Origin of the sequence: Alteraurantiacibacter lauratis, assembly GCF_037154155.1 — a bacterium.
Lineage (GTDB): Bacteria > Pseudomonadota > Alphaproteobacteria > Sphingomonadales > Sphingomonadaceae > Alteraurantiacibacter > Alteraurantiacibacter lauratis.
Genome location: NZ_JBANRN010000015.1, coordinates 22,501 through 78,362 on the forward strand (window position 1 = coordinate 22,501; position 55,862 = coordinate 78,362).

General features: G+C 65.1%; 54 protein-coding genes and 1 tRNA gene (1 of these 55 running past the window's edge). 35 read left to right on the forward strand and 20 right to left on the reverse strand.

The annotated features are described in order from the left end of the window. Positions 1–450: 450 nt before the first annotated feature. The 8 genes from WFP39_RS13110 (at position 451) to WFP39_RS13145 (ending at position 8,805) form a co-directional block, all read left to right on the forward strand. Positions 451–1,467 (forward strand): glycosyltransferase, encoded by a 1,017-nt coding sequence (locus tag WFP39_RS13110; RefSeq protein WP_336920204.1) that lies wholly within the window; start codon positions 451–453, stop codon positions 1,465–1,467. A gap of 13 nt (positions 1,468–1,480) precedes the next feature. Then, positions 1,481–3,022, forward strand: coding sequence for an oligosaccharide flippase family protein (locus WFP39_RS13115; protein WP_336920205.1), 1,542 nt, complete (start codon positions 1,481–1,483; stop codon positions 3,020–3,022). Next, complete coding sequence (locus tag WFP39_RS13120; RefSeq protein ID WP_336920206.1) at positions 3,019–4,176, forward strand: hypothetical protein; 1,158 nt, start codon at positions 3,019–3,021, stop codon at positions 4,174–4,176. The genes WFP39_RS13115 and WFP39_RS13120 overlap by 4 nt, the downstream gene beginning before the upstream one ends. Positions 4,177–4,287: 111 nt before the next feature. Then, a complete protein-coding gene (locus WFP39_RS13125; protein ID WP_336920207.1) occupies positions 4,288–5,238 on the forward strand; it encodes a retroviral-like aspartic protease family protein in 951 nt (316 codons plus the stop codon). Between the two features lie 46 nt (positions 5,239–5,284). Then, positions 5,285–7,129 (forward strand): ABCB family ABC transporter ATP-binding protein/permease, encoded by a 1,845-nt coding sequence (locus tag WFP39_RS13130; RefSeq protein ID WP_336920208.1) that lies wholly within the window; start codon positions 5,285–5,287, stop codon positions 7,127–7,129. Positions 7,130–7,145: 16 nt separating this feature from the next. Then, entirely contained in the window at positions 7,146–7,679 is a 534-nt protein-coding gene (locus WFP39_RS13135; protein WP_336920209.1) for a hypothetical protein, read from the forward strand. An 86-nt stretch (positions 7,680–7,765) separates the two neighbouring features. Further along, positions 7,766–8,269, forward strand: coding sequence for a hypothetical protein (locus WFP39_RS13140; protein WP_336920211.1), 504 nt, complete (start codon positions 7,766–7,768; stop codon positions 8,267–8,269). After that, the gene (locus tag WFP39_RS13145; RefSeq protein ID WP_336920213.1) at positions 8,266–8,805 is read left to right on the forward strand and encodes a hypothetical protein; all 540 of its coding nucleotides are present in this window, start codon (positions 8,266–8,268) and stop codon (positions 8,803–8,805) included. The genes WFP39_RS13140 and WFP39_RS13145 overlap by 4 nt, the downstream gene beginning before the upstream one ends. On the opposite strand, the gene WFP39_RS13150 is transcribed toward WFP39_RS13145, so the two are convergent. From WFP39_RS13150 to WFP39_RS13160, 3 genes are all read right to left on the reverse strand, one after another. After that, entirely contained in the window at positions 8,802–9,191 is a 390-nt protein-coding gene (locus WFP39_RS13150; protein WP_336920214.1) for a MerC domain-containing protein, read from the reverse strand. The two genes, WFP39_RS13145 and WFP39_RS13150, sit on opposite strands and share 4 nt — an antisense overlap. A 78-nt stretch (positions 9,192–9,269) precedes the next feature. After that, positions 9,270–10,568 carry an ATP-dependent protease ATPase subunit HslU gene (gene hslU, locus WFP39_RS13155; RefSeq protein ID WP_336920216.1) on the reverse strand — a complete coding sequence of 433 codons (1,299 nt, stop codon included), beginning with the start codon at positions 10,566–10,568 and terminating at the stop codon, positions 9,270–9,272. A 35-nt stretch (positions 10,569–10,603) separates the two neighbouring features. Beyond that, the gene (locus tag WFP39_RS13160; protein ID WP_336920218.1) at positions 10,604–11,668 is read right to left on the reverse strand and encodes an acyltransferase family protein; all 1,065 of its coding nucleotides are present in this window, start codon (positions 11,666–11,668) and stop codon (positions 10,604–10,606) included. A 155-nt stretch (positions 11,669–11,823) separates the two neighbouring features. Here WFP39_RS13160 and WFP39_RS13165 point away from each other — a divergent pair, with 155 nt between their 5' ends. Then, entirely contained in the window at positions 11,824–12,093 is a 270-nt protein-coding gene (locus tag WFP39_RS13165; protein WP_336920220.1) for a PepSY domain-containing protein, read from the forward strand. Between the two features lie 24 nt (positions 12,094–12,117). Here WFP39_RS13165 and hslV read toward each other — a convergent pair whose 3' ends face one another. Beyond that, positions 12,118–12,696: an ATP-dependent protease subunit HslV gene (gene hslV / locus WFP39_RS13170; protein ID WP_336920221.1), complete on the reverse strand. Its 579-nt coding sequence runs from the start codon at positions 12,694–12,696 to the stop codon at positions 12,118–12,120. Between the two features lie 83 nt (positions 12,697–12,779). After that, on the reverse strand, positions 12,780–13,259 hold the full coding sequence (locus tag WFP39_RS13175) for an outer membrane protein assembly factor BamE (protein ID WP_336920222.1): 480 nt from the start codon (positions 13,257–13,259) through the stop codon (positions 12,780–12,782). Between the two features lie 197 nt (positions 13,260–13,456). Here WFP39_RS13175 and WFP39_RS13180 point away from each other — a divergent pair, with 197 nt between their 5' ends. Further along, the gene (locus tag WFP39_RS13180; RefSeq protein ID WP_336920223.1) at positions 13,457–13,993 is read left to right on the forward strand and encodes a ubiquinol-cytochrome C chaperone family protein; all 537 of its coding nucleotides are present in this window, start codon (positions 13,457–13,459) and stop codon (positions 13,991–13,993) included. Next, positions 13,990–14,523: a YceD family protein gene (locus tag WFP39_RS13185; RefSeq protein ID WP_336920224.1), complete on the forward strand. Its 534-nt coding sequence runs from the start codon at positions 13,990–13,992 to the stop codon at positions 14,521–14,523. Before WFP39_RS13180 ends, WFP39_RS13185 begins: the two co-directional genes overlap by 4 nt. 204 nt (positions 14,524–14,727) lie before the next feature. Here the strand turns inward: WFP39_RS13185 and ssb are convergent, their stop codons facing one another. From ssb to WFP39_RS13200, 3 genes are all read right to left on the reverse strand, one after another. Then, complete coding sequence (ssb, locus tag WFP39_RS13190; protein ID WP_336920301.1) at positions 14,728–15,249, reverse strand: single-stranded DNA-binding protein; 522 nt, start codon at positions 15,247–15,249, stop codon at positions 14,728–14,730. 97 nt (positions 15,250–15,346) lie between these two features. Next, positions 15,347–16,054, reverse strand: a complete 708-nt coding sequence (locus WFP39_RS13195; RefSeq protein ID WP_336920226.1) for a COQ9 family protein — start codon at positions 16,052–16,054, stop codon at positions 15,347–15,349. After that, complete coding sequence (locus tag WFP39_RS13200) at positions 16,038–16,676, reverse strand: ankyrin repeat domain-containing protein (RefSeq protein ID WP_336920228.1); 639 nt, start codon at positions 16,674–16,676, stop codon at positions 16,038–16,040. Before WFP39_RS13200 ends, WFP39_RS13195 begins: the two co-directional genes overlap by 17 nt. Before the next feature lie 92 nt (positions 16,677–16,768). Here WFP39_RS13200 and WFP39_RS13205 point away from each other — a divergent pair, with 92 nt between their 5' ends. The 6 genes from WFP39_RS13205 (at position 16,769) to WFP39_RS13230 (ending at position 20,731) form a co-directional block, all read left to right on the forward strand. Next, the gene (locus tag WFP39_RS13205) at positions 16,769–17,392 is read left to right on the forward strand and encodes an SCO family protein (RefSeq protein WP_336920229.1); all 624 of its coding nucleotides are present in this window, start codon (positions 16,769–16,771) and stop codon (positions 17,390–17,392) included. A 7-nt stretch (positions 17,393–17,399) separates the two neighbouring features. After that, positions 17,400–17,831, forward strand: coding sequence for a YcgN family cysteine cluster protein (locus WFP39_RS13210; protein ID WP_336920230.1), 432 nt, complete (start codon positions 17,400–17,402; stop codon positions 17,829–17,831). Then, a complete protein-coding gene (locus tag WFP39_RS13215) occupies positions 17,828–18,580 on the forward strand; it encodes a M48 family metallopeptidase (protein WP_336920231.1) in 753 nt (250 codons plus the stop codon). Before WFP39_RS13210 ends, WFP39_RS13215 begins: the two co-directional genes overlap by 4 nt. A gap of 69 nt (positions 18,581–18,649) precedes the next feature. Further along, the gene (locus tag WFP39_RS13220; RefSeq protein ID WP_336920233.1) at positions 18,650–19,126 is read left to right on the forward strand and encodes a hypothetical protein; all 477 of its coding nucleotides are present in this window, start codon (positions 18,650–18,652) and stop codon (positions 19,124–19,126) included. Then, positions 19,113–20,108: a bifunctional diaminohydroxyphosphoribosylaminopyrimidine deaminase/5-amino-6-(5-phosphoribosylamino)uracil reductase RibD gene (ribD, locus tag WFP39_RS13225; protein WP_336920235.1), complete on the forward strand. Its 996-nt coding sequence runs from the start codon at positions 19,113–19,115 to the stop codon at positions 20,106–20,108. The genes WFP39_RS13220 and ribD overlap by 14 nt, the downstream gene beginning before the upstream one ends. A gap of 5 nt (positions 20,109–20,113) precedes the next feature. Further along, positions 20,114–20,731: a riboflavin synthase gene (locus WFP39_RS13230; protein WP_336920236.1), complete on the forward strand. Its 618-nt coding sequence runs from the start codon at positions 20,114–20,116 to the stop codon at positions 20,729–20,731. Between the two features lie 192 nt (positions 20,732–20,923). Here the strand turns inward: WFP39_RS13230 and WFP39_RS13235 are convergent, their stop codons facing one another. Further along, positions 20,924–22,102 (reverse strand): amino acid aminotransferase, encoded by a 1,179-nt coding sequence (locus WFP39_RS13235; RefSeq protein WP_336920238.1) that lies wholly within the window; start codon positions 22,100–22,102, stop codon positions 20,924–20,926. A 70-nt stretch (positions 22,103–22,172) separates the two neighbouring features. After that, the gene (locus WFP39_RS13240) at positions 22,173–22,979 is read right to left on the reverse strand and encodes a DUF1134 domain-containing protein (protein WP_377923456.1); all 807 of its coding nucleotides are present in this window, start codon (positions 22,977–22,979) and stop codon (positions 22,173–22,175) included. A gap of 253 nt (positions 22,980–23,232) precedes the next feature. Between WFP39_RS13240 and WFP39_RS13245 the strand changes: the two genes are divergently transcribed. Then, positions 23,233–23,324, forward strand: a tRNA-Ser gene (locus WFP39_RS13245). A gap of 157 nt (positions 23,325–23,481) precedes the next feature. Then, positions 23,482–24,153 (forward strand): response regulator transcription factor, encoded by a 672-nt coding sequence (locus WFP39_RS13250; RefSeq protein ID WP_336920239.1) that lies wholly within the window; start codon positions 23,482–23,484, stop codon positions 24,151–24,153. Positions 24,154–24,335: 182 nt separating this feature from the next. Here WFP39_RS13250 and WFP39_RS13255 read toward each other — a convergent pair whose 3' ends face one another. Further along, positions 24,336–26,990: a TonB-dependent receptor domain-containing protein gene (locus WFP39_RS13255; RefSeq protein WP_336920240.1), complete on the reverse strand. Its 2,655-nt coding sequence runs from the start codon at positions 26,988–26,990 to the stop codon at positions 24,336–24,338. A gap of 117 nt (positions 26,991–27,107) precedes the next feature. Further along, complete coding sequence (locus WFP39_RS13260; protein WP_336920241.1) at positions 27,108–28,679, reverse strand: hypothetical protein; 1,572 nt, start codon at positions 28,677–28,679, stop codon at positions 27,108–27,110. A 369-nt stretch (positions 28,680–29,048) separates the two neighbouring features. Here WFP39_RS13260 and WFP39_RS13265 point away from each other — a divergent pair, with 369 nt between their 5' ends. The 12 genes from WFP39_RS13265 to WFP39_RS13320 all read left to right on the forward strand — a co-directional run bounded on the left by WFP39_RS13265 (position 29,049) and on the right by WFP39_RS13320 (position 41,713). Next, complete coding sequence (locus WFP39_RS13265) at positions 29,049–29,423, forward strand: tetratricopeptide repeat protein (RefSeq protein WP_336920242.1); 375 nt, start codon at positions 29,049–29,051, stop codon at positions 29,421–29,423. Positions 29,424–29,590: 167 nt separating this feature from the next. Next, a complete protein-coding gene (locus tag WFP39_RS13270) occupies positions 29,591–30,241 on the forward strand; it encodes a lytic transglycosylase domain-containing protein (RefSeq protein ID WP_377923454.1) in 651 nt (216 codons plus the stop codon). After that, positions 30,241–30,537: a TrbC/VirB2 family type IV secretion system protein gene (locus WFP39_RS13275; RefSeq protein WP_336920243.1), complete on the forward strand. Its 297-nt coding sequence runs from the start codon at positions 30,241–30,243 to the stop codon at positions 30,535–30,537. The genes WFP39_RS13270 and WFP39_RS13275 overlap by 1 nt, the downstream gene beginning before the upstream one ends. Before the next feature lie 4 nt (positions 30,538–30,541). Continuing rightward, positions 30,542–30,826 carry a VirB3 family type IV secretion system protein gene (locus WFP39_RS13280; protein WP_336920244.1) on the forward strand — a complete coding sequence of 95 codons (285 nt, stop codon included), beginning with the start codon at positions 30,542–30,544 and terminating at the stop codon, positions 30,824–30,826. Between the two features lie 24 nt (positions 30,827–30,850). Next, positions 30,851–33,280 carry a VirB4 family type IV secretion/conjugal transfer ATPase gene (locus WFP39_RS13285; protein ID WP_336920246.1) on the forward strand — a complete coding sequence of 810 codons (2,430 nt, stop codon included), beginning with the start codon at positions 30,851–30,853 and terminating at the stop codon, positions 33,278–33,280. Beyond that, positions 33,277–34,527, forward strand: a complete 1,251-nt coding sequence (locus WFP39_RS13290) for a TrbL/VirB6 family protein (protein ID WP_336920247.1) — start codon at positions 33,277–33,279, stop codon at positions 34,525–34,527. The genes WFP39_RS13285 and WFP39_RS13290 overlap by 4 nt, the downstream gene beginning before the upstream one ends. A gap of 2 nt (positions 34,528–34,529) precedes the next feature. Further along, positions 34,530–35,309 (forward strand): TrbG/VirB9 family P-type conjugative transfer protein, encoded by a 780-nt coding sequence (locus tag WFP39_RS13295; RefSeq protein ID WP_336920305.1) that lies wholly within the window; start codon positions 34,530–34,532, stop codon positions 35,307–35,309. Positions 35,310–35,332: 23 nt separating this feature from the next. Continuing rightward, positions 35,333–36,490: a TrbI/VirB10 family protein gene (locus tag WFP39_RS13300; protein ID WP_336920249.1), complete on the forward strand. Its 1,158-nt coding sequence runs from the start codon at positions 35,333–35,335 to the stop codon at positions 36,488–36,490. Between the two features lie 11 nt (positions 36,491–36,501). Then, on the forward strand, positions 36,502–37,527 hold the full coding sequence (gene virB11, locus WFP39_RS13305) for a P-type DNA transfer ATPase VirB11 (protein ID WP_336920251.1): 1,026 nt from the start codon (positions 36,502–36,504) through the stop codon (positions 37,525–37,527). Positions 37,528–37,650: 123 nt separating this feature from the next. Continuing rightward, positions 37,651–39,840 carry an RNA degradosome polyphosphate kinase gene (locus WFP39_RS13310; RefSeq protein WP_336920253.1) on the forward strand — a complete coding sequence of 730 codons (2,190 nt, stop codon included), beginning with the start codon at positions 37,651–37,653 and terminating at the stop codon, positions 39,838–39,840. A gap of 2 nt (positions 39,841–39,842) precedes the next feature. After that, positions 39,843–41,330, forward strand: a complete 1,488-nt coding sequence (locus WFP39_RS13315; RefSeq protein ID WP_336920255.1) for a Ppx/GppA family phosphatase — start codon at positions 39,843–39,845, stop codon at positions 41,328–41,330. 116 nt (positions 41,331–41,446) lie between these two features. Then, a complete protein-coding gene (locus WFP39_RS13320) occupies positions 41,447–41,713 on the forward strand; it encodes a hypothetical protein (RefSeq protein WP_336920257.1) in 267 nt (88 codons plus the stop codon). Between the two features lie 240 nt (positions 41,714–41,953). Here the strand turns inward: WFP39_RS13320 and WFP39_RS13325 are convergent, their stop codons facing one another. Further along, positions 41,954–42,508 carry a nuclear transport factor 2 family protein gene (locus tag WFP39_RS13325; RefSeq protein WP_336920258.1) on the reverse strand — a complete coding sequence of 185 codons (555 nt, stop codon included), beginning with the start codon at positions 42,506–42,508 and terminating at the stop codon, positions 41,954–41,956. Between the two features lie 81 nt (positions 42,509–42,589). Here WFP39_RS13325 and WFP39_RS13330 point away from each other — a divergent pair, with 81 nt between their 5' ends. Both WFP39_RS13330 and WFP39_RS13335 read left to right on the forward strand, forming a co-directional pair. Beyond that, positions 42,590–43,999 carry a carotenoid oxygenase family protein gene (locus WFP39_RS13330; RefSeq protein WP_336920259.1) on the forward strand — a complete coding sequence of 470 codons (1,410 nt, stop codon included), beginning with the start codon at positions 42,590–42,592 and terminating at the stop codon, positions 43,997–43,999. A 14-nt stretch (positions 44,000–44,013) separates the two neighbouring features. Beyond that, positions 44,014–44,337 (forward strand): TraR/DksA family transcriptional regulator, encoded by a 324-nt coding sequence (locus WFP39_RS13335; RefSeq protein WP_336920260.1) that lies wholly within the window; start codon positions 44,014–44,016, stop codon positions 44,335–44,337. A gap of 61 nt (positions 44,338–44,398) precedes the next feature. Here WFP39_RS13335 and WFP39_RS13340 read toward each other — a convergent pair whose 3' ends face one another. The 5 genes from WFP39_RS13340 to WFP39_RS13360 all read right to left on the reverse strand — a co-directional run bounded on the left by WFP39_RS13340 (position 44,399) and on the right by WFP39_RS13360 (position 50,291). Further along, the gene (locus WFP39_RS13340) at positions 44,399–44,626 is read right to left on the reverse strand and encodes a hypothetical protein (RefSeq protein ID WP_336920262.1); all 228 of its coding nucleotides are present in this window, start codon (positions 44,624–44,626) and stop codon (positions 44,399–44,401) included. 93 nt (positions 44,627–44,719) lie between these two features. Beyond that, a complete protein-coding gene (locus WFP39_RS13345) occupies positions 44,720–45,583 on the reverse strand; it encodes an alpha/beta hydrolase (RefSeq protein ID WP_336920263.1) in 864 nt (287 codons plus the stop codon). Next, positions 45,580–46,680 (reverse strand): NAD(P)-dependent alcohol dehydrogenase, encoded by a 1,101-nt coding sequence (locus tag WFP39_RS13350; RefSeq protein ID WP_336920264.1) that lies wholly within the window; start codon positions 46,678–46,680, stop codon positions 45,580–45,582. The genes WFP39_RS13345 and WFP39_RS13350 overlap by 4 nt, the downstream gene beginning before the upstream one ends. After that, positions 46,677–48,140, reverse strand: coding sequence for an aldehyde dehydrogenase family protein (locus WFP39_RS13355; protein ID WP_336920265.1), 1,464 nt, complete (start codon positions 48,138–48,140; stop codon positions 46,677–46,679). Before WFP39_RS13355 ends, WFP39_RS13350 begins: the two co-directional genes overlap by 4 nt. A gap of 54 nt (positions 48,141–48,194) precedes the next feature. Next, entirely contained in the window at positions 48,195–50,291 is a 2,097-nt protein-coding gene (locus tag WFP39_RS13360; protein WP_336920267.1) for a TonB-dependent receptor, read from the reverse strand. 113 nt (positions 50,292–50,404) lie between these two features. Here WFP39_RS13360 and WFP39_RS13365 point away from each other — a divergent pair, with 113 nt between their 5' ends. Continuing rightward, entirely contained in the window at positions 50,405–50,977 is a 573-nt protein-coding gene (locus tag WFP39_RS13365) for a nuclear transport factor 2 family protein (RefSeq protein WP_336920269.1), read from the forward strand. 1 nt (position 50,978) lies between these two features. Continuing rightward, the gene (locus tag WFP39_RS13370; RefSeq protein WP_336920271.1) at positions 50,979–53,168 is read left to right on the forward strand and encodes an outer membrane protein assembly factor BamB family protein; all 2,190 of its coding nucleotides are present in this window, start codon (positions 50,979–50,981) and stop codon (positions 53,166–53,168) included. A gap of 55 nt (positions 53,169–53,223) precedes the next feature. Here WFP39_RS13370 and WFP39_RS13375 read toward each other — a convergent pair whose 3' ends face one another. After that, positions 53,224–54,699 (reverse strand): aldehyde dehydrogenase, encoded by a 1,476-nt coding sequence (locus tag WFP39_RS13375; RefSeq protein WP_336920272.1) that lies wholly within the window; start codon positions 54,697–54,699, stop codon positions 53,224–53,226. A gap of 11 nt (positions 54,700–54,710) precedes the next feature. Continuing rightward, on the reverse strand, positions 54,711–55,862 hold the 3' portion of the coding sequence (locus WFP39_RS13380; protein WP_336920274.1) for a PQQ-dependent dehydrogenase, methanol/ethanol family. The gene runs 1,050 nt beyond the window's last position; the window shows 1,152 of its 2,202 coding nt (coding positions 1,051–2,202); its start codon lies off the right edge, out of view — the gene reads right to left on this strand; the stop codon is at positions 54,711–54,713.

Consider the following 55,862-nt stretch of genomic DNA (forward strand, 5'->3'; position numbering starts at 1 on the left):
TATGTTGGCGACCGGGCGGTGGGAGGCGGTGAAGCCGTCGTCCCGTCCGGTGAGAGGCCATATATGGATGGGGTTGAGTCGGGTCAACGCCTTTTTGCAATTTTCTTACATTCTCTCGAAAAATGACCTGAAAACAATGCTTTATTGGCCTACTTTTCAGATCATCCCGGCAAGCAACCTATATGGCAAGGGTTGCCTGAACCACGGCTTTACCCCTTCGTCCACCCCCTTCCGGACACCTGATTTACGCCTTGGCCAAGGCGAAAATGCGGCGCAATTTTCGAAGCGTCGGACAGTGCGAATCTGATTCGTGGGAATCGGCGAACCTGATTCTCGGATCGCTGCGATTCCCGTTTTTCGAGCGATTCAGGTTCACTGCCCCTGCCATTGACCCGATCTTTACGGCCCTGCGGTATCGCGCTCCCTTTAGAAGGAGCAGTCTGGCAGATCATGGTGGCCCAAACCCCGAACCGCGAATCTCTCCCCGCGCTGAGCGTGGCGATGAGCGTCTATAATGGCGAGCGCTTCCTGGCCGAGGCGGTCGACAGCATCCTTGCGCAGAGCTTTGCCGATTTCGAATTCCTCATTCTGGATGACGGCTCCACCGACGCCACGCCGCAGATCATTGCCGATTATGCCAAACGCGATTCGCGCATCCGCCCGATCATCCGGGAGAATCGCGGACTGGTCGCCAGCCTCAACCAGCTGCTGGACCAAGCCCGCGCGCCAATCATCGCCCGCATGGATGCCGATGACATCGCCATGCCCGAACGCTTTGCCAAGCAGATGGCCTTTCTTGCCGCGCATCCCGATCACGGCGTGGTAGGCAGTTGGAGCCGCGACATGGCCGAGGATGGCGGCCCCTATGTCACCATGGGCCACGATCATCCGGTGACACATGCCGAGTTCCTGCACAATATCCGCCACGGCGGCCCGCTGCTCTGCCATCCGGCGGTGATGTACCGGCGCGACATTGTGCGGGCGCAGGGCGGATACCATGCCGCCTTTCGCCATTGCGAGGATCTCGACCTGTGGCTGCGGCTCGCCTCGGTCACCAGGATGGCAAACCTGCCCGAACGGCTGATCCGCTATCGCCATTATGCGGGGCAGGTGTCCAAGCGCCACGCGACCGAACAGCAGGTGGGCGCGGCGATCGCCTATGAAGCCTGGCGCGTGCGCGACGCGGGCAAGCCCGATCCCACCGCCGATCTGGATGTGCTGCCCCCGATTGAAGAGCTCGACGCCTTCTTTGGAGAGCCCGGCGTTGCCGCCCGCGTGCGTGCCGCCGTGGCGCATGGCATAATGCATTCCCCTGTGGCCCTTCGCGATAACGGGTTCGAGATCATGCTCGACCATGTGCGCGGGGGCGGAAATCAGGCGGGGCTGTGGCGCACCGTGGCGCGCCTTGCCAAGCTGGGCGAGCCGGGGCGCGCGCTGCGCTTGGCTGCCGCTCTGGCGACAAGCTGACCGCGCAAGAGCCATGACCAATCCCGCCCCTCCCCTTCCTGCGGCGAACCCCGCCGCACGCGAACCCGCCGCGATGAGCGTGCGGGCGGCCGCGGTGTGGGCGATGGCGGGGCAATACGGTTCCTTTGCAATCCAGTTCGTCACCTCGGTCATCATCAGCCGCTATTTCCTCGCGCCGGCTGAGGTGGGGCTGTTCTCGATCGCGCTGGCCGCGGCAATGCTGGTCGCGGTGCTGCAGGACTTTGGCCTCTCGCGCTATATCTCCGGCCTGCCCGACCTGACGCCGGAGGAAGTGAACCGCTGTTCGAGCGTCGCCTTCATTTTCTCTCTGCTCGTCACCGCGATCATCGCCGCGCTGGCATATCCGTTGGCGGCGTTTTACCGGATGGAAGCGCTGGCCCCGCTGCTGCTGATCATTGCCGGCTCCTATCTGTTCCTGCCTTTATCGGTGGTGCCGCTGGCGCTGATGGCGCGGCGGATGCGGTTTGGCGGGCACTTCGCAGTGACGGTGGGCGGGGCGAGCGTGCATGCCGCCGTGGCGCTTACCCTTGCATGGATGGGCTTTTCCTCCTTCGCGCTCGCCTGGGCGGTGCTGGCCACGGGCTTTGCGCGCGGGGTGATCGCGCAGGTGCTGCAACCGGCCAAGACCTTTCCGCTGCGGCTCGATGGCCTCCGCCCCGTGCTGTCCTTCGGCGGCAAGGCATCCGCGCTTTACCTGACAGGCGCGCTGGGTTCGCGTTCGCCCGATCTGATCGTGGGGCGGCTGGTCGATCTGTTTGCGGTTGGCCTGTTCAGCCGCGCCACCAGCCTTGCGGAGCAATTCCGCGTGCTGATCGCGGGCGCGATTGGCGGCGTGTTCTACCCCGCCTTTGCGCGCATACGCGATTCCGGCGGGCCACTGGCACCGGCCTATCTGCGCGTGGTCGCGGGCTATACCGCAATTGTCTGGCCGGGCATGGCGGGCCTCGCGCTGGCAGCATGGCCGCTGGTGATGATGCTGTATGGCCCTGTGTGGATCGACACCGCGCCTCTCTTGACGCTGATTGCATTGCAGGCCGCGCTGCTGATGGCGCTGCCTTTGGTGAGCGAGCTGCCGATCCTGCTGGGGCGGATGAACCGGCTGCTGGTGCTCAACATGGTCGAGACTGCGCTTTCCATCGCGCTGCTGGTGGCGGGATCGCTGTGGGCGGGCGCATGGGGGGCGGCGGCGTCGCGGCTGGTCTATGCGGTGTGCTTCATGGCCATCTATCTCGCTTTCATGCGCGCCCTGGTCGGCTTTTCCTATGCCCAGTGGCTGGCGATTCTGGGCAAGAGCCTTATCGCCACCCTCGCCGCGCTCGCCCCGCTGGGCGCGACCTATCTGTTCTGGCTAGGGCCGGAGGCGATCACCTTACCCGTGCTGCTGCTGGCAAGCTGCGCGGGTGGGCTGTGCTGGCTGGCCGCGCTCGTGGCCACGCGGCACCCGGCATTGGATGATATGCGGCGCATGGCCGCGCCATTGGTGCGCCCGGTTCTGCCGCAACTGGGCAACTGGCTGGCGATGGAGCGGGCATGAGGGAAATCGCGCTCTCCTCGGTCACGCTGGACCCTGCTTCTGGCCTGCTGCGCGAAGCTGCACGCGCAGCGCATATGCAATTGCCCGATTACGCGGACAAGTATGACTGGGACACGCTGTTCTACGATGTCTACCGCGCAGGGCCGCACATCGTGTTTCAAGGGCCGCCCTTCCTCAACCTGCTCGAACCGCTGAAGGCGAGCGCGCCGTTCACGGGCGCTTTCGGCTTCCCCCGCTTTGCCGCCCGTCATTTCGGGCAGAAGAAGCGCGGCGAGATCTGGCTGCGATCTGATGCGCAAACGGTAGAGATCGACGGGCCGCTGGGCCGCTATGCCATCGCCGTTCAGCCCGACTTGGCGCATCTGTTTGCCGGGCGGCGCGTCATCACCACGCTGTCAAAGGACAACGACTTGCGCTGGATTGCCGATTGGGTGCGATTCTATGCCCGCATCCACGGGGCGGACGGCGTCCTGTTCTACGATAACGGCTCCTCCGCCTATGGCATGGCCGACTTGCAGGCCACTTTGGACGAGGCGGCGGGCGGCGCCTTCCCCGCCGTGGCGGTGAGCTGGCCATTTCGTTACGGCCCGCAAGGCGGGATGGCGGGCGCGGTGAACGGGGTGGAGGCCGATTGGGACAGCGATTTTTGCCAGACCGGATCGCTCCAGCACGCGCGCCACCGCTTCCTGCGCCGCGCCTTGAGCGTGCTCAATGTCGATGTGGACGAGCTTGTGCTCGATGATGAGGGCTGCACCTCCATCTTCGCCGCAACCGAGGCGTCGCACCGCGGCTTCATCAAGTTTCCCGGCCGCTGGATCAACACCCATGCCGCCCCGCCCGCGCAGCGCGCCACCTGCCGCCACGCCGATTTTGTGTTCCGCGACCTGCCCGACGAGGCCGTTTGCCCGCCCAAATACTGCCTTGTGCCGGGCCGGGCCGACCGCCTTGCCTACAGCTGGAGCGTGCACAACCTGTTCGGCGCTGCCGCCAACCGGCATATCTCCACCCGCTTCAGCTACCGCCATATGCGCGGCATTACCAACAGCTGGAAGGAAGACCGTTGGGCTGCCACCGGCGCAGACCCGGCAACTTTGCCCCGCGATGCCGCGCTGGAAGCGGCCTTTGCCGTAGCGGGGTTGCCACGCTCGCATTGAGCGGAATACCGCTCCGATACCGCCCAAGGCCGGGTTTGGCCGCGGCCTTCACTGTGATATCCTATGCCACAGATGACCGGGCCTTGATTACCCCGGCACAACGAGGACACCATGCACTGGCTTTCCCTTATCGCATCAACCGCGCTGGCTACGGCTTCGGCGGCGGACGCGCAGGTGGCCGCCCCCATCGCCGCTGCCGCGCTGGCCGATGAAACGGTCGAAGTGCTGCAATTGCAGGACGAACTCTATTCCCGGATGACGGTGCCGGTGATGATCAACGGGCAGGGGCCGTTCAATTTCATGATCGACACCGGTGCGCAGGCCAGCGTGCTGAGCCATGCGCTGGCCGACCGGCTGCAATTGACCGAGCGCGAAAGCGCCACGCTGGTGGGCATGGCGAGCGAGCGGCGGGTCGAGACCGCACTGATCGACGAGATCAGCTTTGGCAGCGGCATTTACCGCGATGGGGTGGCCGCGCTGGTGGAAGGCGACAATATCGGCGGGGCCGACGGTATCCTGGGGCTTGATTCGCTGCAGGATCGGCGCGTCCTGATCGATTTCGAGAACCGGCAAATGGAAGTGGCGCATCCCGGCGAGCGGCAGAGCAATCGCGGGTTTGACATCGTGGTGCGCGCGCAGCGGGTGGCGGGGCAGCTCATCATCGCGCGCGCGGTGATCGACGGGGTGCGCACTGCGGTGATCGTCGATACCGGCGCGCAAGGCTCGATCGGCAATGCGGCACTCGAACGCCGCCTGCGCAGCCGGCGCGACAACGCCGCGATCCGCATGACCGATATCAACGGCGTCGAGGCGCTGGGCGCGATCCGCTATGCCCGCTCGCTGGTAATGGACGAGGCGAGCATCAACAATTTCCCGGTCACCTTTGCCGAGTCGCCCACTTTTGCCGCGATGGGTCTGGAAGATGAGCCAGCGATGATCCTGGGGATGAGCGAACTGCGCCTGTTCCGCCGGGTGGCAATTGATTTTGCCAGCCGCCGGGTGCTGTTCGATCTTCCCGCCAATACGCGCCTGCAGGAAACGCGCGGTTGGGGGCAGCTGTAATCATTCGTCCTTGCCGCAGGCGGGGTGAAGGCCCACTTGGCGAGGCATGATACGCACCAGCAGTTCCGGCGAAAGCCACGATCCCGCTCTGATCGAACAGGCAGGCTGGGGCACGGTGCGCCGGTTCCTGCCCTATCTCTGGCCGAAAGACCGGCCCGATCTGCGCTGGCGCATCGCGGTGGCGGCACTCTTCGTGCTGATCGCCAAGGTCATCGTGCTGTCCGTCCCCTTCGCCTATGCCTGCGCGGTGGACGCGATGTCCGCCGGGGCGACGACCGCGCGCGAAGAGGCGATGTGGGTCGCGCTGGCGCTGGTGCTCGCCTATTCCGCGGGCCGCTTTGCCACCACCTTCTTCGACCAGACGCGCAATATGGTGTTCAACCGCGTGGGACAGGACGCGGTGCGCGACCTGTCCGAAGACGTGTTCGAGCGCCTCCACCGCCTGTCGCTGCGCTTTCACCTGTCGCGCCGCACGGGCGAACTGACCCGCGTGATCGAACGCGGCACGAAATCGATCAGCAACATGATCTATTTCCTGCTGTTCAACATTGCCCCCACGCTGATCGAGATGATCGTGGTCGCGGTGATCTTCTACACGCTGTTCGGCTGGGAAATCGTGGCGGCAACGGGCGTCACCATCATCGCCTTTGTCTGGATCACGCAGGCGATCACCGAATGGCGCACCAAATTGCGCGCCAGGATGAACCGGCTCGACGGGCAGGCGATGGCGCGCGCGGTCGATTCGCTGCTGAATTACGAGACGGTGAAATATTTCGGCGCGGAAGGGCGCGAAAAGCGGCGCTTTTCATCCGCCACCAGCGCCTATGCCGAAGCCGCGATCAAGACCGACAACAGCCTGGCCGTGCTCAACATCGTGCAGGCGCTGATCCTGCAACTGATGATGGCGGGCGCGATGGCGTGGACGGTGTGGGGGTGGAGCCAGGGGCGGCTGTCGGTGGGGGACCTCGTGCTGGTGAACACCTATTTGCAGCAGCTGTTCCGCCCGCTCGACATGCTGGGTTGGGTCTATCGCACGATCCGGCAGGGGCTGGTCGACATGGCGGAAATGTTCAAGCTGATCGACACGCCGGTTGAAGTGACCGATGCGCCCGGCGCGCCCGCGCTGGTGGTGCGCCGCCCCTCCCTCGTCTTCGACAATGTGCATTTCGGCTATGACCCCGACCGCAAGATCCTGCACGGCCTGTCGTTTGAAGTGCCTGCGGGCGCGCATGTGGCGCTGGTGGGGCCATCGGGCGCGGGGAAAAGCACGATTGGCCGCTTGCTGTTCCGCTTCTACGATCCGTGGTCGGGGCGCATCCTGATCGACGGGCAGGATATTGCCGGGGTGACGCAGGCGTCGTTGCGCGCCGCGATCGGTATCGTCCCGCAGGACAGCGTGCTGTTCAACGACACGCTCGCCTATAACATCGCCTATGGCCGCGAGCATGCGGATGAGGCCGCGATAGAGCAGGCGGCGCGCGATGCGGCGATCTGGCCCTTTATCGAAAAGCTCCCCAAAGGGCTGGAAACCGAAGTGGGCGAACGCGGGCTCAAACTGTCGGGCGGGGAGAAACAACGCGTGGCAATTGCGCGCACGCTGCTTAAGAACCCGCCGATCCTGCTGCTCGACGAGGCGACCAGCGCGCTCGATTCGCAGACCGAGGAGGAAATCCTCGCCACCTTGCGCCGCGTTTCCGAAGGCCGCACCACGGTGGCGATCGCGCACCGGCTTTCGACGATTGCCGATGCCGATTTGATCCATGTCATTCAGGATGGCATGGTGGTGGAACATGGCAATCATGCGCAATTGCTGCGCCACGATGGCCTGTATGCCGATATGTGGAACCGGCAATTGCGCGAGGATGCGGACCTTTCCGAAGCCGCACAATAGAAAGAGGATCACGACGATGCGTCCCGCCAAAGCAATTCTCACCCTGGCGCTTTGCAGCGTGGGCCTTGCCGCGCTTGCCGCCCCGGCTGCCACGCAAGGAACCGAACCGCTTTATGTCCGTCACGAAATGCAGGCCGAAATCAATCCGGCGGTGGTGGCGATCTGGGACGTGGGCAACACCGCCACGGACGATTACGGAATGCTCGATGCCAGCAAGATGACGCAGGCGCAGTGGAACACGCTGGCCGATGCCGCCGCCGCGCTGGTCGCCTCCAGCGAACGCATGGCCCGCGCAGGCGATATCCGCGCCGCCGCACCCGGCAATATGGCGACCGAGGAATACGAGGTCACGATGGCACAGGTGCAGGACTATATCGATGCCGATCCGGCGACCTTCCGGGTAAGGGCGGCCGAATTTGCGCTGGTGGCGCGCAATCTCGAAACCGCCGCCCGCGCGCGCGACGCCGCCGTGGCGGGCGAGATTGTCGCCAATCTGGATGCCGAATGCGCGGTGTGCCACGCGCAGTTCTGGTATCCCGAAGCGCCTTGATCTGCTGCCCGGAAGGGCTGGCCCCCATTCCCTGATGACCCAAAATCCCTGATGACTTGGGGCCCCATCAGGCGCAGAAGCGCGCCATGATGTCCACACTCGCCTGGCTGGAACAGACCGCGCCAAGCATTTTCATGCGCGCAGATTTCTACGCCTATTTCGTGGCGCTGATTGTCCATGCCTGGGGCATGGCGCTGCTGGTGGGCGGCGGGATTGCGGTCTGCCTGCGCGTTCTGGGCGTGGCACGCGGAACGCAGCTGGTCAAATGGCGCAGCCTGTTTCCGGTCATGAAGATGGGCGCCGTTCTGGCCGCCGTATCAGGCCTGGCGCTGCTGGCGGGATACCCGGCGAAAGCGCTGACCAATTGGGTCTTTGCGCTCAAATTCGTGTGTCTGATCGGCGGGCTTTGGCTGGTGGCGCATATGGCGCGGGTCAGCTTTTCCAAGGGTGTCGAGCCGGTGGGGCTGGTGAAATTGCAGGCAGTTCTGGCGCTGGCGCTGCTGCTGGGCGGCGTGGCGGCGGGCAAGCTGCTGCTCTATACCAACCAGATGCTGCTGACATCGGATGTGCAGTTCGAGGTGGCGGAATGACCTATCCGACCGATCCGCTGCTCGATCCCGTCGCCATCGTGAATTGGGCGATCGATACCGGCATTTTCGATGTGGCCTATTCCAGCTGGGGCTGGCCGCTGGCCGAGGTGGTGCACTTTACCGGGCTGTGCCTGCTGATCGGCACGGTGGGCGTGGTCGATTTGCGGATGCTGGGGGCCTTTCGCGGGCTGTCCGTCGGCGCGCTGCACCGGCTGGTGCCGTTTGGCGTTGCAGGTTTTGCGTTGTGCCTTGCCAGCGGCGTGGTCTTTGTCGCCTCCAGCCCCGATCAGTATCTCTACAACCCGGCCTTTCAGCTCAAGATGGCGGTGATGGCGTTGGCGGGGGTCAATATGGCGCTGTTCTATGCCACCACCGCGCGGCGGCTGGCGCGGCTTGGCCCGCATGATCCCATTCCGCGTGGCGCACGCTGGTTTGCCGGAGTAAGCCTTGCCAGCTGGCTGTTCGTGATTGCCGCCGGGCGCGTCATCACCGCCTTCCGCCCGCCCGCGTGGTTCTGGTGCGGGTGGTGCGGTTAGAGCGGACACCGCCGCAGCCGCCAGTTGCGGACATGCGCCGCAATCAGCAGCGCGCTGCCGACAATGCTCAGCGCATGTTCAAGCACCGGTGACCAGCCGTTCCACAGGCTGATGGCGAGCAAGGCAATTGCGCCGAGCCCTGCCAGCCCCGGCCCCGCCTGCCTGTGCTGGCGAAAGCCAAGCCAGAACGCGCCGAGCGCAAAGGGCAGTACAAAGGCGAGCGCCAGCAGATGCAGCAGCGGCGAATCCGGGATAAACCGGATCAGGCCGGGCGATGCCAGGAACAGAACCGGCAGCGCCAGACAATGCAGAAGGCACAGCAGGGAAGCGGATGCCGCTGCGCCTTCGATCAGATTGGCGCGGCGCGTGTGACTATCGCCTGACAAGTAAGCCCCCTGCAATTAAGATATGTTATAACATATCTAGAAGCCCACGCGTGCGAAGGTCAACCCTTCGCACGCAGACTACAGGATATATTTCGACAGGTCCGCATTGCCCGCAAGACCCGCCAGCTTTTCGCGCACATAGGCCGCGTCAATCGTCACGCTCTCGCCCACGCGGTCTTCGGCGGTGAAGGACAGTTCCTCGAACAGGCGTTCCATCACCGTCTGCAACCGGCGCGCGCCGATATTCTCGACGCTCTGGTTCACCTGCGCGGCAATCCGGGCGACTTCGCGCACGGCTTCATCGTCCATTGTCACCGTCACGCCTTCGGTGGCGAGCAGCGCCTGGTACTGGCTGACCAGATTGGCGCGCGTCTGCGAGAGGATGGCGACAAAATCCTCCTCGGTCAGGCTGGCGAGTTCGACGCGGATCGGCAGGCGGCCCTGCAATTCGGGCAGCATGTCGGATGGCTTGGCGACGTGGAACGCGCCGCTGGCAATGAACAGCACATGGTCGGTCTTCATCGGGCCGTATTTGGTGGCCACCGTGGTGCCTTCGATCAGGGGGAGCAGGTCGCGCTGCACCCCTTCGCGGGAAACCGAACCGCCGCGCACATCGGACACGGCAATCTTGTCCACCTCGTCCAGAAACACGATGCCGTTGGTTTCCGCATTGGCCAGCGCGACGCGGGCGACATCGTCCTGATCCATGCGCTTTTCGGCTTCTTCATCGACCAGCCGGTCCCACGCTTCGGGCACTTTCAGCTTGCGGCGCTTCTTCGGCGGGCCGCCAAAGGCCTTGCCCATCATTTCGGTGATGTTGATCATCGTTGCGCCGCCGGGCATTCCGGGAATGTCCATCTGCATCCCGCCCGTCTCGGCGACTTCGATTTCCACCTCGGTCTCGTTCATCGCGTTCTCGACGATGCGCTGGCGGAAGCTTTCGCGCGTGGCCGCACTGGCGCTTTCGCCCACCAGCGCGTTGAGCAGGCGTTCCATCGCGGCCTTGCTCGCCGCTTCGCGCACGGCTTCGCGGCGGCGGTCCTTTTCCAGCCTTATCGCTTCTTCCACCAGGTCGCGGGCAATCTGTTCGACATCGCGCCCGACATAGCCGACCTCGGTGAACTTGGTCGCCTCCACCTTAACAAAGGGCGCATCGGCCAGCTTGGCCAGACGGCGGCTGATCTCGGTCTTGCCGCAGCCGGTGGGGCCGATCATCAGGATGTTCTTGGGCGTCACCTCGTCGCGCAATTCAGGGGCGAGGCGCTGGCGCCGCCAGCGGTTGCGCAGCGCGACGGCCACCGCGCGCTTGGCATCGGCCTGGCCAATGATGTGTTCGTCGAGGGCGGCCACAATGGCCTTGGGGGTAAGATTGTCCATATGCCGCCCCCAGATGGCCCCGGTTCGGCCGCGGTTCAAGTCCGGCGACTGGCCACCGCCAATCGCCGGTTGAGCGCGGCGGTCAGCGGGCGTTCCACCCACAGGTAAAAGCCAAGGCTGAGCGCGAAAGCGCCGCCCATCAGGCTGGCGAAATGGAACCACGGCCCCAGCGCGAACAGAAAGCCGGGATAGAACGCCGCCCAGATCCACGCGACCGGCAGATGCAGCAGATAGAGCGCATAGCTCATGCCCCCCAGCATATCGGCAAGGCGGGGTTGCGGCACGCGCAGCGGCCCGCCCACCACAGCGGCAAACAGCAGCAGCGCAGGGATTCCCGCCCACAGCAGATAGGCAAAATCCAGCGCATCGCCGCTTGATCGCGGCAGCAGCGCCATTGCCGGGATCACCGCCAACGCCAGCGCCACGCGCAGGGCTGCGGGCAGCTGTCCTCCCCCCTCGCGCCACAAGGCCAGCGCCATGCCGATGGGGAACAGCAGGCTGACCGGGCGCGTGGCGGCAAACAGCACTGCGCCGGGAGATTCAATCAACAGGCCCAGCAGCACCAGCGCCGCGATCCCGCCCGCCGCTGTTCCCACCGCAGGCCAGCGCCCCGCCGAAATGCCCAGCCCGAAGAGCAGATAGAAAAGCATCTCATAAAACAGCGTCCATCCCGGCCACAGTATCGGCAGCGGCCTTGCCCCGTCCGCCCCGTAATCGGGCACCAGCGCCAGCGAACGCAGCAGGTGCACGCCATCGACCTCGCGCCCCAGCCACGCGAATACCGCGACCAGCAGGCCCGTGGCGATCCAGTAAGGCGGCAGGATGCGCACCGCGCGGCGCAGCCAGAAGGCGCGCATTCCACCTTTCACCCCGAACAGCGGGCGCGAGGCAACGACCATGATGTAGCCCGAAACGAGAAAGAACAGCGGCACCGCGCTTTGCGAGGCGTGGTTGCTGGCGCGCGCCACGCCGCGATCCAGCCCCAGCCCGCCGCCGACATGGTCGGAAAAGGCGAAGGCCAGGTGCCCCGCCGCCACGATGGCCGCCGCCAGAAAGCGCAGCAATTGCACCGAAAGGACACGGCCCTGATGCTGATCCATGCCCCCCTTTTGCCCCCGCTTTGCCGTGCGATCTGTCGCCCTGGCTGCACATTCTGGCCTTAACAGTGTCAGCGAGGCGGCAGAATGACAAGGCCGCCCGGAACGCCCCGTCCCGCAGCGCGTAGATGGTGCAAAGCATTCAGGAGATAACTGTCATGCGTATACTCACAATTGCCGCCGCCATTGCCCTGCCCGCCGCCGCGATCACCCCGGCGCTGGCCAATGACTGGGACGACCAGCCGATCACCGCTGAGGAACGCGCGCGCGTTATGGCTGCCATCGCGGCTGCGGGATGCACCAACCCCGACAGCATCGAGCGCGATGATAACGGTTATGATGTCGACAACGCTAAGTGCGAAGGCGGCGTATATGACATCGATCTCGACAAGGCGTTCAACATCACTGAACGCGACCGGGAAGATTAAGCCGCATCGGCTGGCGGTGGAGAGCTAGACCCGCTCCACCGTCAGCCGGTCATTGGTATAGATGCACAGATCGCTCGCCACGGCCATGGCGCGGCGGGCGATTTTTTCGGGATCGTCCTCGTAATCGACCAGAGCGCGTGCCGCGGCCAGCGCGTAATTCCCGCCCGAACCGATCGCGGCAATCACGGCATCCCCTTGCGCTTCGGGTTCGAGCACATCGCCATTGCCCGTCAGCACCAGCATGGCATCGGCATCGGCCACGATCATCAGCGCTTCCAGATTGCGCAGATATTTGTCGGTCCGCCAGTCCTTCGCCAGTTCCACCGCGGCGCGCAGCAATTGGCCGCCATGCGCCTCCAGCTTTTTCTCCAGCCGTTCGAACAGGGTGAAGGCGTCCGCCGTGGCCCCGGCAAAGCCTGCCACCACGCGGCCATCGGCGCCCAGACGGCGCACCTTGCGGGCATTGGGCTTCATCACGGTGTTGCCCATCGACACCTGCCCATCGCCCGCGATCACGGTCTGCCCGCCGCGGCGCACGCCGATGATGGTGGTGGAATGCCACTGCACGAGGCCGTGGGCGGAAGCGCTGCCTGGTTCTGTCATGCGCGACGATATGGGCAGGCTGCCCGCTGACAGCAAGATGCGATCAGCGCCAGGGATCAAGAGTGCCGCCTGGCAGGGGTCACTTAACGCGGCGGCGCGCCACTGCCACCCATGCCTGCCGCGCCGACCTGCCCGATATTGCCGAACAGATCCTGCAGGAAGGTGCGGTTGCGGCCCAAAGTGGGCGTCTCGCGGCCATCCGGGTCGAGGCGCACCACGCGCTCCATCCCGCTGCGTTCGACCGACAGGACATTGCCCCGCTCGTCATAGCGGATGGCAAGCACCGTGTGCCCCGCAATTCGGGGCCGGGTAAAGGGCGCCTGTTCGGTGCGGCTGGAGATGTAATACCACACCGGATCGCCAAACTGGCTCTGCATCGTGGGGCGGCCCAGCGTGCCTTGCACCGATTCGCGGTTGTCGAGGCCCGGCTGCACCGATGCCACCAGCACTTCATCGACAAGATAGCCGCGCTGATTCTGGATCGAGGCGCAGCCCGCCAGCGTCAGCGCCGCGACCCCGGCCACCGCAGTCCGCACGATCAATTGCCTGCTGGGCAGATGCATAAAGAAGCCTTCGTCCTTCGCTGGGCCATGTCGCCAACCCGCCGCGCCCAAGGGCCGCATTGCGGGAAAGGCGGCATGCCCTATATGTTCGCCGATATGTTCGGAAGCCAGCCTTACGGGCTGGCGCCAAATCGTGCAATGCGCTTGCCCACAGGGCTTTGAACGCCTGCTTAACACCCGCGAAAGGCCAAACGCCGATGTCCTTCTTTGCTCGCCTGCTGGGAACCGCGCCCGATCCGGTCGAGGCGGTGCGACCGCTGTGGCACCGCGTGGTGGCGATCAGCCGCCAGCCTGATCATTACGCGCGCTGCGGCGTGGCCGATACGATCGACGGGCGGTTCGACATGATCGTGCATATCCTCTCGCTCACGATGCTGCGAATGGAGGCCAGCTCCGATCCCGGCTCCGATCTGGGCCTGCAAACCGCGCGGCTGACCGAATTGTTCGTGGAGGACATGGACGGCCAATTGCGCGAAAACGGCATTGGCGATGTGGTGGTGGGCAAGCATATCGGCCGCTTGATGGGCGCGCTGGGCGGGCGCATGGCGGCGCTGCGCAAGGTGATGGCGCGGCGCGATGCCGCCGCCTTGGCCGAAGTGCTTGAACGCAATATCCACTGGAACGACAGCCCCGATCCGCCGGCGCTGGCGGTGCGGCTGCTGGACCTGTCTGCCGAGCTTGCCGCGCGCAGCGATGCCGAGGTGCTGGCTGGTAATTTCGGAGAACCGCAGTGACCGCAGCCCCCATCCCCGCACCCGAATTCCCGCATATGGTGGACCGGCGGCACCTCACCGCCGCACCGCTGGTGCTGCGCGCCGACGCAGCGCAGCGCGCTGCGCTGGCCGCGCGGTTCGGCATCGTGGCGGTCAACCGGCTGGAAGCCACCGTGCGCCTGATTGCCGAGGGCGAGGCGGTAAACGCCGCGGGCACGCTGGAAGCCGACATCGTGCAGGCTTGCGCGGTTTCGGGCGAGGACCTGCCGGTGCGCATCCGCGAAAATATCGCCTTCCGCTTCGTGCCCGATCACGGCCCCGGCAATCCGGACGAGGAGATCGAGCTGGAAAGCGAGGAGCTGGACGAAATCCCCTATACTGGCACCGCCTTCGATCTGGGCGAAGCGATTGCCGAAAGTCTGGCGCTGGCAATCGATCCCTATGCCACCGGGCCAGAAGCCGATGCGGTCCGCGAGAAATTCGGCCTCAATGACGAAGGGCCAAAGGGGCCGCTCGCCGCCGCATTGGCAGCGCTGGTAAAGAAGGACTAGGGCGCTTTCCTACACTGCCGAAAAGAGCCGAGGTTCCCCCCGGCTCTTTCGCATCTGTTCATCCGCCCATGGCGCAAATCGTTCTGCGAAGTGTCAACTTCGCAAGCACAAGCCCATGTCCTTGATAGAAATGGATGAATTGCCGACTCAAGGCATCGTCACGATGTCAGTTTCGTCAACTTTGCCAGCGCGACTGGCGCCAGATCAGAAGGGGATATCGTCGTCCAGATCGTCGGCAAAGCTCGATCCGCCGCCAACCGGACCGCCGGCAGAGCCGCCACCCTGGTTCCATCCGCCCGACGATCCGCCGCGCTCATTCCCGCCCGATCCGTAATCCGATTCCCCACCCATTCCGCCGCCGCGCTGGCCGCCGCCGGGCGCACCGTCGAGCATGGTGAGATTGCCGTTCATGCCCACCGACACTTCGGTGGTGTAGCGGTCATTGCCGTTTTGATCCTGCCATTTGCGGGTGCGCAGCTGCCCTTCGATATAGACCTTGGAACCCTTGCGCAGATAGCGTTCAGCCACGCCCACCAGACCATCGGACTGGAGCACGACAGTATGCCATTCGGTGCGCTCCTTGCGCTCTCCGGTGGCGCGGTCTTTCCATGTTTCGGAGGTGGCGATGCGCAGATTGGCGATGCGTCCGCCGTTCTGGAAACTCTTGATTTCCGGGTCCTGACCCAGATTCCCGATCAGGATTACCTTGTTGACGCTGCCCGCCATCGAATCGTGTCCTCTCAAATTGCCGGCCCATGGCCTAGCCAATCGCAAGGGGCAGCGCCAAGGGCTGCGGGGCAATTATGCCCGACCTACCTGCCCTTTACGCTTGCGGGTACCGCAGCCGCCCAAAAAAACGCGCCAGATCGAAATGTTCGCGCGTTGGCGTGCCTGCGCCGCCCAGCAGCCGCGCCTTGGCTTTTTCAAAGCGCATCACCCCGTCGATCCGCCGATCGAGAAAGGCGGCGCTGTCAGCCTTGGCCATGCTGTCGTCCTGCACATAGACCGCCAGGCAGGCGGCATAGATGCCCGCCAGGATCGCGCGCTTCGTATAGTGATTGTAATCGGTGGCGGTATCGCCCGCCAGCCGCCACATCTTGTCCGCGCTGGCCCAGCCCAGCGCCATGCTACGCGCCAGATTCTGCGGCATCGCCTGAATCGCCAGCGCGCGCGCCGCAGCCTCTTCCACCCCGCGCAGCGCGTCCAGCCGGAACCAGACGAGCGCGCGGATGCGTTCGCGGATTTTCATATTGTCCAGCGATCCGTCGGCAAAGCGGGCCTCCATGTCGGCATCCACCCGCTCGACCAGCGCGGCAATCATGTCCATTGCCCCACCGGGAAAGGCAAGCCGGGCGAGCGCAGGATCGACGCCTTCGTCGGCCGCTGCTGCCGCCACTGCCGCATCGCTCCAGCCGTCGAACACCGCCGCGCGGGCCAGCGCCGGGGCGAGCCGGATACGCAGCGCGTCGAGCGAGTCGTCCTGCTGTTCGTCGTGCCGTGCCATGGCCACCGCCTCAGAAACTCGGCCCATAGCTGCCGCCCTCGGTGGCGGAGCGTTCGTAGCGGGCGATCACCTCGTTGGTTATGTCGCGTTCGCCGCGCAGCCGCGCATAATCGCGCGCCGACCGGCCCGAATGGTCGGTGCGGTCGGGGCTGGCGCCGGCTTGCAGCAACACGCGCATCAGTTCGGTGTTGCGCGCATGCACGGCAAACATCAGCGGGGTTTCGCCGGTATTGTTCGCCACTTCCACCCGTGCGCCGTGGGCAATCAGCTTCTGCACGCCTTCGACCCAGCCGGCCTGCACCGCCTGGATCAGCGGAGTGACGCCAGCATTGTCGGCCAGATTCACATTCGCGCCCTGCTGGTAGAGGTAATCCACCCACACGCCGTTGCGCCGCCCCACGGCCAGATGCATCGCAGTGCGGCCATTGGATATGTCGCGGGCATTGACCACGGTGGAGCCGGGCACGCTGAGCAATTCGGTGACCTTGGACGCGTCGCCGCCGTTCAGCGCCTCTTCCACCGCCTGCAGGAACTGATACCCCTCGGAACGCAGTTGCGCCGATGCGGGTGCGGCGCCAGCCATGCCCAGCGCGAAGCCGGCGGCCGCGATCAATCCCACCAGTTTTCCCGAAACACGAAGACTGCCCATGGCCTGTCCCCAACTCCCTGCAATGCAAAAACGGCAAAAGACGGATTACCGCCATCGCGGATTCTCCCTTGCCGCCGCAGCGTTAGCAGAGCATGAACCGCCCTGTCATGCCAAAGCTCGCTTTTGTCCGTATCCCGGCGCTTCTTGCTGTCCTGCCCGCCCTTGCCCTGCTGTCCGCCTGCGGCCCATCCGCCCCGGCAGAGCCGCCGCCGCTGGAGGGCGCGGCAATCGGCGGGCCGTTCACGCTGGTCAATGGCGCGGGCGAAACCGTGCGGTGGAGCGATTTCGACGGAAAGTGGCGCATGGTCTATTTCGGCTACACCTGGTGCCCCGATGTCTGCCCGTTCGACCTTACCCGCATGATGCAGGGCTATAACCGCTGGGCCGAGGCCAATCCCGAACTGGCAGAGGAAGTGCAGCCGATCTTCATCACCATCGATCCCGAACGTGACACGCCCGAAAAGATCGCCGAATACACCGCCAATTTCGGCACGAAGCTGATCGGACTGACCGGCACGCCCGAAGCCATTGACGAGGCGGCGAAGAACTTTTCGGTCTTCTATTCGCGCGGGCCGGATGATGCCAATGTCGGCTATCTGATGCAGCATTCCAACGCCGCCTATCTGATGGACCGGCAAGGCAATCCCATCGCTCTGCTGCCGGTCGACGAAAGCGCCGAAGGCGTGGCCGCCGAGTTGGAAAAATGGGTGCGGTAGCAAGAGCATGAGGGAGCGTTTCTGGGAACTCCCGCTCGACACGCTTGCCCGCGAGGAATGGGAAGCGCTGTGCGATGGCTGCGGGCGCTGCTGCCTGCACAAGCTGGAGGACGAGGACACCGGCGAAGTGGCCGAAACCAATGTCGCCTGCCGCCTGCTCGACACCCAAACCGCGCGCTGTTCCAATTACCGCCATCGCCGCGCTTTCGTGCCCGATTGCCTGCGCCTGACTTTGCAGCTGGTGAAAAAGGTGCCGTGGCTGCCTTCGACCTGCGCCTATCGCCGCCGCGCCGATGGCGATCCGCTGCCCGGCTGGCACCCGCTGCTGACCGGGGGGCCTGACGCGATGATCGCCGCCGGGGTGAGCGTGGCAGGCCGCGTGATCAGCGAGGACCGGGCCGGACCGATCGAGCATCACCTGACCGAGTGGCCCCAATGATCGGCTGGCTGCGCGGCGAGCGCGGGCAAGCGGCTGGCGATCCCGTGCTGGATCTGGCGCGCGGCCCCTTGCCTATCACGATCCGCCGGCATCCGCGCGCCACGCGGTTGACGATGCGGCTTGCTCCCGATGGCAGCGAATTGCGGATGACCATGCCGCGCTGGGGCCGCACCGCCGATGCGCTGGCTTTTGCCCGATCCCGTGCGGAGTGGGTGGAGGCACAACTTGCCCGCGTTCCGCCTGCGCTGGACATCGCGCCCGGCGCGCGCTTGCCCTTTCGCGGGCGATGCGTGGAGATCGCCTGGCAGAAATCCGCGCCGCGCCGCCCGGTCGTGGACGGGGGCACGCTGCTTGTTGGCGGACCACCCGACAATCTGGCGCAGCGCATCCGCCGCTGGATGGAAGGTGAGGCGCTGGCGCATCTGGCAACCGATCTGGCACATTACTGCATGCGAGCGGGTCAGCCCCTGCCCGAACTGCGCCTCAGCCGCGCGCAAAGGCGCTGGGGATCGTGCAGCAGCGGACGAGGGCGAGTTGGCAAGCGCTGTATCCGCATCAACTGGCGGCTGATCATGGCGCCCGATAGCGTGCGCCGTTCGGTGGTCGCGCATGAAGTGGCGCATCTGGCGCATTTCGACCATTCCCCGGCCTTCTACGCCATGCTCGACAGCCTGTTCGACGGCGATCTGGAGGAGGCTGACAGGTGGCTCAAGCGCGAGGGGCGCGGGCTCTACGCCCCCTTCGGCTGAACGCAAAAGCTGACCGCGCGCACGAAAGCCCTACTGGCGCAAAGGCCCGCAAGCGCCTATCTGCCACCCATGAAGCAATTCCTGCGCCGCATTTCCCCGCGCCGGGCGGTGGCCGATCTTGTCACCGTGTGGCGGCAACCGACCGAGCACCGCTGGGGCCTTTTGGGCGTGGCAATCGCGATGACCTTCGCGCTGTTCATGCTGTTCATTCCCAAAAGCCAGATGGTCGAACCGGAGATGCCCGAAGTCATCTATATCTCCACCTGGGCAGAGGGCCGTACCGAGGCGGAGATCATCGCCTCCAATTGCCGCAACCAGCAATTGCGTGACGAGTTGGAAAGCTTGCTGGCGCAGCGCGCCGAAATCCGCCGCGACATCTACAAGGCGCTAGGCCGCGCCACATTTATCGACGTGGACGCGATCGAGGCCGAGGCGGAAGCCGCGCGCGCCGCCGAACAGGCAGCCAATTCCGTGCCGCTGCCCGAAAATGTCGATCCGCTGGCGCGCCTGTCGGTCGAGGAATATTGCGCCCGTGCGGCGGGTTGAACAGCCTGTTGATGCAGGGGATTCGCGCTGGCTGGATGCCGCCGCCAGCCTTGCCACCCGCGCCCGCCCGATCAGCGCACCCAACCCCGCGGTCGCCGCGCTGGCGGTGAAGGATGGCGTGGTGCTGGGCCGTGGCTGGACCGCGCCGGGCGGACGGCCCCATGCCGAAGCGATGGCCCTGCAACAGGCGGGGGATGCGGCGCGCGGCGCGACACTCTATGTCACGCTGGAGCCCTGCGCCCACGCATCGCCGCGCGGCCCGGCTTGCGCCGATCTAGTGGCCGAGGCGGGCCTTGCGCGGGTGGTCATCGGCTGCACCGATCCCGATCCGCGCACCAATGGCAAGGGAGCCGAACGCCTGCGCAGTGCAGGCATAGCCGTGACGCTGGCCGATCATGCTGCCTGCCGCGACAGCCTGGCGGGCTTCCTGACGCGAGAGGTAAAGCGCCGCCCGCATGTCACGCTGAAACTGGCGGTGAGCGCGGATGGCTTCATCGGCCCTCTATCCGGCGAACCGGTCGCCATTACCGGACCCATCGCCCGCGTCCATGTCCACCGCCAGCGCGCCATGGCCGAGGCGATACTGGTTGGCGCAGGCACGATGCGCCGCGACGCTCCGCGCCTCGATGTGCGCCTGCCGGGGCTTGAGGCGCTTTCCCCCCGCCGGTTCGTGCTGACGCGGGGGGAGGCCCCATCAGGCTGGGACAGGCTCGCCAGCCCGCAAGCCATCGCCAGCCTCTTGCCGCGGCAATATCTCTATGTCGAGGGCGGCGCCCAGACCGCGGCCGCATTCCTGTCAGCCGGACTGGTGGACGAGTTGCACCTCTATTGCGCGCCTTTGACCCTGGGCCAGGGCATCCCGGCCTATGGCGCACTGGGCGCAGCGGCAGCCGGCGCACCGCCACCCGGCTTCACCTGCGTTGACCGGCGCGCTCTGGGCCGCGATAGCTTGCGCATCTTCCGGCCCCATCAGGAGACCTAGGCCCCATGTTTACCGGCATCGTCACTGCCATCGGCACGATTCGCAAAGTCGAACAGCGCGGCGATCTGCGGCTGGAAATTGCCTGCCCGTTCGATCCGGCGCGCATTACCATCGGTGCCTCGATCGCCTGTTCGGGCGTATGCCTGACCGTGGTGCAAAAGGGCGGCGAGCCGGGCGATGCGTGGTTCGCGGTCGATGTTTCGGCTGAAACCGTCCGCCGCACTGCGCGGTCCATGTGGGCCGAAGGGCGGCGGCTGAACCTTGAACCCTCGCTCAAGCTGGGCGACGAGATGGGCGGCCATATTGTGACCGGCCATGTCGATGCGGTGGGCCGCGTGGTCGGCTGGCAGGGTGAAGGCGATTCCATCCATGCGACGATTGCCGCGCCGCCCGCACTGGCGCCCTATATCGCGGCCAAGGGATCCATCACGGTGGATGGCGTCTCGCTGACGGTCAACGCGCTCGACGATCAGGCCGATGGCAGCGTGCACTTCCACCTCAACCTTATTCCGCACACGGTCGAAGTGACCACTTTGGGCGCGCTGAATTCAGGCGACGAGGTCAATCTGGAGATCGACGTGGTCGCGCGGTATCTGCAACGGATGATGGGCCTGAGAGGCTAGGTTTTCGTTTCGCTATTTCACACGAAGACACGAAGATGTCGTGTCGGCGGCGCAGGCGCTTTTGCCGTCAGGCGTTGCACCTTGCGAGACCGTCGCGGTGATTCACAACGCCTGCGGCGGGCAGGACATCTTCGTGTCTTCGTGTGAGAAACCGCCCAAACAGCAGCCCCTCACACGAAAAACCCGAAAACCTCAGCCGCTGACCGCAGCCAGCGCACCCACAAACGTGCCGATATTGTCGGTCGTCAGGCCGGCAATGTTGATGCGGCCCGAACCCGCCATATACACGGCGTGATCGGCGCGGATCGCGGCGATCTGATCCTTGTTCAGCGGCAGCATGGCGAACATGCCCTGCTGCTGGCCCAGCGGCACCAGATTGACATGGCCCGCCGTGCCCGATGCGGCCAGTGTATCGCGCACCTGCCGGATACGCGCCCGCATCGAGGCGAGTTCTTCCAGCCAGCTTGCGGTCAGCGCGGCATCTTCCAGCACCATGCGAACCGCCGCCGCGCCGTGATCGGGCGGCATCGACCAGTTGGCGCGGGCCAGCGCGTGCCCGTTCGACAGCGCGGCCTGCGTCTGCGCGGGATCGCGGGTGAAGACGTAGAACGCGCCCACGCGGTCGCGGTAGAGGCCGAAATTCTTGTCACAGCTATAAGCGATCAAGGCCTGCGGGAGGCGAGCGACCACGGCGCGGGTGCCATAGGCGTCCTCGTCCATGCCGGCGCCCAGCCCCTGATAGGCAAGGTCGATGATCGGCAGCACGCCGGTTTCGGCCAGCAGATCGACAATCGTGTCCCATTGCGCGGGCGTGTAATCAATGCCGGTGGGGTTGTGGCAGCAGCCATGCAGCAGCACCGCATCGCCCCGCTGCGCGCTCTTCAAAGCGGCGGCCAGCGCATCCAGATCGGCACTGCCATCGGCGGCGGCATGGTTGAACGCGACCAGCTCCACACCGGTGTCGGCCATGATCTGCGCATGGTTGGGCCAGCTGGGCGTGCCCATCAGCACGCGGCGAACCCCGGCCTTCTTGGCCAGAGCCACAGCCAGACGCACAGCGCCCGTGCCGCCGGGGGTCTGCATCCCGTCGATCCGTCCGCCCTGCGAAGGATCATCACCTCCGAAGATATGCGGCATCAGCGCATGGACAAAGCCCATGTCGCCTTCGGGCCCCAGATAGGCCTTGGTATCCTGCTCGGCCACCAGCTTTGCCTCGGCCGCCTTGATGCAGGCAAAGACGGGCGTTGCCCCGTCGGCCGTGCGGTAGACGCCCACGCCAAGGTCGATCTTGGCCGGACGCGGGTCCGCATCATAAAGCTTGATCAGCGCCAGCAGCGCATCGGGCGGTTGTTGGGTCAGTGTGTCGAGCATAGCGGCGGCTCCATGCCGCCAGCGCCGCTCTATCGCAAGCGCGAATATGCCCTTTGGCGCAGGAATTCGATCAGAACGGCACCCATCGCTGCTTGCGCGAGAAGCGCATATAGCCCGCATTGACCCCCAGCCTGAGACCCGCGCCCACGCGGATCGGGATCAGCACGGTATTGCCCTTGCGCAGATAGCTGGCGGTAAAACCACCCACCAGATAGGCCTGCCCCTCGCCCGCCGGGAAACGCTCATACAGGTCGTCGGTATTGTCGAGATTATAGACCAGCACGAAGGTGTTGCCGGCATTGGCCCCGGCATCGAGGCCAACCGAAGGGCCAGTCCAGTAGACGGGCATATTGCCCTCGATCCGGTGGAACAGCGTGCCCGAACCGTAACGCACGCCAAAGATGAACGCGCCGCCGCCTTCGCGCCCGACGATATAAGCGTTGGGTTCGCCCTGGCGCGACAGGATATCCTGAATCAACCGCGCCAGACCTTCTGCCCCACGCCCGAACAGCCCCTCGGCCGCGCCGATCAGGTCGTCTTCAGCATAGGTGGTGGATGGAGATGCCGGCGTTGGCGCTGCGGCGCGTGTGACCGGAGCGGCAGCCGCCTGGGGTGCGGGTTCGGGATAGGTTTCCGGCGGCAGGTCGAGCACCGCATCGGCATAACGGTCCGTCGGCGGGGCCACGGTGGGCGCTGTGGTCGTGCCGGGACGCGCCAGATCGGCATCGATCGCGGCATTGGGATCGACGCGTTCCATCCCCTGCGCGGTTGCCGCACCGCTCCATATCAGCGTGGCCATCGCGGCAGCGAGAATGATTGCCGCACGCGCCGCCCATTCGCCTGCTGCGCGGCCCGACCGGGCCATCGGCTTCACCATGTTCCGTTCCTTTCCCCCAGTCCAAGCGGACTGCTTCACACCACAAAAGAATCCTTTGCGGCTGAAGCGGCAATGAACGCGCGGCGAAACGAATCCGTTTTGCGGCGAATCGAATCAATTTGGCGCTTCGCGGCCAAGCCGGGATCGGCGGCGCATCCGCAAAAACACCGGCAGGCACAAATGCATGGACCGCGCCCTCGCCCACTTGCCCCGGCCCGATCGCCTCGTTATAGCCCGCCCGCGCCGCTGATGCGGAGACGTGGGTGAGTGGCTGAAACCAGTTCCCTGCTAAGGAACCATACTCCTATCGGGGTATCGAGGGTTCGAATCCCTCCGTCTCCGCCACCCGGCGCCACGTCCCCTCAACCGTGGATACCGGACCGGGCCATGTCCGTCGGAGCAGGCGGGCGCTTGGCCGCACATCCGTCATATGCCAGTCACATCCCCGTGTCACCTGCACGCCGGGGCGCACGCGCGCGCTTGTATTGCAGGGGCTTAGTTGATGAACCGCGTCAGTATCCTCACCACCGATACGCAGGCCGCGCGGTTTGACAGGTTTTCCAACGGCGAAACCGATTTCGTCTTCGGCCTGCTGACGCCCGACGGGCCGGAAAAGCTGGTGGAAGGGCAGGCATGGGCTTTTGTCGACTGGGTGATGAAGGATCTGTCGGGCCTGGAAATGTGCCGCCGCCTGCGTGCCGATCCGCGGCTGGCGCAGGCGCATATCACCATGGTGCTCGAAGCCGACGATGCCGACGACCGGCGCCGTGCGCTGAAGGCAGGCGCGGATGATTACGCGATCGGCCCGCTCGACCGGCAGGCCATGCTCGACCGGGTGCTGGCGCTGCATGCCAACGCGGTGCGCCCGCTGGCGCGCCAGATGGTCGAAGCCGGCGATCTGCAAATCAATGTCGCGGGCGAACAGGCGCGCTGGAAGGGTGCGCTGATCCCGCTGCGGCCCAACGAGTTTCGCGTGCTGCGCTACATGGCGGAAAACGCCAACCGCATCCTGACCCGCGCCGAGCTTGTCCATGCGCTGGGCAAGGCGGGCGATCCCGATTACCTGCGCACGGTCGATGTGTGGATCAAGCGGCTGCGCTTTGGCCTTCGTGAAGCGGGTGCGGGGCACCTGCTGCGCACCGTGCATGGCAAAGGCTACGTGCTCGACCTGTAAGCCCCTGTCCTGGCGGCGTTTTTCCGCTCTGCTTGGCCGCCGGGCGCGGCTGCGTGCCGGCAGTTGCGCGCCACAAAAAGAAGGCTCCGCCCTGCAATGAGGGCGGAGCCTTTGGAAACGAACCGCTGGCAGGCTGCGCGTTGGGAGAGGAGATGCCCAGCCCGCCCGATCCGCCAAGCCGATCAGAAATCGAACGAGATCGACGCCGAGAAGCTGGTGCCCACGTTGTAGGTGTTGATTTCGAGCCGGTTGATCCCGTCGGTCTGGTATTCGAAATTGTCGCGCCCCAGGATGTTGCGCGCCTGCAGCTTCAGCTCGGCCTCGGTGCCGAAGAAATTGAGGCCCTGGCGCATCACCAGATCCAGCTTGAAGCCCGGATTCTCGACAATGTCGGGCAGTGTGCCCGTGCCGCGGCTGGTCACGCGCTTGCTGGCATAGCTGGCAAGCACGGTGAACTGCTGCAGGCGGTCCACATCTTCGAACGAAATCTGGAAGTTGGCGAGGTGGTCGCTCTGCCCGGTCATCGGCACGCCGTCGCGGAACAGATTGGCCGCCGGGATCGCAATGCCGCGGTCGTTGAGCGTCGTATCACCCGCCTTCACCGAAATATCCGACTGCGTCCAGGTGTAATTCGTCACCAGCACCAATTGCTTTGTCTGGAAGAAGCCGCCCATATCCGCCAGGTCGAAGGCGTATTGGAGATCGGCTTCCACGCCGTAAAGCGTAGCCCGCGGAGCGTTGGCGAAGGAAGATACCTGGTTGTTGTCGTTGAAGGTGGAGAACACCTCGATCGGGTTGGAAATCTCCTTATAGAACCCGGCGAGCGAGAAGCTGCGTCCGCGGCCAAGGTAATATTCCCCGCGCGCTTCGAAATTGCGCAGCTTGCTGTCGATCAGGAACGGGTTGCCGGTGAAGGACCGGTTCGTTTCCGGGTCGAAATAGGGCTGGAAGATCAGTTCGCGGAATTGCGGGCGGGCGATCGTCTCGGACCCGTGCACGCGCAGCTGGAGGCTGTCGGTCACTTCCCATGTCACCGTGGCGGCAGGCAGGAAGTAATCGTTGGTCAGCCGGTTGCTGCGCGGGCTGCTGATCGGCGTGGTGAACACCTCCACCGGTCGCACGAACTGCACCGCATCTTCGTAACGCACACCCAGATTGAGCGAGACACCGGTCACCGGTTCAATCTGCACCTGGCCATATCCCGCATGGATTTCCAGCCCGGCTTCGAAAGCAGGATCGGTTTCGGTCGTTTCGTCGAGGCGCAGGCGATAGTAATCGATGATCGCATCGCCCAGCAGCAGATCGGGACGCAGGAGCCCGATACCCTGGCGAAATTCGGCTGAGCGTTCCCCGTCAATGTTCAGGAAGGTGAATTCGCGCCGTTCCGAATACCGGTTGGTGTCGGTATAGGCATAGCCGACCGTCGCCGCCAGCCAATCGGCCAGACGATACGACACGTCCACGCCGCCATACCACAGCGTCTCGTCAAGGTTCGAGAAGGCGACCGAGGCGCTGCCGTTCTGGCGGTCGAGCTGGTTGACGAAGAGGCTGCCCAGCGGCGCGGGCGTGTTGTTGCGCACATATTCAAAGGTGTATTCATAGGGCGCATTGCGCTGCGTTTCGGCCCAGCCGCCGCGCAGGTCCACCGACAGGTCACCAAAGCGGAACTCGCCCACCATCTGGCTGTTGATCAGCTGGCGTTCGTACCACGCGGTCTGCTGTTCCTGGCTGTCATCATCGTCGACCAGATCGGCAACTTCGGCGAGGCGCGCGGTCTTGAGACTGTCGCGGATGAACAGATTGGTCATGCGCAGACGGTGTTCGCCGAATTCAAAACCAAGGCCCAGCAGGCCGTTGACCGTGATCCGGTTGTCGGTGGCGATTTCGTTGGTATCGGCGCCAGAGGTGAAATTGCCCAAGGCGGTCTGCTTGAAAATGTCGCGCGTGCGCCATTCATTGCTGATAGAGCCGGTTGCCACCACGCCCAGGCGGGTATCGCCAATGTCGGTCGCGGTGCCCGCCGTCAGGCTGCCCGACCAGTTGGCGGGAATATCGCCGATCTTCTGCAGCAGGATGAGATTGGGATTGCCCAGCTCTTTGCCGATCGCGCCCTGTTCGGCCGCAGTCAGGTCCGACATGCGGCGGCCGCTGTCGAAATAGGCCTGCAAGGCAGGCGGCGTGCGGCGCGTGCCGTCGTCAAAGCCGAACCAGTCGGAATCCGATCCGTAATAGGACAGGCCGTTGTGGAACGTGGTTTCGGTGTCGCCGCTTACCCCCATGCCCACCGACAGGAAGCTTTCATCGGGAATGGCGCGGGTAGTGAGGTTGATCACGCCGCCGCCGAATTCGGCGGGGAAGTTGGCCGAATAGGTCTTCTGCACCAGCGAGGAGGCGACGATGCTGGTGGGGAACAGATCGAGCGGCACGACGCGGCTGAGCGGCTGGGGCGACGGCAGCGGCAAGCCATTGAGCAGCGCGAGCGAATAGCGATCACCCAGGCCGCGCACAAAGACAAAGCCCTGCCCCTGCACCGACAGACCGGTGACACGGCCCAGTGCGCCGGCAATGTCGCCTTCGCCGGTGCGGGCGATCTGCTCGGTAGACAGCACGCTGATCACCTGCGTCGAGGCGCGGGTGGGATCCCGATTGATCCGGCCGGTCACGATGATCGTGTTGCCGCCAAGCGAGATGTCTGGCGCGTCGAATTCCTCGTCCTGCGCTGCGTCAACGGGATCCACCTCGTCTGCCGCGCCGGTATCCTGCGCAAAGGCGGAAAGAGGAAAGGAAAGCGCGGTGGAAAGAAGCAGCAGTGCCGCCAGCTGCCTGCCATTGGTCATGACCATGGACTCCCTGAAGGTTCGAAAAAGGTGTCGGGCGCCGAAGGCCCGCCCGTATGCGCAAAAAGGGCGCGGGGTGCCGGCGCACAGGCCGACACCCCGATCCCGGCAGGCCAATCAGTTGTAGACCGGCAGCGTCAGGCACGACCCGGTGTTACCGGTACCGAAGCTCAGGCCGCTCATGTTGCAGGTCCATCCTTGCGTCCAGTCATCGGTCGGCGAAACCGCGCCAATGAAGGTCACCGCGTCGAAGAAGGTCGACAGCGTGGTGGCATTGAAGATCGGAGTGAAGCCCGTCTCGTTCGCGCCCCCGATATAGCTGGCCGTGAGCGAATTGGTGAAGGAGACGTTGTTGCCGGTTCCCCCGGTGATGTAGCCCAGCGCGGTTGCGGCATTGGCACCGCCGTTGCTGCCATTGCGCGTCGTGGTGGCGCACTGGAAAGCAACCGAAGCGAAAATCGGCGGTCCGACCTTGTCGAGGCCCGCATTGGCCGCCTGAATGGTGGCGGCATCGTCAATGCGCAGACACGGCACCGGCGATGAGCCTTGGTCGATCACCACCGAATTCGACAGGTGGAAATCCATACCGCCGCGCACACGCAGGACCTGATCACCCACCCAGCGCTGGATCAGCGTGGCATTTGTAAGCTGCAGACTGGTGCGCGGAACGCTGTTTTCCAGGCCGTTCGAGCTGTCGCCTTCGAGGATCGTGTCCCCCAGCGTCGCGCGCTGCACCGCGATCACATATTGCAGATTCGCCTTCACACCCACGTCAACGTCGAGCGAATCGTCTTCCGCGCCGTAGAGGATCAGGTTCTTCATGTTCACGCGGCCGCCGAAGAATTCGACGCCATCGTCCGAGCTGTTAACCGTCTGGATATAGCGGAACTGCGTCCCCGTGCCGGTGCCCACAGTGGTCAGCGACTGGAGTTCGTTATCGTTGCCCAGCACGAAGCCTGAATAGCGGATCTGAACATATTCGAGACGGCCCGAATTGTCGGCATTCTGGATGCCGCCGCCAAAAGCCGGCGTGGCCGAACCTTCGAGGCGGAATTCGCAGGCCGTGGTGCCCGGCGTCGCCAGCGGATCGAAGCAGTCGGTGACCTGCGCACGGCCAAGCATCACCACACCGCCCCACTGCGAGGACGAATCCTGGCCGTTCAGGCCCAGAACGTTGTCGCGGCTGGTGAAGATAATCGGGCGCTCACGCGTGCCCACGGCGATCAGCTGGTTGCCGCGCGTGGCGGCAAGATAGGACGAACCGCTGGCATAAACGATCACGCCCGGCTGAATAGTGAGCTGCACGTCCGGCGCGGCGGTCGACGTCGAGCCGACATCGGTGCCGATACGGGTCTGGCCAGCGAGGCGATAGAGCAGGCCCGGAATATAGGGCAGCGTGCTGTCTTCGTCGATCAGCAGCGGCAGCGCGCAAATGCGCCAGGTGCCGGTCGGGCCCGTAATCGTGCCTTCGTCTGTCAGGCCGCCGGTCGCGGTGATGGTGGGGCAGCCCGTGGCCGGAGTCACCAGCGCGGCAGTGGGCGTAGGTGTGGGCGTGGGCGCCGGAGCAGCAGGCGGGTTGTTGATGATGACATTGCCGCCGGTGCCGGGCGATGCGATTTCTTCCGGGCCGCAGGCGGCAAGCGCCAGGATAGAGCAGCCGAGAACGAGCGAACGGGAAAGGTTGGTCACAGCAGGCGGTCCCCTATTTGTGCCGGAATTGGCAGGAAAACTTGACGCGAGATCGAGGTCGCGAATCGCCAGCTAGGGCCGCCATGTGACAGTTTGCGGACTGTATGACGGTTGTCGGGCAAAATGGCGTTGCAACGCCGCGCCGCACCATTGGCCGGCACAAGCGGAAGCAAGCAGAGGCCTGCCGGATGCGTCACAAGGCGAAAACGACCCGTCTTTCGGCACCAGCGCAACCTGCCGCAGCCGCAAATATTGCGTTTTTATGACACTGTTACAGTTTTGTTGCGATGACACAGCCGGCAGCGCATTGTTGCACCATCGACGCAAGTTCCGGCGCTTCGACCCGGACGCGACACAAGGAGAGATGCCATGCTGCTGGGTACGATAATGGGTGTGCTGATGGTCTTGCAGGGCAGCGCGATGGCCATGGTCGAGGAAATCCGCCGCGCGGATCAGCGCGAGGTCGCTTATGAAGAATTGGCGCAGGGCGATGCACGGGCAGCGGTCGCCGCGCTGGAAGCACTGCGGGCGGACAATCCCAACGATCCCGCGCTGCTGATCAATCTGGGCGCGGCCTATCAGACGCTGGGCGATCTGGCGCGCGCCGAACAGGCCTATCGCGCCGCAGCAGGCAGCGAAATCCGCTACCAGCTTGAACTGGCTGATGGCAGCTGGGTGGATTCGCGCCGCGCCGCGCGCAGCGCCTTGCGCGCACTGGAGCAATCGCGGCTGGCCATGAACTGAAGCGCCACCTGCCCAATCACCTGATTTGGCGGAACAAAAGACTTCCCTGACGGTCGCAGATCAGGCAAAGGGTTCGGTGGCGATGTCACCGGGCCCTTTTTGCCGTAGAGCTGTCACGCCGCTGTCATTTGTAATAAGCAAAGGCGGGGGAGGAATGGAGGCTTTTCTTGGTGATTCTTCGCCAACCCCTTGCTCTTGTCCGGCTTTCGGTCGCTGCGGCACTCTTGCTTGCGGCCAGCACTGCGCGCGCCGATGTGCTGGAAATCGCACCGGGCGGCGAAGCGCGCTGGGTGGCTGGGCCGATCGCCTCTGTCCCGTCAACGGCGAATGGCCCGCAAGGTTCCGCGTTGCCTGACGCCAGCCTTGCCGCAGCGGGCATACCCGAACACGCCGTGGCTGACCCTGCCTTCCAGGCACGCCGCATTCCAGCGCGTTATGCCGGCGTTGTGGCGCAGCTTTCCGCGCGCTACGATCTGTCGCCTGCCCTGATCGAAGCGCTGGTCTGGCAGGAAAGCCGCTGGCGCGAAAACGCCGTCTCGCATGCAGGCGCGCGCGGCCTTGCGCAGTTAATGCCCGGCACCGCGCGCGATCTGGGTGTGAACCCGCACGATCCGGTCGCCAATCTGGAAGGCGGCGCACGGTATCTGCGCGAACAATTGAACCGCTTTGGCGGCAATGTCGAACTGGCATTGGCCGCCTACAATGCCGGGCCCGGCCGCGTGATGCGCGCGGGCGGTATTCCGCGCATTGCCGAAACACAGGATTACGTGGCCCGCATCATGGGTCGCCTGTCCAGCCATTCCCGGAGTAACCCCTGATGCGTATTCTTGCCCCCTTTATCGCTGCCCTCTCGCTGCTCGCCCCCACGGCGGCGCAGGCGCAATCCACCGCAGGGTCCGGCCCGATCGAGGCGGCGCTCTACTGGATCCAGGGCACCATGCTGGGCAATGTCGCCACTGCGGTTGCGGTGATGGCGGTGGCCGCGGTGGGTTTCCTGATGCTGACGGGGCGGATGAACTGGCGCTTTGGCGCCACCGTCATCATCGGCTGTTTCATCATCTTTGGTGCGGCAACGATCGTGGCCGGTATCCAGAGCGCTGCGGCGGTAGGCTGATCCGGTGAGCCAGCTTGTCCGCCATCCCGTGCACCGCGCATTGACCCGGCCGCAGATGTTTGCCGGGGTGACGATGAATTACTTCATCATCAACGGGCTGGTCACGACCGAGGCGTTTTTGATCCTCAAGAGCCTGTGGATCATCCCCATCCCCTTTGTGATGCACGCGATCGGCTATTTCGCGTGCCTGCGCGAACCGCGCATTTTCGACCTGTGGATCACCAAGGTCAGCAAATGCCCGCGCGTGCGCAATTTCAAGCGCTGGGGCTGCAACAGTTACACCGCGTGATGCGGTGGAAAAGGGTTTGACGTTATGAGCAAGTGGCTGGGAGCAGCGGCGTGGAACGCCAAGGAGGCGCAAGCGGGTGACCGCCTGCCCTATGCCACGCTGGTCGATGGCGACACCGTGCTGCTGCGCGACGGATCGCTGATGGGCGCGCTGCAAGTGCCCGGCCTGCTGTTCGAGACCGAGGATACCGACGCGCTGAACGCCCACGCCGCCACGCGCGAAGTGATGCTGCGTTCCAATCTCGATGCGCGCTTCGTGCTGTATCACCACGTCATCCGCCGCCGGGTGGAGGTGGAGCTGGACGCGCAGTTCGACGATCCGCTTTCGGCGCATATCGATGCGCGCTGGCGCGAAAAGCTGTCGGCCGGCGCGCTGTTCGTGAACGACCAGTTCGTGACATTGGTACGCCGCCCGGCACGCGGCAAGGCGGGTTGGGGCGAACGGCTTGGCAAGCTGTTCAAAGGCAAGGCCACCGCGGCAGAGGAAGTCGATCCGCGCGATCTGCGCACTTTGCGCGCGGCGCTGCAGGCGCTGGCGGCTTCGCTTTCCGATTACGGCGCGCAGCACTTGGGCGATTACACCGGGGCGAGCGGGGCCACGAACAACGAACTGCTCGAACTGCTGTCCGCGCTGTATAATGGCGAAATGCGCCCGGTGCGCCGCCCGGATGACGGCGTCGATATCGGCTATATGCTGCCTTACCGCCGCGCCAGTTTCGGCATTGATGCGATGGAATTGCGCGGCGCGAGCGGGGCGGATTGCGCCGCCATGCTCAGCCTCAAGGATTATCCGGACGCGACCAGCCCCGGCCTGCTCGACCCGTTGCTGCGCCTGCCGCACGAAATGGTGGTGACCGAAAGCTTCGCCCCGCAGGAGAGGCAGACCGCGCGCGAACGGATCGATCTGGCGCTGCGCCGCCTGCGTTCGGCAGACGAGGACGCGCAGGCCGAACGGGCGGACATGTTCGCCGCGCGTGACGAACTGGGCGCAGGCTCGGTCGCCTTTGGCGACCATCATTTGAGCGTGCTGGTACGCGAAACCACGCTCGAACGGCTCGACGATGCGACCGCACGCGTGGCCGCCGCCCTGGCCGATACCGGCGCGATTGCGGTGCGCGAGGATACCAATCTGGAACCCGCCTTCTGGGGCCAGTTTCCGGGGAACGAGGATTACCTTGTCCGCCGCAGCCTGATCTCCACCGCCAATATGGCCAGCTTCGGCAGCTTCCACGGCTTTGCGCTGGGTCAGGCGGAAGGAAACCACTGGGGGCAGGCAGTCACCCTGTTGCAGACCACCAGCTCGACGCCGTTCTTCTTCAATTTCCACCATGGCGATCTGGGCAATTTCACCGTGATCGGCCCGTCGGGTTCGGGCAAGACCGTGGTCATGAACTTCCTTGCCGCGCAGGCGCAGAAGTTTTCGCCCCGCACCGTGCTGTTCGATAAGGATCGCGGCGCGGAACTGTTCATTCGCGGCATTGGCGGCAGCTATGAACGCGTGCGGTCGGGGGAGCCTTCGGGCTTCAATCCGCTGGCCCTGCCCGATACGCCGGCCAACCGCGCCTTCCTGCGCGACTGGCTGGGCGTGCTGCTGAGCGCCGAAGGGCCGGAGGAATTGCAGACCATCACCGCCGCGGTCGATGCGGCCTATGCCAATGATCCGTCGCTGCGCCGCCTGCGCCACTTCAAGGAACTGGTATCGGGCAGCCGCCGCCCGCAGCCGGGCGACATGGCCGACCGCCTGTCCGCCTGGATCGAGGATGGCGAGCATGGCTGGCTGTTCGACAACGCGGCCGACAAGCTCGACCTCACCACGCGGGTGATGGGTTTCGACATGACCGCGCTGCTGGAAAACCCGCGCCTGCGCACGCCGGTGATGATGTATCTGTTCCACCGCATTGACGAACGGCTGGACGGCGAGCCGACGATGATCCTGATCGACGAAGGCTGGAAGGCACTCGATGACGAGGTGTTTGCCGCGCGCATCCGCGACTGGCTGAAGACGCTGCGCAAACGCAACGCGCTGGTCGGTTTTGCCACGCAGTCGGCGCGCGATGCGCTCGACAGCCGCATCGCCACCGCGCTGGTCGAACAGACCGCGACGATGATCTTCATGCCCAATGCCCGCGCGCGGGCAGAGGATTATTGCGAAGGCTTTGGCCTGACCGAACACGAACTGGCGCTGATCCGGTCGCTCCCTGCGCACAGCCGCTGCTTCCTGGTGCGCCAGCCCGATGCAAGCGTGGTGGTGCGGCTCGACCTGTCTAACGCGCCCGAAGTGCTCACCATCCTGTCGGGCCGCGAAAGCTCGGTCCGGCGGCTCGACCTCTTGCGCGAGGCGGTGGGCGATGATCCGGCGCTGTGGTTCCCCGCGCTGACCGGCAAGCGCTGGCCGGGCGCGCCTGCGGCGGCAGCGGCTGATGACGATCTCGACAAATGGGAAGCGGCGGAATGACACCGGCCGCCCCTCCTCCGGTTGCTGGCGGCATCAACCAGTGCCAGGCCGCGCTGGAAGGCGTGGGCGCAGGGATCGGCGCATCGCTGCGCGCGATTGATTGCGCGGCGGGCGAAATGTCGCAGGCCGCCTTCAGCCGCATTTTCGGCCCCGACGGCGCCTTTGTGTTGCCCCTGCAGATCATCCTGACGATCTTTGTCGCGCTGCTCGGCTACGGCCTTATCACCGGGCGGCTGCGCATTGGCCTGTCGGCGCTGGCCCCGCGCCTCATCACGCTGGGCGTGGTGCTGACGCTGGCGACAAGCTGGATCGCGTTCCAGAACGTATTCTGGAACTTTCTGGTCGGCGGGCCGGACGAGATTGCCGGTGTGCTGATGGGGCAGGATGGGTCGGCCACCACCATCTTTGCCGACAAGCTCGATGTGGTGATGTATTCGCTGATGGAGGTGTCGGGCGGGCAAGGCGCGTCGGAAACCACCTCGATCTTTTCCCCACGCGGGCTGTTGTGGGCAGGCGCGACCATGCTGCTGCTGGGCACGGTGGGTGTGCTCGCCACCTGCAAGATCGCGCTGGCGGTGTTGCTGGGGCTGGGGCCGATCTTCATCGTGATGGCGCTGTTCAACGGCACGCGCGGCCTGTTTGCCGGGTGGCTGAAGGCGGCGGTGCTGATGGCGCTCGCCCCGCTGTTTGCCGTGCTGGCGGGCTCGCTGATGCTCGAACTGGCAACCCCGGTGCTGGCCGCTTTGCTGACCACGCCCGGACAGATCGATGTGCGCCCGGCCATGGCGTTTTTCATGATCGGCGCGGTGCATCTGGCGCTTATGGCGATGGTGATGAAAGTCGCCTCCACCATGGTGGCGGGCTGGAGCGTGTTCGGCATTTCGGCCCCTTCCGACCGCGCGGACGAGCGGCGCGGGCCTTCGCTGGGTGGCGACCGGCCTGCCATCCCAGCGATTGCTGGGGCGGCGGGTGCGGCAGGGGCGGCTGGGGCTGCCGCTGTTTCGGCCGCCCCGGCGCGCGACATTCGCGTGGCTACCGCCGCCGGTTTGCAAGCCGCCAACGACACAGCCTCCACCGCCGCGGGGAGCCGCATTTCCACCCGCGAAACGCGCATCATTGCCGGCGCTGCCGGAACCGCGCAGGCCGCGCCCGGCACCCAGTCCGGCGTGTCGCGCGCACGGGGCATCGGCAGCCGCTTCAAATCTGCACCTGTCCGCTCGGCCGGACGCTCCACGGAGAAATCGTGACCATGACCCGCGCCATTCTTGCTGCGGCGCTTCTCGCCTCAACCCTTTCGCTGACCGCCCCCGCTCAGGCGCAGCGCGATCCGCGCCTGGTGGTGCAAACCTATGACGAGACGCGGGTGATCCGCGTTCCCGGCCGCGTCAATGTGCAGGCCACGATCCGCTTTGCCGAAGGGGAGACGATCCAGAATGTCGCCATTGGCGATTCGCAGAAATGGCAGGTGACCCCCAGCCGCAGCGCCAATCTGTTGTTCGTGAAGCCGCTGGATGAACGCGCCGTCACCAACATGACCGTGCTGACCGACCGGCGCATTTATCTGTTCGATCTGGTCGCCAGCCCCGCGCACCGCAACCCGCTCTATGTCCTCAGCTTCATTTATCCCGACGAGACGCTGACAGAGGGTGAACTGGCCGCGCGGGCAGAGGCCGAGGCCCCGCCTCCGGTGGAAACCGCCAATGCCGATGAACTCGCCGCCGCGATGGACGATTTTGCGGTGCTTGACCCCGCCAGCCTCAATTTCGAATGGGTGGCAGAAGGCGCACCGGCGCTGCTGCCCGAAACCGTATATGACAACGGCCGCGCCACCTTCCTTGCCTGGCCCACAGGCGCGCCGATGCCTGCCATTCTGGTGCTGAACGAGGAAGGGATCGAAGGCCCGGTCAACTTTGCCGTGCGCGGCGATGTGATCGTGATCGACGAAGTGCCTGCCCAGATCATCCTGCGCGCGGGCGATGCGAGCGCCCGTCTGCTCAACCGGGCGGCGCCCGCCCCTGCCCGGTCGTGACCCGGTAACGAAGGACCAAGCCCATGAAACTTGCCATGCGCCTGCCGGAAAAGAATTCTGCCGCAAGGCAGGACCGCGATCCGCGCGAAGACGCGACGACCGAGATCATCGATCTGGCCAGCCGCACCTCCTATCCCGCGGTCGCCAACCGCAAGGGCCATTCGGATGCGCTGGGCCTTGCCGCAGGTGTCGGTTTCGTGGCGCTGCTGGGCGCGGCGACGCTGTGGGGCCTCAATGCCAGCCGGATGCCTGACGAGGCTGCACCAGCACCCGCCGCGCCTGTGGCGGTGCCCCCCGATCAGACCGCGGTGGCAAGCCCGCCGCCCGATATCAATTCGCTGCCATCGGCCAATGCGGGCGCCGTGCAGCCGGCTACCGAAGCCGGCATGGCAGGGCCCGTCCTGGCGCAGCAACCCTATGGCGAATACCAGCCGGTGCCCAATACGGTGAACTCCTATGCCTCTCCGGTAGTGGTGTATGATGCAGGCGCTGCGCCGGGTGCGGCGCTGGCGGGTGCGCCCGTGCTTGCTGCGCCCACCGGCTCTGGCGAGAGCGGGCCGATCCCCGGCTCCACCTCTCCGGGCGATTTTGCCGCGCAGATCGGCGGGATTGGTGGCGGCCCGGCCACCGCGCAGCAGAGCTTCGATCCGGCGACAACGGTGAGCCAGGGCACGATGATCCCGGCCGTACTCGAAACCGCGATTAACACCGATGTGCCCGGCTATGTGCGCGCCGTGGTGAGCCAGGATGTGCGCAGTTTTGACGGCAGCCGCGTTCTGGTGCCGCGTTCGAGCAGGCTGGTGGGCCAGTATCAGAGCGGGCTGCAAGCCGGGCAGAGGCGCGCCTATGTCATATGGACCACGCTGATCCGGCCCGATGGGGTATCGGTGAATCTCGCCAGCCCCGCCACCAGCTTTGATGGCACCGCCGGCCTGTCGGGCGAAGTGGATACGCGCTTCTTTGAGCGCTTCGGCTCGGCCATGCTGCTCAGCGTGATCGGCGGGCTCACCAGCCTTGCCGGCGGCGGGGCGTCGGTGGTACTGGGCGGCGGGCAATCGGCCGCGTCCACCGCGGTGCAGCAGGACGGCACGCGCCCGCCCACCGTGCGCGTGCGGCAGGGCGAACCGATCCGGGTTTTCACCTCGCGCCACCTCGATTTCAGCCGCGCGCCGCGCTTGTAAGGAATGGGTTGATGGCGGCAGAGATTCACCGGCTGAACGATGAGGCCGAGGCGGCGGCACAAGCCGTGCTGCCTGCGGGCGGCTCGGTCTATCTCGACGCCTATCTCGCGCCGTTCCGGCAATGGCTGGAACGCGACACGGTGACCGAAATCCTCGTCAACCGGCCGGGCGAAATCTGGGTGGAAGATGCCGCGCATCCGGGCATGCAGTGCATCCCCGCCCCTCAGGTCGACGACAAGCTGGTGCAGCGGCTGGCCGAGCAGGTTGCACGTATCAGCCATCAGGGCATCAACCGCGAACACCCGCTGCTGGGCGCGACCTTGCCCGCCGATACCTATGGCGGGGCGCGTGTGCAGTTTTGCGGCCCACCTGCCACGCGCCGCCATTGGGCGATGGCGATCCGCCGCCACCGCCAGCTTGACCTCCCGCTCGACGCCTACGACGCCGGCCCGCTGGTGCCGCCGCAGGAGACGGAAATGCCCGATCCCGCGCAAGCTCCGATCGCCTTCCTGCGTGCCGCTATCCGCGCGCGCAAGACGATCCTGATTTCGGGCGGCACCAGCACGGGCAAGACCACCTTCCTCAACGCCATGCTGGGCGAAATACCGCGCGACGAACGCGTGGTGCTGGTGGAGGACACGCCCGAACTGAAGCTTCCCGGCGCAAATGGCGTGGGGCTTGTCGCGGTGAAGGGCGAACTGGGCGAAGCCAAGGTGACGGCAAACGAATTGCTGCAAGCGGCGCTGCGCCTGCGGCCTGACCGCATCGTGCTGGGCGAACTGCGCGGCGCGGAAAGCGTATCCTTCCTGCGCGCGATCAATACCGGGCATCCGGGCAGCTTTTCCACCATTCACGCCAATTCCCTGCGGGGGGCGCTGGAACAGCTCAGCCTGATGGTGATGCAGACCGGCATTGGCCTCACGCGCAGCGACACCATCGCCTATGCCGCCAGCGTGATCGACGTCCTCGTGCAATTGGGCCGCAATGATGGCAAACGCGGCATCGCCGCGATCGCGCGGGCGCAGGATCTGGTCTGATCCGCACGGACCCAGGGGGCAGGCAATCCGTGACAATCCGCCGCTTTGCCTTGCGCCCGGCAGTCGAAACCTGCACATCCTGACGCATGGACGTTCCGGCATATCCCGTTACCAAGGCCCGCGATGACGACGCTTGAAACCCTCCCCGCGATCGACCGCACCAGCCCCGAACTGCTCTATTTCAACCGGGAGCTGAGCTGGCTTTCGTTTAACGAGCGCGTACTGGCCGAGGCGCGCAACACCGCCTATCCGCTGCTTGAACGGCTGCGCTTTCTGTCGATTTCGGGCAGCAATCTGGATGAATTCGCCATGATCCGCATGGCGGGTCTTGTGGGTCAGGTGCGCAGCGGCGTGTCCACCCTGTCAATCGACGGCAAGACACCGGCGCAGCAACTGGCTGCTATCGGTGCAAGGCTGCGGCAGGTGGAAACGCTACAACAAGCCGCGCTCGACGAGCTGCGGCCGCTGCTGGCCGCACAGGGCATCCAGGTGCGTGGCGGCGATCTCTCCGACGCGCGGGCAGAGGCCTGGCTGCGGCACTATTTCATTGACCATATCATGCCGGTCATCACCCCGCAGGCGATCGACCCGGCGCATCCGTTCCCCTTTGTCGCCAATACCGGTATCGGCGTGCTGTTCAATCTGGAGCGGCAGGAGGACGGCAGCCGGCTGGTTGAGATGGTGCTGATCCCCGCCGCGCTGCCGCGTTTCATCCGCGTGCCCGAAAGCGAGACCGGCGGCGATGTCATCTACATGGCGATCGAGCGGCTGATCCAGCGCTTTGCCCCCGTGCTGTTCCCCGGCTTTCTCATCCGGGGCGACGGCGTGTTCCGCGTGCTGCGCGACAGCGATATCGAGGTCGAGGAAGAGGCCGAGGATCTGGTGCGCGAGTTCCGCACCGCCATCCAGCGCCGCCGGCGCGGCCAGGTGATCGTGCTCGAACTCGATGAGAATTTCGACCCGGAAGCCGAGGAGCTGCTGCGCGAGAAGCTGGGGCTTGATCAGGCATTCGTCACCAAGACACTGGGGATGATCGGCATATCGGGCCTTGCCAGCGTGGTGAACGAGGATCGGCCCGACCTCAAATTCACGCCCTACACCCCGCGCTATCCCGAACGGGTGATGGAGCATGACGGCGATTGCTTTGCCGCGATCCGCGAGAAGGACATCGTGATCCACCACCCGTATGAAAGTTTCGAAGTGGTGGTGGATTTCCTGCGGCAGGCGGCCGCCGATCCGGCGGTGGTGTCGATCAAGCAGACGCTCTACCGCGCGGGCAACCAGTCGCCGGTTATCAACGCGCTGATCGAAGCGGCAGAGGCAGGCAAATCGGTCACCGCCGTGGTGGAACTGAAGGCGCGTTTCGATGAGGAGCAGAACCTCAAATGGGCGGGCGAGCTGGAACGCGCGGGCGTGCAGGTGATCTATGGCTTCATCGACTGGAAAACCCACGCCAAGATCAGCATGGTCGTGCGCGCGGAAGAAGGCGGATACCGCACCTATTGCCATTTCGGCACGGGCAATTACCACCCGGTGACGACGCGCATTTACACCGACCTATCGTTCTTCACCGCCGACCCTGCCTTTGGCCGCGATGCCGCGCGCCTGTTCAATTTCATCACCGGCTATGTCGAGCCGCAGGGTATGGAGCGGCTGGCGATCTCGCCGCTCAACCTGCGCGAACGGCTGTATGAACTGATTGACCAGGAAATCGCCAATGCGCGCAGCGGGCAGCCAGCGGCGATCTGGGCCAAGATGAATTCCATTACGGAAAAAGGCATGATCGACCGGCTCTATGCCGCCAGCCAGGCAGGCGTGCGCATCGTGCTGATCGTGCGGGGCATTTGCTGCCTGCGCCCCGGCGTGCCCGGCCTGTCCGACAATATCTCGGTCAAATCGATCATTGGCCGCTTTCTGGAACACAGCCGCATCTGGGCCTTTGGCAATGGCGCGCCGCTGCCCGGCGATCAGGCGATCATCTATATCTCCAGCGCCGACGCGATGAGCCGCAACCTCAACCGCCGCGTGGAAACACTGGTACCCATCACCAACCCCACGGTGCACGATCAGGTGCTGGAACAGGTGCTGCTCGCCAATCTGCTCGATACCGAACAGAGCTGGCTGCTCGACGGGGAAACCGGCGAATATCAGCGGATCGAGGAAGATCCCGATGCCGAGGATACCGATGGCAATGGCGTGCCGGGGTTCAATTGCCACGCCTATTTCATGACCAACCCGTCGCTGTCGGGCCGGGGCGGCGCGCTGAAGGACAGCCGCGTTCCGCGCCTTTCCCTGCGCAAGGGCGGCATATAACCATGACCATCCGCAGCAAGCCGCGGGCGATCCCGGTGGATCGCCCTGATCGCGCCGTGATCGACATCGGGTCGAACACAGTGCGTCTGGTCGTTTATTCCGGATCGCGCCGCGCGCCGTCTGTCTGGCTGAACGAGAAGGTGACCGCGCGGCTGGGGCGCGACCTGGCTACCAGCCGCAAGATGCCCGACAAGGCGATGGATCTGGCGCTGTCGGGCCTTTCGCGATTTGCCCTGATCCTGCGCGATCTGGAAGTGGACGATGTGCAATGCGTCGCCACCGCTGCGGTGCGCGATGCGACCAATGGCGCGGCGTTTCTGGAACGGGTGCGCGAACTCGGCCTTTCGCCGCGCCTGCTGTCGGGTGAGGAGGAGGCACGATACGCCGCCTATGGCGTGATCGGTGCCTTTCCCGGTGCGGCAGGTCTGGTGGCCGATCTGGGCGGCGGCAGTATCGAACTGGTCAGCATCGCGGATGGCCAATGCCATGACGGGGCCAGCCTGCCGCTGGGCACGCTGCGCCTGGCTGCACTGCGTGCCAAGGGTGAGGCGGACTTTCGCAAGACGGTGGCGAGGGAACTGGAAGCCGCCGCACTGGCGGCGGGACCGGGGCAGGTGCTGTATCTGGTGGGCGGCACATGGCGGGCCTTTGCCGCCTTTGCCATGAACCGGATGAATTATCCGCTCAGCGATCCGCACGCCTTCCGGCTCGCTGCCGAAGACGCACTGAAGCTGGCGCGCAAGCTGGTGGACACGCCCACGGACGAACTGGCCGGAATCAGCGGCGTGCCTTCCAGCCGCGCGGCAGGCCTGCCCGATGCCGCCGCGCTGTTGCAGGTGCTGGTGGCTGCGCTTCAACCTTCCTCGCTGGTGATTTCGGCCTGGGGCCTGCGCGAAGGGCTGCTGTTCGACCGGCTGGAACCTGCCGCGCGCGAGGCCGATCCGCTGCTGGCCGCCGTCACGCATTTCACCGCGCCGCGCGGCGGCAGTTTGCAGGATGCGACGATGACCGCAGGCTGGACCGCGCGCATCGTCAATCCGCTGGGCTATGGCGCGGAACGGCTGCGGCTGGCCGCCATCCTGCTGGCCAAGGCGCAAACCCGGCTGGAGCCGAATATGCGGCTGAAACATTCGTTCGACTGGGCGATGGACAAGCGCTGGATCGGCATCGATCATCGTGGCCGCGCGCTGATCGGCGCAGCACTGCGCGGGGCCTGCGCCAAGCCCGAACCCACCGCCGACCTGCTGCGGCTGGCTGATGAGGCGGAACTGCGCGAGGCGGCCGCCTGGGGCCTGGCCTTCCGCCTGTGCCGCCGCATCGGCGCAGGCAGCCGCGCCTCGATGCTCACCAGCCGGCTGGAACGCGAAGACAGCAAGCTGGTCTTGTGGCTGGATGCAGACCGCGCCCAGCTCGCCTCCGATCTTGTTCGGGCCGATCTGAAAGCGCTGGCCGGCTGGCTGGGCTGCACGCACGAATTGCGCATCGGATAGCGCGCTTAGTCCCCGCTTTTTGACATTTTTGTGACGGCGTTCAGCATTGCTTGCCGCTGCTATCGAAACATTCTTCTGTGTCGCTCCCCGCAAGGGAACAGGAGTTTTCAGGTTCGATGAGCAACACCAATCAGGGTAACGCGCCGCCGGCAGACGCCGCGCCGCTCGATCAGGACGCGCTGGACATTGCCGCGCTCGCCCGCGCCGTGCTGGATCGCCGCATCAGGCCGCGCGCTGCCGCCATCCGCCGCCTTGCGGAAGCGGTGCTGGAGGTGCAGGCTGCGAAAACGAAAAAGGGCAAGAAGAAAGGCGGAGGAAAGACAGCTAAGGAAAGCCGCAAGAGCCGCAAGCTGGCCAAGATTCCGGCGCGCAAAAAGGGCTGAGAGCGCCGCACCCCGGCGCAACAGCCGGGGCATCAACCTCTTTCCTACAACAGGCACCCGGCGTCACGCGGCAAACGTTCTTTGACCTGTCCGTCCTCACACTGCGCCCCCGGCTTGTCGGCGGGGAAGCTGCACAGGTGTCAACTTCGCTATTCGGGTTTATTATTCTGATTTACCGAAATAATTCGTGCACATTCGCCATCGTCACGCTGTCAACTTCGACACTTTCAGCCCGCTGGCTCAGAACGGATCGCGCGTCTGTTCGTCAAACGGGCGCGTATCGGCGGGCGGCATGGTATAGGGCGGGCGCTGCGGCAGCGTCCGTTCGCCTTTCCACGGCACCTGATCGACATCGGTCCACGCGTTCACCGTCAGCCGCCAGAATTTCCACCGCCCGTCCTCGCGCACCAGCCGGTCATCGCGCGTGCCCACGCCGAACACGAAATTGGTGCGGTAATCGGCGTTCCACTGGATAATCTGGAAGAAGCAACGCACCCGCGCGCCTTCGGGATGCGGGTCCATGATGAAATGGTTCATCAGATGCTGGCGGCCATACCACCAGTGCTGCCGGTCATACCACAGCTTGCGCAGGTTCGCCCGGATCGCCTCGTGTCCCTTGACCTTGCCCTGCCACAGATGATCGAATTCGGCATCGCGGGCAAAGGTGGCAATGGCCTGTTCCTCGTCCGCCAGATCGATGCCCCAGGCGTAGCGGGCGTAAAGCTCCTCGATCTCCGCCCGGTCCTGCGCCGGCATGATCGCGGGCACCCCGTCGGGCCAGCACTCGTCGGTCATCGGTATTTGTCCCCCATCAATTGCCCGCTTGATTTGGGCAGCTATTGCCGCACAACTATCCCCACAAAAAGGGAGAGAGCAATGCCGGAGACATTTCACGCCTATCACAGCTTCGGGCTGCAACAGCGCACGGCCATGCGTTTTGAAGCCGATGTGTTCGAATGCGAGGTGGAGGGCGAGATTCCGGAGGCGCTGCGCAACGGCGCCTATTACCGCACCGGGGGCGACCGGCTGTTCCCCACGCTGGAGGATGACATCATCCTCAATGGCGACGGGATGTTTTCGATGTTCCGCTTTGAAGACGGGCACGTGTCCTACCGCAGCCGCTTTGTGCGGACCGAACGGATGAAGGCCGAACTGGCGGCGCGGCGGCGGCTGTATGGCAAATACCGCAACCGCTACACCGATGACGACAGCGTCTCGAACCTGCCTCAGCGCGACAATACCGGCAACACCTATGCCTTTGCCCATCACGGCGAACTGTTCGCCTTGCGCGAAGACAGCCGCCCCTACCGGCTCGATCCCGAAACGCTCGACACGCTGGATATCGGCGATTTTGGCGCGCTCGAATCCACCGCGCTGACCGCGCATCCCAAGATCGATCCGGAAACGGGCGAATGGTGGAGCTACGGCGTCTTTGCCAAGGGCGCGCCCACCACCGATGCCAGCCTGCACGTGTTCGATCGTGCCGGCCGGCTGGTGCGCGAACAATGGTTCCACACGCCCTACCCCGGCCTCAGCCACGATTGGGGCGTAACGCGCGCCCATATCGTGCTGCCGATCATGCCGTTGACGGCGGACGAGGCGCGGCTGCGTACGGGCGGGGATTATTACGAATACGATCCCGACCTGCCCAGCATGTGGGGCGTGATGCCGCGCGGCGGCGATCCCGCGCGCGACATGCGCTGGTTCCCCATTCCCGGCATTGTCATGGGCCATGTGATGAACGCCTATTCCGAAGGCGACAAGGTGATCCTCGACACGCCTTGCAGCCCCGGCAATTGCTTCTCCTTCTTCAAGGACAAGCACGGACGCACGCCCACCATGCCCGAAACGATCACCCAGATAACGCGCATCACCTTCGACCTGTCCAAGCCCGATGATCAGGCGGTGACGTTGCAACCGGTCAATGGCGCGCTGGGCGACATGCCCAAGATCGATGACCGCTATGCCATGCGCAAATACCGCACAGGCTATTTCGCGCTGCGCGATTTTCCGCAGATGGGCGTGGGCCAGATCGACTGGGACACGGGCGAGGTAAAAGCGCATGAATTGCAAGGTGCCGCCGCGCAGGAACCGGTGTTCGTGCCGCGAACGGCCGATGCGGCGGAAGGCGATGGCTTTGTGCTGGTGGCGGTGGACCGCTTTGCCGAAAAGCGTATGGACCTGCTCATACTTGACGGGAACGACGTCAGCCGCCCGCCGATTGCCACGATCAAACTGCCCTTTGCCCAGCCGATGTGTTTTCACGGCTGCTGGGTCGGGGCCTGAAGGAGAACGAACTGATGACCGATACCGCCGCCGCCAAGGCTCGCCTCGAAGCCCAGCTGGCCGAACTTACGGGCCGTCTCTCACGCCTCGAAACCGAACTGGACGAGGAAGCCGAAAAGGATTGGGACGAACGCGCCAACCAGTTGGAGGACGAGGAAACCGCCGAAGGCCAGGCGGCCATGATCAAGCGATCCATCGCCTCGACCGAGCGTGCGCTCGACCGGATTGCCGCGGGGACTTACGGCGAATGTGCGCAATGCGGAGCCGAAATTTCCGCCGGGCGACTGGAGGCGCGTCCTGAAGCATCGCTGTGCATCGCCTGCGCAAGAGCAGGGTGATGCAAACGAAACGGGCCGGAGAATCGCTCTCCGGCCCGCTGGTTGGCTTTAGTCTTGCAGCTTAGTTGCCGTCGCCCGCATTGGGCTCCTCGATATCGATCACCGGCACTTCCACCGTGGCTTCCTCGGTGCGGACATCAACATCGGCTGTATCCACATCGAACTCCGGCATCTGCCCGCCTTCCACGCTGACTTCGGGCAGTTCACCTTCTTGGGTCTGTTCCACATCGCAGGCCGACAGGCCGATCAACGCGACACCGGCGGCGGCGGCGGTCATGAACTTGTGCATTGGTATTCTCCTTCCCACTGTTGAAGCATCTGGCTTGGGGGAAGAACAATGCGGGGCCGGTAAGGTTCCCGGAGGGGCCATGCGCCCCCGCGCTCAGCCCGTCACGCGGCGCACGAAACCTGCCACCATGCGCTCCACCTCGCGGATGTCCGATCCGATGGAGAGCGCCGGGCTAAGATGATTATGCCCGGTCAGGAAATGCATTTCGGGAAAGCGGCCCTTTGCCGCCTGCCACTGGCTGACCACCTGCGCGGCCTGCTGGTGGAAATCATCGGGATCGAATTCGGCCACCGAAAACTGGATCGGCACCTCGCTTGCCAGCAGCCCGGCCAGCGTGCTGGCCACGCCCCAGCCGCGCGGGTCGGGGCCATAATACGCCTCGGCAAAGGGGTTGGGCGCGGCTGTGCGCGTGTCGTAAATCCCGCTCATCAACACCGCGCCCGCCGTGCCCGATGCATGATCGCGGCGGTGGGCGAGGTATCCGGCCACATGCGTCGCCCCTGCCGATTGCCCGCTCAGCACGATGCGCGCAGGATCGCCTCCATGCGTGGCGATGTTGGCGCGCAGCCAGTTCATCACCAGCGCCAGATCATCGGGGCCGGAGGGGAAGCGGTTGGCAGGCGCGAGGCGGTAGGTGATCGTCACCCCGACAAAGCCGTGCCGCGCGGCAAAATCGCCCATGTTGGAATAGAACGGGCTGCCTTCGGTATGCTTGTCGCCCATCACGAAACCGCCGCCATGGACGAAGACAAAGACCGGCGCACCTGAAAGGCCATCGCGGGTGAATATATCGAGCCGGTGGCGCGCATCGGGGCCATAGGCGATGTCGCGCGTTACCTTGGTGGCGGCGGCCATGCCCCGGCTCATGCTCGCCATCAGCGCTTGCGTGCCGCCGAGCATTTCAGGCGTGAGATCATTGCCAAGCGCCTGCAACTGGGCGCGGATGTCGGGGGTCATTCGGTTGTCTCCATCAGCAGAACGGGCTTGATCGCGGTGCCCGCATGGGCATCGGCAAAGGCGCGTTCAATCTCGGCAAAGGGGTAGAAGGTCAGCATCCGGTCAAACGGCAGGCGTCCCTGCCGCCAGTATTCGGCCAGCAGCGGCAGGAAGGTCTGCGGATTGGCATCACCGCCCAGAATACCGCGCAATTGCCGCCCGCCTGCCAGCATGGCGAACATCTGCGGGTTGAAAGGCCCATGCGGCGCCGCCACGAAACCGGCGGTGCCGTTCATGGCCAGCACCTCCAGCGCCAGACTGTGCACCGCGAGCGCATTGGTGGTGTTGAAGGTGAAATCCATGCCGCGCCCGGTCACGCCTCGGATCCCGCCTGCCAGATCCTCTGCATCGCCAAGGAAACAATCGGTCGCGCCAAATTCGCGCGCCAATTCGAGCCTTTGGGGATTGAGATCGACTGCGACAATCCGCCGCGCACCTACCAGCTTTGCCGCCATCACGGCGGACAGGCCAACGCCGCCCGTGCCGAAAACCGCGATGGTATCGCCAAAGCCCACTTTCAGCGCCGCGATCACCCCGCCCGCGCCCGTCACCACGCCGCAGCCCAAAGGCCCCAGCTTTTCGAGCGGGAGGTCTTTCGCCATTTTCACCGCGGTGCGCTGCGGGACAATGGCGTGGGTGGCAAAGCTCGATTGACCGAAGAAATGCGAATGCACCGGGCCGTCCGCCCCGCCCAGCGCGGTCGACCCGTCCAGCCTCTTGCCGCCAAAGCACAGTGGCATGGCAAGGTCGCAATAGGTTGGCCGTCCGGCAAGGCAGGACGGGCAGCGCCCACAGCTGTTGCCGCTCAGGATCACATGGTCGCCCACTTCAAAGCCGGAAACGCCCTCGCCCAGCTTCTCCACCACGCCCGCGCCTTCATGGCCCAGCACGATGGGTTGCGGCGCATGGCGGCCCAGATGTTCGTGCAGATCGGTATGGCAGATGCCGGTGGCGACAAGGCGGATGCGCAACTCGCCGGCGCGCGGTTCTTCCTGCTCCAGTTCGACCAGTTCGGGCGCGGCCCCGCCCCGGCCCGAAAGCGCAGCGGTGATCTTCATGGCCCAACCCTTTCTGCGCTCCCCAGATGGTGATCGTTGCGAATATCGGCCACCGGCCCGGTCTGCGTCAGCAGGCTCTTGCGGCGCAGGAAGCGGCGCAAGCTCTCCGGCCCGATGCGCGGCGCGCCATAGCCTGACCAGCCAAAGCTGTCCGACCCGAAAGTGCGCAGCTTGGCAAAGGTGAGGAAGGTGTCCTGCAGGAAGATGCCGCCGGCATTGAGCCGCCTGCCGATCGCCTTTGCCTCCTCCGCCGTGCCCGCAATCACGCTGGCGGTAAGGCCGAAGTGCGTATCATTTGCGAGGCTTATGGCTTCCTCTGTATCCTTGTAGGCCATCACGGGGATGCAGGGGCCAAAGGTTTCGTCCTGCATGATCAGCATATCGTGGTTCACATGGGTGAGGATGGTGGGCCGCATATAGAGGCCGCCGCCAATCTCCTCCACCGCGCCCCCGGTCAGCACCTTGGCACCCTTGGCCTTGGCATCGGCAATATGCGCCAGCACGATGTCGGCCTGCGGGGCGTGGGTGAAGGGGCCGATATGCCCCGCACGCGGGTTGTCGGTGTTAAGGCGCACCTCGCCCGCCTTCTCCACCAGCTTTGCCACGAAAGCATCGTGCACGCTTTCATGCACATAGACCCGCTCGACCGAATAGCAGACCTGCCCCGTGGCATAGACCGCGCCGCGCAGCACCGCTGTTGCCGCCCGGTCGAGATCGGCGGTTTCGGTGACGATGCAGGGGTCTTTCCCGCCCAGTTCCAGATTGCAGGGGATCAGCCGCTCGGCACAGGCGACCGCCACCTTGCGGCCCGTGGGGACAGAGCCGGTGAAGCAGATCGTATCGGCCTGCTCCACCACCCATTGCCCCACTTCGCCCGCGCCCGCGACATAATCGAACACGGCGGCGAGTTCAGGCACGTCGCGCACGGTTTCGAACAACACCTCGATCACCCGCGGGGTGACTTCGGAAGGCTTGAGTAGGACAGAGGAGCCGGCAAACAGCGCCGGCACCGCATCGAGCAGCGCCAGCATCAGCGGCGCGTTCCATGGGGAAATCACGCCGACCAGCGGATAGGCGACGACCTGGCTTTCCACCTCGACCGTGGTCATGGATGTGCTCATGCCGTGCCATTCCAGCGCAGCGAAAGCCTTGGGCGCATCTTCCAGCCAGCCGCCGATATTGGCGCAGGTGATGAAGCCCTGCACATAGGAGGTGTGGCAGCCGCCGGTATCGACCGCATCCGCCTCACCAATATCCCTTGCGCGGGCTTTCACCGCGCCGAGCCAGCGGGCCATCACCGCGCAGCGTCCACCCACGCCCAGCGCTTCCCACGCCGGCTGATTGGCGCGCAGGCGAGCTGCTTTGTCAGCTACCCCGTCGCGCGTGGCGGGCGTGATTGTATGATCGACCTGCCCTGTGCGCGGATTGCGCACCGGCAGGACAGCGGCATCGGCTGCCATCAGACTCTCTCCCCTTTTTCGCAACGGTGATAGCCACCGCTGCGCCAGAGGCAATCAGAACCCGTAGCGCACCCCCAGCCAGAACGTCTGCGGCACGCCCAGATCGATCGAGCCTGCCTGATTGCGGGTGATGATTTCTGTATCAAACAGGTTTTCCACCCGCGCCACGGCGGACAGGCGCCCGGCGATCGGCACGGAGGCAAAAAGGTCGACCACGGTTGCCGCCTTGAGCAGATCGGTCTCCAGATCATCTTCGAACTGGCCGGACACATGGCGCAGCGTTGCCGCCGCGCGAATGCCTTGCGCGCCGGTGTAGCTGGCGGTCACGCTGCCCGAAAATTGCGGCGTTTGCGACGGGCGGTTGCCATCCAGCGCCGCCGCCGCGCCCGTGCCGCGCACCGTGGCATCGGTAAAGGCGACGCTGGCGTCGATGCCGAAGGGGCCGCTTTGCCACGCGCCGTTCACTTCAACCCCGCGCGCGCGGACAGCCTCCAGATTCTGCCTCTGGCGCAGATTGGTGCCGATGGTGACATTGGCGATGGCATTGCGCACCCGGTTATCGAACACAGTCGCGCCAAACCGCAGGCCATCGGTCACAGCAAAATCGATCCCCGCCTCATAGCCTTCCAGCTTTTCGGGCAGCAAGGCGGCATTGGCATTGGTGGTCACCGGGAACACGGCGAAGGGGCGATAGAGTTCGTTCAGCGTGGGCAGGCGCAGGCCGGTATAGGCCGCGGCGCGCAAGGACACGACCTCGTTGGCCTGCACCACCGCCCCGGCGCGCCAGGTCACCGCCCAATCGCTCCGATCGGCATATTGGTCATCGCGGATGGTCGTGCCCGCCGCATTGACCGCGCGGTAATAGCCGTCCTCGATCCAGTAGCGATCCGCGCGCAGGCCCCCGGTCAGCGTCAGCGCACCCAGTTCCCAATCGTTTTCGGCATAGAGGCCCAGATTGGTGTTCACCCCGCCCGCAAACCTGTTTTGCGTCAGCGCGCCGGTGGTCGCATTATAGGCATCCTCCAACAGATTGCCTTCGGCCCGTCGGTAATCCGCCCCCAGCCGCAGCGTCACCCCCTCGCCCAGCGGCGGGCGCACCTCGATCTTGCCGCCCTGCCCGCTGGCCGGCGTATCCTTCTGGTCCAGCGACTTGTTAAAGGTGGTGGAGGAAATCACGACATTGGTGAAATTGCGCCATTGGGCATAGGCCAGCGCATCCACCTGCCACGGCCCCCGGCTGACAAGGCGCAACGAAATGTCCTGACCCTGGCTGGTGTTGTCCGCGCCTGCAAAGCGAAGCGTGCGTTCATCGTCAAACGCCGCGCCGCGCAATTGCACTTCGACATCGCCCAGTTGCTGCACCAGCTGCCCGCTGACAGACCAACTGTCATAGGCGGCACGGGCACTGGCGGGCACGCGCTGGCTTTCGGGCGTTGTCCAGAAACCCTGCCCCCGGTCCCACCGCCCGGCGACCATGGCAAAGCCATTGCCCAGACGCGGGGCGAGGCTGGCGGATAGCTCGGTCTCGTTGCGCTGATTGGCCAGTGCTTGGCCCGTAAACAGGCCCAGTTCGGCCGCATTGGCGCTGTCCAGCTCAATTGTGCCCGCCAGCGCGCCCGATCCGAACGGGCCGGAACCGCCGCCGCGCGTTACCCGGATATTGCCCAGCCGTTCGGGGGCAAGAGCGCTGAACGGCACATGGCCGAAAAACGGATCGAGCATGGGCACGCCGTCGAGCAGCACAAGCGCGCGGCTTGACGCGTTGCCGCCCAGTGCGCGCAGCGTCACACCTTGCGCGGTGGGGTTGGACGAACGACTGTCCGACCGGCGGAATTGCTGGAACCCCGCCACACGGACCAGCGCATCTTCCAGCCGCCCGCTGGCGGTGGTGACAATCTGGTCGCGGGTGATGTCCACGGCGGAATAGGCCGGCGTGCCGGGAGTGGACGCAAGCCCGCGCCCGATCACGACAATCGTATTGCGGGCAGGCACATTTGCGAGAATTGCGTCATCTTCCGCAGCGCTCTCGTTCGCGGCATCATCCGCCTGCGTGAATTGCGGCGTGAAATCCATATAGGAATCATCGTTCTGCGCGGCTGCGGGAACGGCGAGCATCACGGCGCCGCAGCTTGCCAAGAGCAGAAACTTCATCGGCTTACCCATCACATCGACCCACCAAATTGACTTTGTCCGGCGCGCCTTAGCGGCTTCGGCTTGCCCTGTCACCCCGGCTTTGGCAGGTATGCAGGTGAGGAGAGGGATTCATGCGTTATCTGACAGGCCTTGCCGCTGCGTGCGCGCTAGCAGGCTGCAATCTGGTGGTCGAGGATGATGCGCAACAGACCGCTCCACCCGCTGCCGTTGGAGAGAACGCCTTGACCGCCACCCCGCCCTTGGTGCCCGCCGATCACGAGCCGCTGCTCGCCAGCACCGACCCGCGCCTCGCCGCCAACAAGCGGCTGGTATACGACATGTACCGCATCGTCTTGCAGGCCGGTCTGGCCGACCGGGCGGGCGAATTCATCCGCACCGATTACATCCAGCACAACCCGATGGCCGCGCAAGGGCTGGCAGGCGTGCAGGAATATATCCGCAATACCCGCCCCGAACGCGACATCCTGCCCAAGCTGGAACTGCCGATGATCAACATCATGGCCGAGGGCGATTTTGTCACCATTGCCTTTGTCCGGCCCGAAAAGGACAGCAGCGGCGCGACCTATTATTCGACCTGGTTCGACATGTTCCGCATTCAGGACGGTAAGATCGCCGAACATTGGGATCCGATGCTCAAGACCGACACGCCGATCGATCCCAATTCCAAGCGGATCGGCAACTGATATGCGCGCCGGCACCAAATGGGCGCTGGGCTGCGCCATCGCCGCGCTGGCACTCTCGCAGGCCTCGGCGCAATCCGGCTCGCCAGCGGCGGAACCGCTGGTGCCCGATTTCGCGCCCGTCACCGATGCCGAAATCCAGCGCCCCGATGCGGGCGACTGGCTGAGCTGGCGGCGCACGCTGGATAGCTGGGGCCATTCGCCGCTCGCCCAGATCAACCGCAGCAATGTCGGCCAGTTGCGCCTCGTCTGGGCGCGGCCGCTGGCACCGGGGCATCAGGAGGGCACGCCGCTGGTGCACGAAGGTGTGCTCTATTTCCCCGGTCCCAGCGATGTGATCGAGGCGATCGACGCGCGTTCGGGGCAGATGCTGTGGCAATACCGCCGCCCCTTGCCCGACGATATCGGCCAGTATCTGCCGGTCTACGATACCACCCGCAACATCGCCCTCTATGGCCAGCTTATCATCGGGCAGGCGGCGGACAATTACCTCTACGCCCTCAATGCCCGCACCGGCGAACTCGTGTGGGAAACGCGGATTGCCGATTACCGGCAGGGGGCAAAGATCAGCTCCGGCCCGATCATTGCCGATGGCCTCGCCATCACCGGCCGTTCGTGCGAGCCGGAGGGCGGGCCTGCCGCCTGCGTCATCGTGGCGCACGATGCGACGACGGGCCGCGAAGTGTGGCGCACGCCGATTATCGCGCAGGGCGACGATCCCAACGATGCGAGCTGGGGCGGTGTGCCGCTGGAACGCCGGCAGCAGGTCGGCGCGTGGATGATCGCCAGCTACGACCCGGAACTGAAGCTGATCTATATGGGCACCAGCGTTTCTGCACCCGCGCCCAAGATTTCGCTCGCCGGGCCGGATCATGATTACCTCTACCACAATTCGACGCTGGCGCTGGATGTGCGGACGGGCCGGATCGTCTGGCATTACCAGCACATGGTCGATCACTGGGATTTGGATCACACCTTCGCCCGCATCCTGGTGGATCAGCAGGTCGCGCCCGATCCGGCAGAAGTGGCCTGGATGGCCCCCGATATCGAGCCGGGGCGCATCTACCGCACGCTGACGGGGATTCCGGGCAAGGTGGGCGTTGTCACCACGCTCGACCGCGAAACGGGCCGCTTCCTGTGGGCACGGCCCACCGTGCGCCAGAATGTGATCGAACGGATCGACGGGGCAACGGGCCGCGCACATCTCAACCCCGCCACCGTGCCGCTGGAATATGGCACCAGTCATGAGGTCTGCCCCGGCCCCACCGGCGGCGCGAATTACATGACCGGCAGTTACAGCCCGCAGACGCGCACGCTGTTCATGCCGCTTGCCAATCTGTGCGCGCAGATGGTCGCGGTTGACCCTGCGCAGAACCCCGGCATTTACGGGATGAGCCAGCAAATCGCGATCGTGCCTGAAGCCAACGGGATGCTGGGCAGCCTGTTTGCGGTGGACGCAGTAACGGGCCGGACGCGTTGGGAGAGGCGGCAGCGCGCGGGTTTCCAGTCGCTGATCACCACCGACGGGGGGCTTGTTTTTGTGGGTGATGCAGGCGGATGGTTCAGCGCGCTCGACCAGGACACGGGCGAGGAATTGTGGGCGATCAATCTCGGCTCCTCGGTTACCGGCTATCCGGCCAGCTTTGCGGTGGGCGGTCAGCAATATGTGGCCGTCTCCACTGGGCGCTGGCTGTCCGACGCATTCACCCCGGAACTGACCCACGGCACGCAAAACACGCTGTTCGTGTTCGCCTTGCCAGAGGCGGGAATTGGCGCGCGCGGGCCGCAGCGCCCCTTCCGGCTGGCGGGCAGAGCGGCGGGTTTTGACGATCCGGCGTTGGCGCAAAGCTTCACCCGAAATGCCAGCGCGGGCGTATTCACCGCCGCGCAGGCGCTGGAAGGCCGTGCGGTCTATGCCCGCGCCTGTGCCGCGTGCCACGGCGCCACCTTCCAGAGCGCGCCCGGCGTTCCGCCAATCACGGGCGAGGCATTCCTCGGCAAATGGCGCGGGCGCAGCGTGGGGGATCTGTACACCTATACGCGCACCAATATGCCCCCCGGCGCGGGCGGATCGCTGCCTGCCGCGCAATATCTGGCGCTGGTGGCCTTCATGCTGGAAGCAAATGGCTATCCCGCGGGGCAGAGCGCGCTGGACGGCGACGAGGCAATCCTGCGCAGTCTGGGGATCGATTGATGGCCCGCCCCACCCCCAGCCGCGTGCGGAAGGGGGTGGGGGCAGGCTTGCGGTTTTACGCTAGCGGCCCGTCGACCAGAATGGTCTTGGTTTCGACATAGCCCCAGATGCCCTCGTCACCGCCTTCGCGCCCGATGCCCGATTTCTTGAAGCCCCCGAACGGCGCAGTCCATTCCATGCGCATCCCGTTCTGCCCGACAACGCCGGTGCGCACCTTGCGCGCAATGTCATAGGCCGCCTGCGGATCTTGGGTGAACACGCTGCCGTTGAGGCCGAACTGGCTTTCATTGGCGATGCGGATCATGTCCTCCTCGTCCTCTGCCGGGATCAGGCACAGCACGGGGCCGAAGATTTCCTCCTGCGCGATGCGGCTGGTGTTGTCGACATTGGCGAACAGCGTCGGCTCGATGAAATAGCCCTTGTTGAGATGTGCGGGACGCTGCCCGCCGGTGACGAGGTCGGCGGTCTTCTTGCCTTCCTCGATATACATCTCGACCCGGTCGCGCTGGCGGCGCATGGCGAGCGGGCCGAGCTGCGTGGTCGGGTCATTGGGATCGCCGATCTTCACCCCCTTCATCACGCCCGCAATCGCTTCGGCCAGTTCGTCATGCCGGGCCTTGGGCACGATCGCGCGGCTGAGCATCGCGCAGACCTGCCCGCTCATCACGGTGATGGTGTTGCCCAATATCTGCGCGGCGGCTTCGGTGGGGAAATCGTCGCGGATGATCGCGGCCGACTTGCCCCCCAGTTCGAGCGTGCAACGCGTCATGTTCGCCCCGCACACGCTGGCGATATGCATCCCCGCCGCGCTGGAGCCGGTGAAGCTCACCTTGTCGAGGCCCGGATTGTGCACCAGATGGTCGGCCGCCTCGCGGTCTGCGGGCACGAGGTTGACCGTGCCCGGCGGCATCCCGGCAGCTTCAGCCGCCTCGGCGATGATATAGGCTTCGAGCGGCGTTTCGGGGCTTGGCTTCATAATCACCGAACAGCCCGCAATCAGCGCGTAGAACACCTTGTTCGCCATGATCGCAAACGGCCCGTTCCACGGCGCGATGGCGGCAACCACGCCCACCGGTTCACGCACGATGCACACCGTGTTCACCGCCATGCCGGGGCGGCGTTCCTCCCACTGGAATCGTTCACCCAGCGAGGCAATCCCGCGCAGGCCCGCCACCGCGCCCGCGTGCATCCCGGCAGAGGCAACCGCCAGCCCGCCGATCTGCGCGGTCCACGCCTTGGCGAGTTCGGGCACACGCTTTTCCAGCTCGTCGATCATCCGCATCAGATGCGCCATGCGTTCCAGCGGCGGGGTGAAGGGCCAGGGGCCGTGATCAAACGCGGCACGCGCGGCGGCGACCGCCCGGTCCATGTCCACGGTGTCCGCATGGGCAACGCGCGCGATCACTTCCTCGATCACCGGGTTTTCAACCTCGATCATCGCGGTTCCGTGCGGAGCGACCCATTCGCCGCCGATGAACAACTTGTCGGGATGGCGGATATTCACGCCTTCGGGGGCAAGGCCGGATGTCATTGTGTCTCTCCTCAGTAACTCGAAAGTATGGTCAGTGCCTGCGTATCGAGCGGCAGGCCGCGCCTCTGCAATTCCAGTTCGCGGGTGCGCAGCTTGCCTTGCGTGTCGATCAGCCAGGCGTGGATGGCCTTCACCTGATCGGGGGTGAGCCGGTCGTCCCATTTGGGCATCCCGCGCGGCACCAGCAGGCCATCCAGCACGATCTGCTGGAAGCCAGAGTGGACACCCTCGTTCATCCGCCTGAGATCGGGCAGCGGCGCGCGCGGCTGGTTCGAATGGCAGATGCTGCAATTCGCCATGAACAGCGCATTGCCCATCGCAATCATGTCGGGCGTGGCATCGGCATATTGCGCGGGCGGTGCGGGCGCAGGTTCCAGCGCGGGCAGATCGGCCGGGATCGGCACCGGCCCGCCGCCGAGCCTGAACACCAGCAGACGGTTGGCATTGCCTTTGGCATAGGCGGCGGAATAGCCAGGCGTGAAGCCCCAGCCGCCCCCGCCCCAGCCGGTCTGCACCGCGACATATTGCACGCCGTCGACCTCGTAGGTCATCGGCGCGGCCATGATGCTGGACCCGGTTTCGATCCGCCACAATTCCGCGCCCGTATCGGCATCGCGCGCGAACAGCGTGCCTGCAAGATTGCCGTGGAACACGAGGCCGCTCTGCGTGGCAAGCGCGCCATAACGATCCTGCCAGCCCATTGACGGCACCGCCCATTTGGTCGCGCCGGTCAGCGGGTCAATCGCGCGCAGTTCGCTGGTATAGGGCTGATCCTTCACCCATTGCCATTGCGGATGGCTTTCCACTGCTGCCCGCACAGGCGGAGGTAAGGTCGGCGCGGCGGCCTGCAAATCGGGCGTGAACAGGATCGCAGCCCCGGCGTTGAGGAAGTTCTCCTCGCGTTTCACATTGTCCACCGGGCCGGGCAGCCACAGCAGATTGCCCATGTCGAGCACATGGGCGAAATAAAGCTGGCGCGTGGGATCAAAGGCCGCCGGATACCAGTTGCGCGCACCCGGCGATCCGGGGAACACGATCTTGGGGCCGTTGGTATAGTCGGCCTGATCCATCCGCATGTTCGGGCGCTGCGTTTGCAGATCGAACCCGTCGGCCCAGTTCACGCGGACAATCGCATTGGCGGCGAGCGCGCGGCCTGTCTCGCG

What these genes read in the sequence shown, in the direction of transcription:
- WFP39_RS13110 (WP_336920204.1), top strand. Translation starts at nt 451, where the DNA reads ATGGTGGCCCAAACCCCGAACCGCGAATCTCTCCCCGCGCTGAGCGTG.
- WFP39_RS13115 (WP_336920205.1), top strand. Translation starts at nt 1,481, where the DNA reads ATGACCAATCCCGCCCCTCCCCTTCCTGCGGCGAACCCCGCCGCACGC.
- WFP39_RS13120 (WP_336920206.1), top strand. Translation starts at nt 3,019, where the DNA reads ATGAGGGAAATCGCGCTCTCCTCGGTCACGCTGGACCCTGCTTCTGGC.
- WFP39_RS13125 (WP_336920207.1), top strand. Translation starts at nt 4,288, where the DNA reads ATGCACTGGCTTTCCCTTATCGCATCAACCGCGCTGGCTACGGCTTCG.
- WFP39_RS13130 (WP_336920208.1), top strand. Translation starts at nt 5,285, where the DNA reads ATGATACGCACCAGCAGTTCCGGCGAAAGCCACGATCCCGCTCTGATC.
- WFP39_RS13135 (WP_336920209.1), top strand. Translation starts at nt 7,146, where the DNA reads ATGCGTCCCGCCAAAGCAATTCTCACCCTGGCGCTTTGCAGCGTGGGC.
- WFP39_RS13140 (WP_336920211.1), top strand. Translation starts at nt 7,766, where the DNA reads ATGATGTCCACACTCGCCTGGCTGGAACAGACCGCGCCAAGCATTTTC.
- WFP39_RS13145 (WP_336920213.1), top strand. Translation starts at nt 8,266, where the DNA reads ATGACCTATCCGACCGATCCGCTGCTCGATCCCGTCGCCATCGTGAAT.
- hslU (WP_336920216.1), bottom strand. Translation starts at nt 10,568, where the DNA reads ATGGACAATCTTACCCCCAAGGCCATTGTGGCCGCCCTCGACGAACAC.
- WFP39_RS13160 (WP_336920218.1), bottom strand. Translation starts at nt 11,668, where the DNA reads ATGGATCAGCATCAGGGCCGTGTCCTTTCGGTGCAATTGCTGCGCTTT.
- WFP39_RS13165 (WP_336920220.1), top strand. Translation starts at nt 11,824, where the DNA reads ATGCGTATACTCACAATTGCCGCCGCCATTGCCCTGCCCGCCGCCGCG.
- hslV (WP_336920221.1), bottom strand. Translation starts at nt 12,696, where the DNA reads ATGACAGAACCAGGCAGCGCTTCCGCCCACGGCCTCGTGCAGTGGCAT.
- WFP39_RS13175 (WP_336920222.1), bottom strand. Translation starts at nt 13,259, where the DNA reads ATGCATCTGCCCAGCAGGCAATTGATCGTGCGGACTGCGGTGGCCGGG.
- WFP39_RS13180 (WP_336920223.1), top strand. Translation starts at nt 13,457, where the DNA reads ATGTCCTTCTTTGCTCGCCTGCTGGGAACCGCGCCCGATCCGGTCGAG.
- ssb (WP_336920301.1), bottom strand. Translation starts at nt 15,249, where the DNA reads ATGGCGGGCAGCGTCAACAAGGTAATCCTGATCGGGAATCTGGGTCAG.
- WFP39_RS13195 (WP_336920226.1), bottom strand. Translation starts at nt 16,054, where the DNA reads ATGGGCCGAGTTTCTGAGGCGGTGGCCATGGCACGGCACGACGAACAG.
- WFP39_RS13200 (WP_336920228.1), bottom strand. Translation starts at nt 16,676, where the DNA reads ATGGGCAGTCTTCGTGTTTCGGGAAAACTGGTGGGATTGATCGCGGCC.
- WFP39_RS13205 (WP_336920229.1), top strand. Translation starts at nt 16,769, where the DNA reads ATGAACCGCCCTGTCATGCCAAAGCTCGCTTTTGTCCGTATCCCGGCG.
- WFP39_RS13210 (WP_336920230.1), top strand. Translation starts at nt 17,400, where the DNA reads ATGAGGGAGCGTTTCTGGGAACTCCCGCTCGACACGCTTGCCCGCGAG.
- WFP39_RS13215 (WP_336920231.1), top strand. Translation starts at nt 17,828, where the DNA reads ATGATCGGCTGGCTGCGCGGCGAGCGCGGGCAAGCGGCTGGCGATCCC.
- WFP39_RS13220 (WP_336920233.1), top strand. Translation starts at nt 18,650, where the DNA reads ATGAAGCAATTCCTGCGCCGCATTTCCCCGCGCCGGGCGGTGGCCGAT.
- WFP39_RS13230 (WP_336920236.1), top strand. Translation starts at nt 20,114, where the DNA reads ATGTTTACCGGCATCGTCACTGCCATCGGCACGATTCGCAAAGTCGAA.
- WFP39_RS13235 (WP_336920238.1), bottom strand. Translation starts at nt 22,102, where the DNA reads ATGCTCGACACACTGACCCAACAACCGCCCGATGCGCTGCTGGCGCTG.
- WFP39_RS13240 (WP_377923456.1), bottom strand. Translation starts at nt 22,979, where the DNA reads ATGGTGAAGCCGATGGCCCGGTCGGGCCGCGCAGCAGGCGAATGGGCG.
- WFP39_RS13250 (WP_336920239.1), top strand. Translation starts at nt 23,482, where the DNA reads ATGAACCGCGTCAGTATCCTCACCACCGATACGCAGGCCGCGCGGTTT.
- WFP39_RS13255 (WP_336920240.1), bottom strand. Translation starts at nt 26,990, where the DNA reads ATGACCAATGGCAGGCAGCTGGCGGCACTGCTGCTTCTTTCCACCGCG.
- WFP39_RS13265 (WP_336920242.1), top strand. Translation starts at nt 29,049, where the DNA reads ATGCTGCTGGGTACGATAATGGGTGTGCTGATGGTCTTGCAGGGCAGC.
- WFP39_RS13275 (WP_336920243.1), top strand. Translation starts at nt 30,241, where the DNA reads ATGCGTATTCTTGCCCCCTTTATCGCTGCCCTCTCGCTGCTCGCCCCC.
- WFP39_RS13285 (WP_336920246.1), top strand. Translation starts at nt 30,851, where the DNA reads ATGAGCAAGTGGCTGGGAGCAGCGGCGTGGAACGCCAAGGAGGCGCAA.
- WFP39_RS13290 (WP_336920247.1), top strand. Translation starts at nt 33,277, where the DNA reads ATGACACCGGCCGCCCCTCCTCCGGTTGCTGGCGGCATCAACCAGTGC.
- WFP39_RS13295 (WP_336920305.1), top strand. Translation starts at nt 34,530, where the DNA reads ATGACCCGCGCCATTCTTGCTGCGGCGCTTCTCGCCTCAACCCTTTCG.
- WFP39_RS13300 (WP_336920249.1), top strand. Translation starts at nt 35,333, where the DNA reads ATGAAACTTGCCATGCGCCTGCCGGAAAAGAATTCTGCCGCAAGGCAG.
- virB11 (WP_336920251.1), top strand. Translation starts at nt 36,502, where the DNA reads ATGGCGGCAGAGATTCACCGGCTGAACGATGAGGCCGAGGCGGCGGCA.
- WFP39_RS13310 (WP_336920253.1), top strand. Translation starts at nt 37,651, where the DNA reads ATGACGACGCTTGAAACCCTCCCCGCGATCGACCGCACCAGCCCCGAA.
- WFP39_RS13315 (WP_336920255.1), top strand. Translation starts at nt 39,843, where the DNA reads ATGACCATCCGCAGCAAGCCGCGGGCGATCCCGGTGGATCGCCCTGAT.
- WFP39_RS13320 (WP_336920257.1), top strand. Translation starts at nt 41,447, where the DNA reads ATGAGCAACACCAATCAGGGTAACGCGCCGCCGGCAGACGCCGCGCCG.
- WFP39_RS13325 (WP_336920258.1), bottom strand. Translation starts at nt 42,508, where the DNA reads ATGACCGACGAGTGCTGGCCCGACGGGGTGCCCGCGATCATGCCGGCG.
- WFP39_RS13330 (WP_336920259.1), top strand. Translation starts at nt 42,590, where the DNA reads ATGCCGGAGACATTTCACGCCTATCACAGCTTCGGGCTGCAACAGCGC.
- WFP39_RS13335 (WP_336920260.1), top strand. Translation starts at nt 44,014, where the DNA reads ATGACCGATACCGCCGCCGCCAAGGCTCGCCTCGAAGCCCAGCTGGCC.
- WFP39_RS13340 (WP_336920262.1), bottom strand. Translation starts at nt 44,626, where the DNA reads ATGCACAAGTTCATGACCGCCGCCGCCGCCGGTGTCGCGTTGATCGGC.
- WFP39_RS13345 (WP_336920263.1), bottom strand. Translation starts at nt 45,583, where the DNA reads ATGACCCCCGACATCCGCGCCCAGTTGCAGGCGCTTGGCAATGATCTC.
- WFP39_RS13350 (WP_336920264.1), bottom strand. Translation starts at nt 46,680, where the DNA reads ATGAAGATCACCGCTGCGCTTTCGGGCCGGGGCGGGGCCGCGCCCGAA.
- WFP39_RS13355 (WP_336920265.1), bottom strand. Translation starts at nt 48,140, where the DNA reads ATGGCAGCCGATGCCGCTGTCCTGCCGGTGCGCAATCCGCGCACAGGG.
- WFP39_RS13360 (WP_336920267.1), bottom strand. Translation starts at nt 50,291, where the DNA reads ATGAAGTTTCTGCTCTTGGCAAGCTGCGGCGCCGTGATGCTCGCCGTT.
- WFP39_RS13365 (WP_336920269.1), top strand. Translation starts at nt 50,405, where the DNA reads ATGCGTTATCTGACAGGCCTTGCCGCTGCGTGCGCGCTAGCAGGCTGC.
- WFP39_RS13370 (WP_336920271.1), top strand. Translation starts at nt 50,979, where the DNA reads ATGCGCGCCGGCACCAAATGGGCGCTGGGCTGCGCCATCGCCGCGCTG.
- WFP39_RS13375 (WP_336920272.1), bottom strand. Translation starts at nt 54,699, where the DNA reads ATGACATCCGGCCTTGCCCCCGAAGGCGTGAATATCCGCCATCCCGAC.